The 55,771-nt window shown below is 57.9% G+C and carries 58 protein-coding genes and 2 tRNA genes (1 of these 60 only partly in view); 37 read left to right on the top strand and 23 right to left on the bottom strand.

Annotated features, from left to right (window positions below):
• Positions 1-36: 36 nt before the first annotated feature.
• The gene (locus tag ACWFTY_RS15290) at positions 37-531 is read right to left on the bottom strand and encodes a pyridoxamine 5'-phosphate oxidase family protein (RefSeq protein WP_447525036.1); all 495 of its coding nucleotides are present in this window, start codon (positions 529-531) and stop codon (positions 37-39) included.
• 271 nt (positions 532-802) lie between these two features.
• On the opposite strand from ACWFTY_RS15290, the gene ACWFTY_RS15285 reads away from it, so the two are divergent.
• The 5 genes from ACWFTY_RS15285 to msrA all read left to right on the top strand — a co-directional run bounded on the left by ACWFTY_RS15285 (position 803) and on the right by msrA (position 5,029).
• Positions 803-2,092 carry an O-acetylhomoserine aminocarboxypropyltransferase gene (locus ACWFTY_RS15285; RefSeq protein WP_447525035.1) on the top strand — a complete coding sequence of 430 codons (1,290 nt, stop codon included), beginning with the start codon at positions 803-805 and terminating at the stop codon, positions 2,090-2,092.
• Positions 2,092-2,394: an alkylphosphonate utilization protein gene (locus tag ACWFTY_RS15280; RefSeq protein WP_447525034.1), complete on the top strand. Its 303-nt coding sequence runs from the start codon at positions 2,092-2,094 to the stop codon at positions 2,392-2,394. The genes ACWFTY_RS15285 and ACWFTY_RS15280 overlap by 1 nt, the downstream gene beginning before the upstream one ends.
• An 89-nt stretch (positions 2,395-2,483) precedes the next feature.
• On the top strand, positions 2,484-3,686 hold the full coding sequence (locus ACWFTY_RS15275) for a pyridoxal phosphate-dependent aminotransferase (protein WP_447525033.1): 1,203 nt from the start codon (positions 2,484-2,486) through the stop codon (positions 3,684-3,686).
• Between the two features lie 440 nt (positions 3,687-4,126).
• Positions 4,127-4,285 (top strand): hypothetical protein, encoded by a 159-nt coding sequence (locus ACWFTY_RS15270; RefSeq protein ID WP_447525032.1) that lies wholly within the window; start codon positions 4,127-4,129, stop codon positions 4,283-4,285.
• The gene (gene msrA / locus ACWFTY_RS15265; protein ID WP_447525031.1) at positions 4,286-5,029 is read left to right on the top strand and encodes a peptide-methionine (S)-S-oxide reductase MsrA; all 744 of its coding nucleotides are present in this window, start codon (positions 4,286-4,288) and stop codon (positions 5,027-5,029) included. It begins immediately after the preceding gene.
• 225 nt (positions 5,030-5,254) lie between these two features.
• Here the strand turns inward: msrA and infC are convergent, their stop codons facing one another.
• Together infC and thrS are read right to left on the bottom strand one after the other, a co-directional pair.
• Complete coding sequence (infC, locus tag ACWFTY_RS15260; protein WP_082788356.1) at positions 5,255-5,794, bottom strand: translation initiation factor IF-3; 540 nt, start codon at positions 5,792-5,794, stop codon at positions 5,255-5,257.
• Positions 5,795-5,930: 136 nt separating this feature from the next.
• The gene (gene thrS / locus ACWFTY_RS15255; RefSeq protein WP_447525030.1) at positions 5,931-7,937 is read right to left on the bottom strand and encodes a threonine--tRNA ligase; all 2,007 of its coding nucleotides are present in this window, start codon (positions 7,935-7,937) and stop codon (positions 5,931-5,933) included.
• 339 nt (positions 7,938-8,276) lie between these two features.
• Here thrS and ACWFTY_RS15250 point away from each other — a divergent pair, with 339 nt between their 5' ends.
• The 5 genes from ACWFTY_RS15250 to ACWFTY_RS15230 all read left to right on the top strand — a co-directional run bounded on the left by ACWFTY_RS15250 (position 8,277) and on the right by ACWFTY_RS15230 (position 11,083).
• The gene (locus ACWFTY_RS15250; RefSeq protein WP_447525029.1) at positions 8,277-8,708 is read left to right on the top strand and encodes a hypothetical protein; all 432 of its coding nucleotides are present in this window, start codon (positions 8,277-8,279) and stop codon (positions 8,706-8,708) included.
• Positions 8,705-8,896 (top strand): helix-turn-helix transcriptional regulator, encoded by a 192-nt coding sequence (locus ACWFTY_RS15245; RefSeq protein ID WP_447525028.1) that lies wholly within the window; start codon positions 8,705-8,707, stop codon positions 8,894-8,896. Before ACWFTY_RS15250 ends, ACWFTY_RS15245 begins: the two co-directional genes overlap by 4 nt.
• Before the next feature lie 52 nt (positions 8,897-8,948).
• Positions 8,949-9,296, top strand: a complete 348-nt coding sequence (locus ACWFTY_RS15240) for a hypothetical protein (RefSeq protein ID WP_447525027.1) — start codon at positions 8,949-8,951, stop codon at positions 9,294-9,296.
• Between the two features lie 169 nt (positions 9,297-9,465).
• Entirely contained in the window at positions 9,466-10,212 is a 747-nt protein-coding gene (locus ACWFTY_RS15235; protein WP_447525026.1) for an alpha/beta hydrolase, read from the top strand.
• A 40-nt stretch (positions 10,213-10,252) separates the two neighbouring features.
• Complete coding sequence (locus tag ACWFTY_RS15230) at positions 10,253-11,083, top strand: tetratricopeptide repeat protein (protein WP_447525025.1); 831 nt, start codon at positions 10,253-10,255, stop codon at positions 11,081-11,083.
• 47 nt (positions 11,084-11,130) lie between these two features.
• Here ACWFTY_RS15230 and ACWFTY_RS15225 read toward each other — a convergent pair whose 3' ends face one another.
• Positions 11,131-11,850, bottom strand: a complete 720-nt coding sequence (locus ACWFTY_RS15225) for an SIMPL domain-containing protein (protein ID WP_447525024.1) — start codon at positions 11,848-11,850, stop codon at positions 11,131-11,133.
• A gap of 133 nt (positions 11,851-11,983) precedes the next feature.
• On the opposite strand from ACWFTY_RS15225, the gene ACWFTY_RS15220 reads away from it, so the two are divergent.
• Positions 11,984-12,403, top strand: a complete 420-nt coding sequence (locus ACWFTY_RS15220) for a VOC family protein (RefSeq protein ID WP_447526914.1) — start codon at positions 11,984-11,986, stop codon at positions 12,401-12,403.
• Positions 12,404-12,417: 14 nt separating this feature from the next.
• On the opposite strand, the gene ACWFTY_RS15215 is transcribed toward ACWFTY_RS15220, so the two are convergent.
• On the bottom strand, positions 12,418-14,142 hold the full coding sequence (locus ACWFTY_RS15215; RefSeq protein WP_447525023.1) for a sensor domain-containing diguanylate cyclase: 1,725 nt from the start codon (positions 14,140-14,142) through the stop codon (positions 12,418-12,420).
• A 110-nt stretch (positions 14,143-14,252) separates the two neighbouring features.
• Between ACWFTY_RS15215 and gloB the strand changes: the two genes are divergently transcribed.
• Positions 14,253-14,975, top strand: a complete 723-nt coding sequence (gloB, locus tag ACWFTY_RS15210; RefSeq protein ID WP_447525022.1) for a hydroxyacylglutathione hydrolase — start codon at positions 14,253-14,255, stop codon at positions 14,973-14,975.
• 78 nt (positions 14,976-15,053) lie between these two features.
• Positions 15,054-15,479, top strand: coding sequence for a hypothetical protein (locus ACWFTY_RS15205; RefSeq protein ID WP_447525021.1), 426 nt, complete (start codon positions 15,054-15,056; stop codon positions 15,477-15,479).
• 268 nt (positions 15,480-15,747) lie between these two features.
• Here the strand turns inward: ACWFTY_RS15205 and ACWFTY_RS15200 are convergent, their stop codons facing one another.
• From ACWFTY_RS15200 to ACWFTY_RS15175, 6 genes are all read right to left on the bottom strand, one after another.
• Positions 15,748-16,359, bottom strand: a complete 612-nt coding sequence (locus ACWFTY_RS15200) for a hypothetical protein (protein WP_447525020.1) — start codon at positions 16,357-16,359, stop codon at positions 15,748-15,750.
• Positions 16,360-16,691: 332 nt separating this feature from the next.
• The gene (locus ACWFTY_RS15195; RefSeq protein WP_447525019.1) at positions 16,692-16,949 is read right to left on the bottom strand and encodes a DUF2171 domain-containing protein; all 258 of its coding nucleotides are present in this window, start codon (positions 16,947-16,949) and stop codon (positions 16,692-16,694) included.
• Positions 16,950-17,103: 154 nt separating this feature from the next.
• A complete protein-coding gene (locus ACWFTY_RS15190) occupies positions 17,104-17,799 on the bottom strand; it encodes an extensin-like domain-containing protein (RefSeq protein ID WP_447525018.1) in 696 nt (231 codons plus the stop codon).
• A gap of 535 nt (positions 17,800-18,334) precedes the next feature.
• Positions 18,335-20,092 (bottom strand): AMP-dependent synthetase/ligase, encoded by a 1,758-nt coding sequence (locus tag ACWFTY_RS15185; RefSeq protein ID WP_447526913.1) that lies wholly within the window; start codon positions 20,090-20,092, stop codon positions 18,335-18,337.
• 156 nt (positions 20,093-20,248) lie between these two features.
• The gene (gene ggt, locus ACWFTY_RS15180) at positions 20,249-21,970 is read right to left on the bottom strand and encodes a gamma-glutamyltransferase (protein ID WP_447525017.1); all 1,722 of its coding nucleotides are present in this window, start codon (positions 21,968-21,970) and stop codon (positions 20,249-20,251) included.
• Between the two features lie 112 nt (positions 21,971-22,082).
• Positions 22,083-23,126, bottom strand: a complete 1,044-nt coding sequence (locus ACWFTY_RS15175; protein WP_447525016.1) for a quinone-dependent dihydroorotate dehydrogenase — start codon at positions 23,124-23,126, stop codon at positions 22,083-22,085.
• A 197-nt stretch (positions 23,127-23,323) separates the two neighbouring features.
• On the opposite strand from ACWFTY_RS15175, the gene ACWFTY_RS15170 reads away from it, so the two are divergent.
• A complete protein-coding gene (locus tag ACWFTY_RS15170; protein WP_447525015.1) occupies positions 23,324-24,487 on the top strand; it encodes an isovaleryl-CoA dehydrogenase in 1,164 nt (387 codons plus the stop codon).
• Here the strand turns inward: ACWFTY_RS15170 and ACWFTY_RS15165 are convergent.
• The gene (locus ACWFTY_RS15165; protein WP_447525014.1) at positions 24,484-25,893 is read right to left on the bottom strand and encodes an alkaline phosphatase PhoX; all 1,410 of its coding nucleotides are present in this window, start codon (positions 25,891-25,893) and stop codon (positions 24,484-24,486) included. The genes ACWFTY_RS15170 and ACWFTY_RS15165 overlap by 4 nt on opposite strands.
• 80 nt (positions 25,894-25,973) lie before the next feature.
• On the opposite strand from ACWFTY_RS15165, the gene ACWFTY_RS15160 reads away from it, so the two are divergent.
• The 4 genes from ACWFTY_RS15160 (at position 25,974) to ACWFTY_RS15145 (ending at position 30,290) form a co-directional block, all read left to right on the top strand.
• On the top strand, positions 25,974-26,657 hold the full coding sequence (locus tag ACWFTY_RS15160) for a glutathione S-transferase family protein (protein ID WP_447525013.1): 684 nt from the start codon (positions 25,974-25,976) through the stop codon (positions 26,655-26,657).
• A 280-nt stretch (positions 26,658-26,937) separates the two neighbouring features.
• Positions 26,938-28,425, top strand: coding sequence for a SulP family inorganic anion transporter (locus ACWFTY_RS15155; RefSeq protein ID WP_447525012.1), 1,488 nt, complete (start codon positions 26,938-26,940; stop codon positions 28,423-28,425).
• Positions 28,426-28,787: 362 nt separating this feature from the next.
• Positions 28,788-29,420, top strand: coding sequence for a glutathione S-transferase family protein (locus tag ACWFTY_RS15150; protein ID WP_447525011.1), 633 nt, complete (start codon positions 28,788-28,790; stop codon positions 29,418-29,420).
• 3 nt (positions 29,421-29,423) lie between these two features.
• A complete protein-coding gene (locus ACWFTY_RS15145) occupies positions 29,424-30,290 on the top strand; it encodes a DMT family transporter (protein ID WP_447525010.1) in 867 nt (288 codons plus the stop codon).
• Here ACWFTY_RS15145 and ACWFTY_RS15140 read toward each other — a convergent pair.
• On the bottom strand, positions 30,287-30,802 hold the full coding sequence (locus tag ACWFTY_RS15140; RefSeq protein WP_447525009.1) for a sterol desaturase family protein: 516 nt from the start codon (positions 30,800-30,802) through the stop codon (positions 30,287-30,289). The genes ACWFTY_RS15145 and ACWFTY_RS15140 overlap by 4 nt on opposite strands.
• A gap of 103 nt (positions 30,803-30,905) precedes the next feature.
• Between ACWFTY_RS15140 and leuC the strand changes: the two genes are divergently transcribed.
• The 16 genes from leuC (at position 30,906) to ACWFTY_RS15060 (ending at position 44,432) form a co-directional block, all read left to right on the top strand.
• A complete protein-coding gene (gene leuC, locus ACWFTY_RS15135) occupies positions 30,906-32,336 on the top strand; it encodes a 3-isopropylmalate dehydratase large subunit (RefSeq protein WP_447525008.1) in 1,431 nt (476 codons plus the stop codon).
• A gap of 9 nt (positions 32,337-32,345) precedes the next feature.
• Positions 32,346-32,636, top strand: a complete 291-nt coding sequence (locus ACWFTY_RS15130) for a hypothetical protein (protein WP_447525007.1) — start codon at positions 32,346-32,348, stop codon at positions 32,634-32,636.
• The gene (leuD, locus tag ACWFTY_RS15125) at positions 32,636-33,229 is read left to right on the top strand and encodes a 3-isopropylmalate dehydratase small subunit (RefSeq protein ID WP_447525006.1); all 594 of its coding nucleotides are present in this window, start codon (positions 32,636-32,638) and stop codon (positions 33,227-33,229) included. Before ACWFTY_RS15130 ends, leuD begins: the two co-directional genes overlap by 1 nt.
• Before the next feature lie 32 nt (positions 33,230-33,261).
• Positions 33,262-34,263: an NADPH:quinone oxidoreductase family protein gene (locus tag ACWFTY_RS15120; RefSeq protein ID WP_447525005.1), complete on the top strand. Its 1,002-nt coding sequence runs from the start codon at positions 33,262-33,264 to the stop codon at positions 34,261-34,263.
• A 70-nt stretch (positions 34,264-34,333) separates the two neighbouring features.
• Positions 34,334-34,660: a DUF1476 domain-containing protein gene (locus tag ACWFTY_RS15115; protein ID WP_447525004.1), complete on the top strand. Its 327-nt coding sequence runs from the start codon at positions 34,334-34,336 to the stop codon at positions 34,658-34,660.
• A 5-nt stretch (positions 34,661-34,665) separates the two neighbouring features.
• A complete protein-coding gene (locus tag ACWFTY_RS15110; RefSeq protein ID WP_447525003.1) occupies positions 34,666-34,899 on the top strand; it encodes a BolA/IbaG family iron-sulfur metabolism protein in 234 nt (77 codons plus the stop codon).
• A 10-nt stretch (positions 34,900-34,909) separates the two neighbouring features.
• Positions 34,910-35,242 (top strand): Grx4 family monothiol glutaredoxin, encoded by a 333-nt coding sequence (gene grxD, locus ACWFTY_RS15105; RefSeq protein ID WP_447525002.1) that lies wholly within the window; start codon positions 34,910-34,912, stop codon positions 35,240-35,242.
• Between the two features lie 452 nt (positions 35,243-35,694).
• A complete protein-coding gene (locus ACWFTY_RS15100; protein ID WP_447525001.1) occupies positions 35,695-36,063 on the top strand; it encodes a BlaI/MecI/CopY family transcriptional regulator in 369 nt (122 codons plus the stop codon).
• Complete coding sequence (locus ACWFTY_RS15095; RefSeq protein ID WP_447525000.1) at positions 36,060-37,907, top strand: M56 family metallopeptidase; 1,848 nt, start codon at positions 36,060-36,062, stop codon at positions 37,905-37,907. The genes ACWFTY_RS15100 and ACWFTY_RS15095 overlap by 4 nt, the downstream gene beginning before the upstream one ends.
• A gap of 99 nt (positions 37,908-38,006) precedes the next feature.
• Positions 38,007-38,879 carry an MBL fold metallo-hydrolase gene (locus ACWFTY_RS15090; RefSeq protein ID WP_447524999.1) on the top strand — a complete coding sequence of 291 codons (873 nt, stop codon included), beginning with the start codon at positions 38,007-38,009 and terminating at the stop codon, positions 38,877-38,879.
• Positions 38,876-39,592 (top strand): DUF4230 domain-containing protein, encoded by a 717-nt coding sequence (locus ACWFTY_RS15085; RefSeq protein WP_447524998.1) that lies wholly within the window; start codon positions 38,876-38,878, stop codon positions 39,590-39,592. Before ACWFTY_RS15090 ends, ACWFTY_RS15085 begins: the two co-directional genes overlap by 4 nt.
• A complete protein-coding gene (locus tag ACWFTY_RS15080) occupies positions 39,589-40,668 on the top strand; it encodes a Kelch repeat-containing protein (protein WP_447524997.1) in 1,080 nt (359 codons plus the stop codon). The genes ACWFTY_RS15085 and ACWFTY_RS15080 overlap by 4 nt, the downstream gene beginning before the upstream one ends.
• A 133-nt stretch (positions 40,669-40,801) precedes the next feature.
• Positions 40,802-41,815 (top strand): quinolinate synthase NadA, encoded by a 1,014-nt coding sequence (gene nadA / locus ACWFTY_RS15075; RefSeq protein WP_447524996.1) that lies wholly within the window; start codon positions 40,802-40,804, stop codon positions 41,813-41,815.
• Between the two features lie 5 nt (positions 41,816-41,820).
• Positions 41,821-42,681: a carboxylating nicotinate-nucleotide diphosphorylase gene (gene nadC / locus ACWFTY_RS15070; RefSeq protein ID WP_447524995.1), complete on the top strand. Its 861-nt coding sequence runs from the start codon at positions 41,821-41,823 to the stop codon at positions 42,679-42,681.
• 41 nt (positions 42,682-42,722) lie between these two features.
• Entirely contained in the window at positions 42,723-43,151 is a 429-nt protein-coding gene (locus tag ACWFTY_RS15065; RefSeq protein ID WP_447524994.1) for a hypothetical protein, read from the top strand.
• A 579-nt stretch (positions 43,152-43,730) separates the two neighbouring features.
• On the top strand, positions 43,731-44,432 hold the full coding sequence (locus ACWFTY_RS15060; protein ID WP_447524993.1) for a ribonuclease T2 family protein: 702 nt from the start codon (positions 43,731-43,733) through the stop codon (positions 44,430-44,432).
• A 151-nt stretch (positions 44,433-44,583) separates the two neighbouring features.
• On the opposite strand, the gene ACWFTY_RS15055 is transcribed toward ACWFTY_RS15060, so the two are convergent.
• From ACWFTY_RS15055 to ACWFTY_RS15045, 3 genes are read right to left on the bottom strand one after another with little or no spacing between them, the layout of a single operon-like run.
• A complete protein-coding gene (locus tag ACWFTY_RS15055) occupies positions 44,584-45,006 on the bottom strand; it encodes a DUF4112 domain-containing protein (protein ID WP_447524992.1) in 423 nt (140 codons plus the stop codon).
• Positions 45,007-45,037: 31 nt separating this feature from the next.
• Positions 45,038-46,525 carry an ABC transporter substrate-binding protein gene (locus tag ACWFTY_RS15050; RefSeq protein ID WP_447524991.1) on the bottom strand — a complete coding sequence of 496 codons (1,488 nt, stop codon included), beginning with the start codon at positions 46,523-46,525 and terminating at the stop codon, positions 45,038-45,040.
• Complete coding sequence (locus ACWFTY_RS15045) at positions 46,522-48,063, bottom strand: peptide ABC transporter substrate-binding protein (protein WP_447524990.1); 1,542 nt, start codon at positions 48,061-48,063, stop codon at positions 46,522-46,524. The genes ACWFTY_RS15050 and ACWFTY_RS15045 overlap by 4 nt, the downstream gene beginning before the upstream one ends.
• A 79-nt stretch (positions 48,064-48,142) precedes the next feature.
• Here ACWFTY_RS15045 and ACWFTY_RS15040 point away from each other — a divergent pair, with 79 nt between their 5' ends.
• The gene (locus ACWFTY_RS15040) at positions 48,143-49,324 is read left to right on the top strand and encodes an acyl-CoA dehydrogenase family protein (RefSeq protein WP_447524989.1); all 1,182 of its coding nucleotides are present in this window, start codon (positions 48,143-48,145) and stop codon (positions 49,322-49,324) included.
• A gap of 64 nt (positions 49,325-49,388) precedes the next feature.
• Here ACWFTY_RS15040 and ACWFTY_RS15035 read toward each other — a convergent pair.
• From ACWFTY_RS15035 to aroA, 6 genes are all read right to left on the bottom strand, one after another.
• Positions 49,389-49,475: transfer RNA gene (locus ACWFTY_RS15035), tRNA-Leu, on the bottom strand.
• A 96-nt stretch (positions 49,476-49,571) separates the two neighbouring features.
• Complete coding sequence (locus tag ACWFTY_RS15030) at positions 49,572-49,853, bottom strand: integration host factor subunit beta (protein WP_447524988.1); 282 nt, start codon at positions 49,851-49,853, stop codon at positions 49,572-49,574.
• Between the two features lie 230 nt (positions 49,854-50,083).
• On the bottom strand, positions 50,084-51,787 hold the full coding sequence (gene rpsA / locus ACWFTY_RS15025) for a 30S ribosomal protein S1 (RefSeq protein ID WP_447524987.1): 1,704 nt from the start codon (positions 51,785-51,787) through the stop codon (positions 50,084-50,086).
• Positions 51,788-51,995: 208 nt separating this feature from the next.
• Entirely contained in the window at positions 51,996-52,640 is a 645-nt protein-coding gene (locus ACWFTY_RS15020) for a (d)CMP kinase (RefSeq protein ID WP_447524986.1), read from the bottom strand.
• Positions 52,637-52,897, bottom strand: coding sequence for a CBU_0592 family membrane protein (locus ACWFTY_RS15015; RefSeq protein WP_447524985.1), 261 nt, complete (start codon positions 52,895-52,897; stop codon positions 52,637-52,639). The genes ACWFTY_RS15020 and ACWFTY_RS15015 overlap by 4 nt, the downstream gene beginning before the upstream one ends.
• A complete protein-coding gene (gene aroA, locus ACWFTY_RS15010) occupies positions 52,897-54,243 on the bottom strand; it encodes a 3-phosphoshikimate 1-carboxyvinyltransferase (RefSeq protein ID WP_447524984.1) in 1,347 nt (448 codons plus the stop codon). The genes ACWFTY_RS15015 and aroA overlap by 1 nt, the downstream gene beginning before the upstream one ends.
• Positions 54,244-54,426: 183 nt before the next feature.
• Between aroA and ACWFTY_RS15005 the strand changes: the two genes are divergently transcribed.
• Both ACWFTY_RS15005 and ACWFTY_RS15000 read left to right on the top strand, forming a co-directional pair.
• Positions 54,427-54,750 carry a TIGR02300 family protein gene (locus ACWFTY_RS15005; RefSeq protein ID WP_447524983.1) on the top strand — a complete coding sequence of 108 codons (324 nt, stop codon included), beginning with the start codon at positions 54,427-54,429 and terminating at the stop codon, positions 54,748-54,750.
• Between the two features lie 50 nt (positions 54,751-54,800).
• A tRNA-Ala gene (locus tag ACWFTY_RS15000) sits at positions 54,801-54,876 on the top strand.
• 100 nt (positions 54,877-54,976) lie between these two features.
• Here ACWFTY_RS15000 and ACWFTY_RS14995 read toward each other — a convergent pair.
• Positions 54,977-55,771: the 3' portion of an AI-2E family transporter gene (locus ACWFTY_RS14995; RefSeq protein ID WP_447524982.1), read on the bottom strand. 372 nt of this gene lie beyond the right edge of the window; 795 of the gene's 1,167 nt are visible here — the last part of the coding sequence; the start codon falls outside the window, past its right edge; its stop codon occupies positions 54,977-54,979.

Raw genomic sequence — 55,771 nt, 5'->3', positions numbered from 1 at the left:
CCCCTATGGGCTGCGTTCGGACGGCCGTGGTCGCGCCTAGAGTGGCACCTTGGCATGGTCGCCCATCTCGTCGCCGCTCATGGTCATGCCGGTCATCATCTTGAACATGCCGACGACGCCGGGATCGGCTTCCCAGATTTCCGCGTCGGCGAGGTCAAGCCGCAGCATCAGCAGGCTCGGGTCCTGACGACCCTGTTCGTACCAGGCTTCGACTGGCTTGCTCCAGTGCTTGTCGATGATCGCCGGGTCGGTTTCCTCGGTCAGATTGCCGGACACGCAGGCGAAGAGATCATGGCCCTTGGAGACAAACTGCATCATCGCCGGGCCGCCCGTGGCCAGCCGGTTGTCGCGCGAAGTGTAGAACCAGATCGCGCTGTTGGCATCCTTGTCGAGCTGCGCGCGCATCGGTATGCTATGCTCGCGGCTGCTGTCGAGCGCCATCATCACGAAAGGACTGTCGGCAATTGATTCCCAGAATTCCTCGCGGATCTCGTCGCGGTCGGTTGTATCATTCATATCTTTATTGCTCATGGTCTGTTTCCTTTATTCCGTTTCATCCAACCAACGCGCAGGACGGATAAAGTTTCAAAAAATTCGGGAATAATTCGGCAGGTTTTCTGGTGCGGCGGTTTGGATCCCGGCCTTCGCCGAGATGACGGATGGTTGGGGCGCGAGGGGACAATGGAAGCGCGGTCGCGGCAGAATCCTTCGGTCAGCCCGCGTCACCCCATCATAAGCCTAGTTGCGGTGAAGACGCATTGATATTACGCACGCTGCTTACTTCTTTGCACAAGGACGCATCATGACCGATCATCTGGAGCCCCCCCATCTGGAAACCATGGCTGTACACGCCGGTACCGAACCGGATCCGACAACCAATGCGCGGATTACGCCGATTTACCAGACGGCCTCTTATGTTTTCAATGATGTCGATCATGCCGCCGATCTGTTCAATCTCGATGCATTCGGCAATATCTACACCCGGATCATGAACCCGACCAACGGCGCGCTGGAAGGCAAGATTGCTGCGATGGAGGGCGGCGTCGGTGCGCTGGCAGTGGCTTCGGGCCATGCGGCGCAGATCATCGTCTTCCATGTGCTGATGGACCCAGGCGCGCATATCGTTGCAGCGAAGAAGCTTTACGGCGGCTCGCTCAACCAGCTCGCCCATTCGGTAAAGAAATTCGGCTGGAACGTCACCTTTGTCGACGCTGACAATATGGACGAGGTCAAGGGCGCGATCACCGATGACACGCGCTGCGTCTTCATCGAAAGCCTCGCCAACCCCGGTGGCGTGGTGCAGGATATCGAGGCGATTGCCGATATTGCCCATGAAGCCGGTATTCCGCTGGTGGTCGACAATACGATGGCTTCGCCGATGCTCTGCCGTCCGATCGAACATGGTGCGGATATTGTCGTGGAGAGCGGCACCAAATTCCTCGGTGGGCACGGCAATAGCGTCGCGGGCCTGATCATCGACAGCGGCAAGTTCGACTGGACCAAGAGCCCGAAATACGCGTTCCTGAACCAGCCCAACCCGTCCTATCATGGCAAGGTCTTTACCGATGCCTTTGGCCCGATGGCCTTCATCCTGGCGGCGCGCGCCCTGTCGCTGCGCGATCTCGGACCGGCGCTGGCCCCGCAGAACGCCTTTTACATATTGACCGGTATGGAAACGCTGGCGCTGCGTATGGAACGGCATTGCGAGAACGCGCTCAAAATGGCGCAGTGGCTGCAGGGTCGCGACGAGGTCAGCTGGGTCTCTTATGCCGGCTTGCCGGACAATGAATATCACGCGCTGGCGCAGAAATATCTCGGCGGCAAGGGCGGTGCGGTGTTCACCTTCGGCTTGAAGGGCGGTTATGACGCGGGGCGGAAACTGGTGGAAGCGGTCAAGCTGTTCAGCCATCTCGCCAATATCGGTGATACAAGATCGCTGATCATCCACCCTGCCTCGACGACGCATAGCCAATTGTCCGGAGACGAACTGGTTGCTGCGGGCGCCGGACCGGATGTCGTGCGTCTTTCGGTCGGGATCGAACATATCGACGATATTATCGCCGACATGCAACAAGCATTGGAGTCTTTGTAATGAGCGATGGTGCAGGCGATTATGTCTATGATGAAGAAAGCGGCGAATGGCTGAGCCCGGAAGATGCCGCGGCTCAGTCGACCGGTCCGGAAGTCGTTGATGCGGTGGGCAATGTCCTGGCCGATGGCGATGCCGTCACCCTGATCAAGGATCTCAAGGTCAAGGGCGCGGGACAGACGCTGAAACGCGGGACTTTGATCAAGTCTATTCGATTGACGGGCGACGATCAGGAAATTGATTGCCGGCACGAGGGGATAAAAGGTCTCGTACTGCGAGCAGAGTTTGTGAAAAAGCGCAGCTGACCCATTCTCCCTGTTGCAGTGCAGCAGCAATGATATTAGGCAATCACGTTCATTCCTAATCAGGCTCATTCCTTGCGACAGGACCTCCCATGACCAATATCTCCAAAGCTCTCGGACGTATCCAACCTTCTGCCACGCTGGCGATGACCGCAAAGGTCACCGAGCTGAAAGCACAGGGTATTGACGTGATCGGCCTGTCGGCCGGCGAGCCCGATTTCGACACGCCCGACTTCGTCAAGGACGCGGCGATCCAGGCGATCCGCGACGGCGATACCAATTATACGGTGGTCGACGGCACTGCTGCGCTGAAGCAGGCAATTGTGGACAAGTTCGCGCGCGACAATGGCCTGACCTATACGACGAAGCAGATCACCGCGAACAGCGGCGGCAAGCACACCCTGTTCAACGCGCTGGTGGCGACGCTGGACGTGGGCGACGAGGTGATCATCCCCGCGCCTTACTGGGTGAGCTATCCCGATATCGTCAATTTTGCCGGCGGCACACCGGTATTCATCGAAGCGGGAGCGGATCAGGGCTACAAGATCACGCCGGAACAGCTGGAAGCGGCGATCACGCCAAAGACCAAATGGGTATTGCTCAACTCTCCGTCCAACCCGAGTGGCGCGGCCTATAGCGCAGACGAACTGAAAGCGCTGGGCGCCGTGATATTGCCGCACGAGCAGGTGATGGTGATGACCGACGATATGTACGAGCATATCTGGTATGCCGATTTTCCCTTCGCCACCATCGCGCAGGTCTGTCCAGAGCTTTTTGACCGGACGCTGACGGTGAACGGCGTTTCCAAGGCCTATGCGATGACCGGCTGGCGGATCGGTTTTGCCGGTGGTCCGGAATGGCTGATCAAGGCGATGGCCAAATTGCAGTCGCAGTCGACGTCCAACCCCTGTTCGATCTCGCAGGCAGCCGCGGTTGCCGCACTCAACGGTCCGCAGGATTTTCTGGCCGACCGAAATGCCGCGTTCGAGAAACGCCGCGATCTCGTGGTGTCGATGATCAATGATACGCCGGGCCTGCAATGTCCGACTCCGGAAGGCGCATTCTATGTCTATCCCGATGCCAGCGAACTGATGGGCAAGACGACGCCCAAGGGCGCGGTCATCAAGACGGATGAAGATCTTATCGCCTATTTTCTGGAAGAAGCAGAGGTTGCCGCCGTGCACGGAGCGGCTTTCGGCCTTTCGCCTGCGTTCCGGATCAGCTATGCGACGTCGGAAGAGGTTTTGACCGAAGCCTGCACCCGGATTCAGCGGGCCTGCGCGGCGTTAATTTAAGACCTCAGGTGCCGGGCGGGCGCATCCGCGCCCTTGGCTTTCGCGCCAATAAGGCGCGGCGGCCGGTCGGCCTTGCCTCGGCTGCGCCTCGGTTAGAAACTTTCCAAGACTGAAAAACCGAACCGACGCGAAGCGGAGGCAAGCGCGACTGCGCGCCCGAGCGTATGCGAGGAAAGCCAAGGGCGCGGATGCGCCCGCCCGGCACCTGAGGTTTGTAAAAAACACCCCGTCGGAGGTGTTCGCGCAGCGAACTGCCGCGAGACACAATAGGATTTCCCGCCTGGCGTCCTCTACTCCCGTTCCGATAGAAAATCTTCCCGTTGGCAAACTGAATATGACCTTGTGATCAGGTTCACAGCGGCGACAGGAAAACTATATTAGAAACTGTAACCAACAGGCGGGACGACTCGAACCAGATGATGACCCCCAAGGAACCGACCATGATGAAATTATTCAAATCCGATTTGACCTACAGCCTCGGTGGCGGCTTTATCGCTGGCGCGTTGATGCTGTTCTTCATGCAGCCCGCCGACCAGCCTGCCGACCTTGGCGAAAATCTGTCGCCCACCGTCAGCGCGGCTTCCCAGCTTCTGAGCTAAATGCCGATCGGACCGTCCCTCTCCCGCACCATCATGTTCGGTGTGAGCATCGCCTGTTTCGGTGCGATGTGGGCCGGTGTGCAAACCGCTTTGCCGGTCGACCAGACTTCCTCCCCGAGACTTATCGGAGAGGCGCATGCCGCCGAAAAAGCCACGATCATCCCGGCGCCGCGCGTAGGGGCAGGGGAAACGGGCAAGCGCGCCGTCGCGATCTTTGCCGGCGGTTGCTTCTGGGGCGTCGAAGGGGTGTTCGAACATACCAACGGCGTGATCAGCGCCTCCTCCGGCTATCATGGCGGCAGCAAACGCAGCGCATCCTACAAGCTGGTGAGCGCCGGTCTGTCCGGTCATGCCGAAGCGGTGCGGGTGGTCTATGATCCCGGCAAAATCAGCTATGGCAAGTTGATGCAGATTTACTTTTCGGTCGTCGCCGATCCGACGATGCTCAACGCCCAGGGCCCCGATCGCGGCAAACATTATCGCAGCGCGCTGGTCCCGATGAATGCCGGCCAGGCGAAAGCTGCCCGCGCCTATATCGCGCAGCTTGAAAAGGGACGCTACTGGAAACGACCGCTCGTCACCAGGGTCGAAGCCTATAAGGCCTTCTACCCGGCCGAGACCTATCACCAGAATTTCATGCAGAAACACCCGCGCCAGGCCTATATTGTGCGTTGGGACAAGCCCAAGGTTGCCAATCTGAAACGGCATTTTCCGGCGCAATATCGGGCGAAGCCGGTAAGCTGACGCAGGACGTCACTTAACCGGCTGTTAGCTTCGCCCTGTTATAGGACAGGGCAGCCGCAGAGGGAAAAATGGTCAATCACGAATTTGAAATTATGCTCGCATTGGCCGCCCTAATGGTCGGTGTCGGCATGCTCTGGCTAGCCCGCAGCCAGCCGGACTGAGCGGGTCGACCGTTCGCCAGCGGAGCAGGTCAAAAAAAGGCCCCCGTTTCCGGAGGCCTGAATTCTATTTCGGGCTGAGTACCATCAGCATCTGTCGGCCTTCCAGTTTCGGATAGGCTTCGACCTTTGCAGTCTCTTTCATGTCGTTCTGCACCCGGACGAGCAATGCCATCCCGAGCTGCTGGTGCGACATTTCACGACCACGAAAGCGCAGGGTGACCTTCACCTTGTCGCCATTGTCGATGAACTTGTTCACGTTGCGCATCTTCACGTCATAATCATGATCGTCGATATTCGGACGCATCTTGATTTCCTTGACGTCCTGAACCTTCTGCGTCTTGCGCGCGGCATTGGCCTTTTTCTGGGCCTCATATTTGAATTTGCCGACGTCGAGATATTTCGCAACCGGTGGCTGCGCGTTCGGAGAGACTTCGACCAGGTCGAGTCCAACTTCTGCCGCACGCTCGATCGCTTCGCGCGTGTTCATCACGCCAAGGTTTTCGCCCTTGTCGTCAATAACCCTGACGGTGTCGGAATTGATCAGATCGTTAAAGCGCGGGCCGCCTTTGACGGGCGGCGTGGGGCGACGAGGGGGTGCAGCTATGTTAAATACTCCTGAGTGGTTGTCTATGGTGGCTCATTAGCCGCAAAGCTTATCGGAATAAAGCCTTCTTGATGGCGAAAGAGACATTAGCCATCAAAGCCGTTGTTTCAATGCAACAGCTTTGATGAATATATCGCTATTTGGTTGCCGATTTCAAGTCCGGTGCCATCGCCTCTTCCTTCAGCATCGCAACGACCTCGTCGAGCGTCAGGAATTCCTGCTCCTTCTGGCCAAGCCGGCGCAGGGCAACCTTGCCTTCTTCGGCTTCGCGCATGCCAACCACCAGAATATTGGGCACTTTTCCGACTGAATGCTCGCGGACCTTATAGTTGATCTTCTCGTTGCGGAGGTCGGCCTCGACCCGGATGCCGGCGGCTTTCAATTGTTCGACGACCTTTTCAGCATAAGGATTGGCGTCGGTCACGATCGTCGCAACCACGGCCTGCGTCGGCGCCAGCCAGAGCGGCAGCTTGCCGGCATAATGTTCGATGAGAATGCCGATAAACCGCTCGAACGATCCGAGAATCGCGCGGTGGAGCATGATCGGCTGATGGCGCTCGCCATCCTCGCCGACATAAGTCGCATCCAGCCGCTCGGGCAGGACGGTGTCGGTCTGGATGGTTCCGACTTGCCAGGTCCGCCCGATAGCGTCGGTCAGGTGGAATTCGAGCTTGGGCGCATAGAAAGCGCCTTCGCCGGGCAGTTCTTCCCAGCCATATTCTTCGGTATCGCGTCCGGTCGCTTTGACCGCATCGCGCAAGGACTGTTCCGACCAGTCCCACATTTCGTCGCTGCCGATCCGTTTGTCGGGCCGCAGCGCCAGCTTGATTGCATAATTTTCAAAGCCCAAGTCGCGATAGCAACGGTCCAGCATGTCGCAAAACAGGCCGACTTCCTCGATCAGCTGTTCCTTGGTGCAGAAGATATGCGCATCGTCCTGGGTGAACTGCCGTACCCGCATCAGTCCGTGCAGCGCACCATGCGGTTCGTTGCGGTGGCAGCAGCCGAATTCGGCCATGCGGATCGGCAGGTCGCGGTAGCTTTTGATACCCTGACGAAAGACCAGCACATGGGCCGGGCAGTTCATCGGCTTGATCGCCATCATGTCGGCGGTGCCGGTGATAACGGGGCCTTCTCCCTCGGCGTCGGGAACCTCGTCGGGAACGGCGAACATATTCTCGCTATATTTGCCCCAGTGGCCGGACTGTTCCCATTGGCGCACGTCCATCAATTGCGGCGTCTTGACCTCTTCATAGCCTGCCTCGATCTGGCGGCGGCGCATATATTGCTCGAGCGCCTGCCAGATCACATAGCCCTTGGGATGCCAGAAGATGCTGCCCTGCGCTTCGGACTGGATATGATAAAGATCCATTTCCTGGCCGAGTTTGCGATGGTCGCGCTTGGCTGCTTCTTCCAGCCGCATCAGATGGGCGTTCAGCTGCTTCTTGTTGAGCCAGCCGGTGCCGTAGATGCGCGATAGCTGTGGATTGCGCTGGTCGCCGCGCCAATAGGCGCCGGACACGCGCATCAGTTTGAACGCCTTGGGATCAAGCTTGCCGGTCGAGGCCAGATGCGGCCCGCGGCACATGTCCATCCAGTCGTCACCGGACCAGTAGACCGTGATCTCGTCGCCTTCGGGAAGCTCGGCGGCCCATTCGGCCTTGAACGTCTCGCCATCCTTCTGCCAGCGGGCGATCAGATCGTCGCGTTCCCACACCTCGCGTCGCAACGGTTTGTCGGCGGCGATGATCCGTTTCATCTCCTCCTCGATCTTTGGCAGGTCTTCGTCGGTGAACGGATCGCCGGCAGGGGCGAAATCATAATAGAAGCCGTCATCGGTCGACGGACCAAAGGTGATCTGGGTGCCGGGGAAGATGTTCTGCACCGCCTCTGCCAATATATGGGCATAGTCATGGCGCGCCAGTTCGAGCGCGTCTTCCTCGTCGCGCGAGGTGACCAGCGCCAGTTCGGTATCTTCCTCCAGCGGCCGCATGATGTCACGCAACTCGCCGTCGATCTTTGCCGCCAGCGCAGCTTTTGCAAGGCCCGGCCCGATGTCGGCGGCAATCTGTGCGGGGGTAGTGCCCGATGCCACTTCACGCGTGCTACCGTCGGGAAGGGTGATTTTGATCATCTCGGTCATGGGCTCAGGTCATCTCAAAGTTTGTCAAAGTTGCGGCCAAGATAGGCTGGAAAACCAGCCGTCACCGGGCTGGATTTGACTTAGTCTTTTGGGGTTTCAAGTCAACCAAATCAGATGACGGGTCGAATGAGAGAGGAAAGCGTCATATGCAAAATGTCACGTGTGCTTGACTTTTAATGCCGAATCGAGCAAATGGGTCAAGTAAACATGACATTATGTCTATGTAGCTTGATGGAGAACGATCATGAGACTGAAACGCTGTTCGGGTCGGGCGATGACCCCCAATGAAAATATCGCCATATGGGCGGCGCTGGTGGTTCTGTTTCTGGGGGCGATGTGATGACCTCTAGCCGCTCTCCTGGAATCTGGCAGCGATTCTGCCGCCTGCTGAAACCCGACTGGATGTTCGGTTTCATCCTGTTCGTCGGCATCGGCCTGCTCGCGGTTTCGATATTCGACCCGAACGAAGTGCGTCCGGGCAATGTCACGCCGTTCATCAAGATTATCGGCGCGGCGCTGCTCGTTCTGCTGATATCCTATATCGCGACTTATGCAGCCGCTTTGGACCGCCGCAAACTCGAGGATTATTTTTTCCAGATGATGGCCAACGGCGCCATTGTCGCCATCATCACCGCCATTTTTGCCAATATGGTCTGGCTGGTTTTCGAAAAGCAGTTCGGCACGATGAGCGCGGACAGTCTTGTAGCTATATTGATAACTGCGTGGGGCCTCGGTTATTTCTTCTATCGCTTTCGCGGGCTCAACACATGAAGAACCGGCTCAAGGTTCTCCGCGCTGAGCGTGACTGGTCACAAGCGGACCTGGCCGAACGGCTCAAGGTTTCCCGGCAAAGCGTCAACGCAATCGAAACCGGAAAATATGATCCGTCCCTGCCGCTGGCGTTCCGGATTGCCGACCTGTTCGCCATGCCGATCGAGGAGATATTCCTGCGCGATTGAGGGGGCGAAGAATTGTGATGCGCCGGACTGCATCTTGTCTTAAGCTCCCCCCATGTCTGATCCTCAACAAGTCTGGCTTATCGATAGCGACAGCGCGCTGAAGCGGCGGGTGCGGATCGAGGTGATTGGCAAGACTTTTGCGCTCTACGAACAACAATGGCGCAGCGACGCCTATTTTTTCGGTGACCTGGTCTATCGCGGCAAGGAAGGGGACTCCCATGTCTTCGGCCTCGAGGATGGTATCAAGGATCGCCCGAAATGGAAGCTCGGCTTCAAGGGCGGGATTCCTGCGGAACTAACGGCATTGCTGCCAAGGCCGAAGCAGCCATTGATATCCAGTATCGGTATGTTGATTATCGCGTTCCTGTGTCTGGGGATTGTCTATTTTGCGGCCAGTTGATTGCCGGTGCACCTGCGCAGGCAGGTGTCCCTCTCCTGAACAATTTTCCAGCGACAGAGGTGGTTGCGCCATTGGGCGCGCGTCGATGTGCCTTCTCATTCATCGTTTTTGAACTATAGGGCAGGAGATGGATCCCCGCCTTCGCGGGGACACACAGGCGGATGAATTTATGGAAGACGAAATAATGTACCTCGACCGTCCCGGCGGCGCTTCGCTCGCTTATTGCTACACGCCGCCCAAGCCGGGTGTGAAAGGCACGACCTTGGTGTTCCTGCCCGGCTATATGTCGGACATGGAAGGCGGCAAGGCGCTGGCCGTTGACGCGTGGGCGAAGCAACAGGGCAGGGCGATGCTGCGCCTCGATTACGCCGGATGCGGCGCGAGCGGCGGCGAGTTCGAGGAACAGAGCCTGATCGACTGGCGCGAGGATGTGCTGTTTCTGATCGACAAGGTGACATCGGGGTCTATCACCCTGATCGGTTCCTCGATGGGTGGCTGGCTGATGCTACTGGTCGCGTTGTCGCGGCCAATGCGAGTGAAAAATCTGGTCGGCATCGCGGCAGCACCGGACTTCACCGACTGGGGCTTCACCCAGGAACAGAAAATGACGATCCTCCGCGACGGCAAGCTAGAGGAAGACAGCGAATATTCTGACGAGCCTTATGTCACCACCCGCACCTTCTGGCAGTCCGGTGATACCAGCCGCCTGCTTCACAAGGAAATCGCTTTTGATGGTGCCGTGCGGCTGCTGCACGGCCAAAAAGATAGTGATGTGCCGTGGGAATATAGTCTCGAGACGGCCAGGAAAATCCGTTCAGATGATGTGCAGGTGCATCTGGTAAAGGACGGCGATCACCGGCTGTCGCGGGATCAGGATATTGCCTTGCTGATTGACGTGGTTTCGCGACTGGGGTGAATTTTTACGCTGGAACAATATTTTAACAGGCATGATATCCATGATTTCTTCGCTAATTCTGCCGTTATTGATGCAATCGGCGACGCCTTATGGTTCCCCTATCGATCCCGTGCTGCGGCCATCGGAGGCCAAGCCCGAGGCGCCCGTCAATCCGCCGACGGTCAAGCCGACGAGTCCGGTCGATATCCGCTTCAATCAATGTATCGACCAGGCGGCGGACGATCCGGACAATGGTTTGCTCGCTGCCAATAAATGGCAGATCGAGGGCGGCGGATATCTGGCGCGCAATTGCCTAGGCTTCGCTTATGCCGAACGGGAGGAATGGCCAAAGGCTATTCCGGCCTTTATGCTGGCGGCTGAAGGCGCGGAAGCTGCGGACGACGAGCGCGCGGCCATTTTTTGGTCGCAGGCTGGCAATGCGGCATTCGCTGGCGGTGATCATGCCGCAGCATTGAAATATTTCGGCTCTGCGCTGGCGCAAGATACGCTCGATGGTCTGTTAAAGGGTGAAGTGCACCTTGATATGGCCCGCGTATATGTTGCCATGGATCAATATGATCAGGCGAAAGCACAATTTGTTCTCGTTCACGAACTCGTCCCGGAGGATCCGCTCGGTTGGCTGCTGTCGGCGACATTGGCGCGGCGGATGGGTGACTTTGCCTTGGCAAAATCCGACATCGCAGTGGCCGCCAAGCTGGCGATCACCGATCCGGCGATTGCGCTCGAAGCGGGCAATATCGCTTATGAGGCCGGCGATGTTGCGAACGCGAAAATCAATTGGGAGCAGGCGGTCAAATTCGGACCGGACAGCCCGTCCGCCAAGGCCGCAACCCGCTATTTAGAGCAGCTCGCGGCCAGCGTCGAGGAATAGTCCTTTCTCAACACTGGCTCCCGGCTGGTGCGGTGCGCAACGCACGTTTAATCCAGATAGAAATTCACCGTCGTGACCACGCGGACTTTCTTGTACGGCGTGTCGGTGACGCCATAGCCGCCGGCATCGCCGTCGCGGCTGTCGATGCTGAAATAGCCCTGCGTGGCGGATTTGATGCCGCCGACATCGGTGCCGCTATCTTCGGCAAATTGTTCGGCTGACTTGCGGGCATCCTTGGTGGCTTCCGCGACCATTTCCGGTTTGATTTCGTCGAGCTTGGTGAAGGTGTAGCTCATCCCTGAACCATCTTCCAGCACAACGCCGCGACGGACCAGATCGAATTGCCGGGCGACGGCGGCCTGGGCCTTGTCGATATCGTCGGTGCGCAGGCTGAGCCGCTGACGGATGGTATATTGGGGGATGCCGTTGTTGCTATACTGGTTCACATTGGCGCCGGTCGGTTTGAGCGCGTCAGCCTTGAATCCCAGCTCCTTGAAAAAGCCGGTGATCGCAGTGGTGTCGCGGTCGATATCGGTCTGCGCGCTCTGCAGATCGGTGGATTGCGCGCTGTAGGCGATTGTCCAGGTGGCGAGGTCGGCTGTCACTTCGCGCTCTGCGAGACCGCGCACGGTGACGCTTCGATCGGCCATTTTGGCGCGCAGCAGGCCGTCGCCCAGTAAATAGCCGCCAATGATCAGGCCAACGGTCAACAGACCGGCACTCGCCAGCCAGACCTTGTTTTTGCTCTCGATAAATTTCTCGCTCATCGCTCTTTCCCTCAGTATAAAAGCCGCTTAGGCTATTTCCAGTGACCCGGTGCGGCTTTGCGATAGCTGCGATGAACCGTTTCTGAATAGCGATGAATGGAGATTATCTTTGACTATCAAATATCTGCACACCATGCTCAGGGTCAGCGATCCGGAGGCAACCGTCGCCTTTTTCGGGCATCTCGGTCTGGAGGAGGTTCGCCGTTATGACAGCGAGCAGGGGCGTTTCACGCTGATTTTCCTGGCCGCTCCGGGACAGAAGGATGTCGCGGAAGTCGAACTGACCTATAACTGGCCTGCGGAAGATGGCAGTCCGGCCGAACAATATGACGGCGGCCGCAATTTCGGCCATCTCGCTTATGCCGTCGATGATATTTATGCCTTGTGCCAGAGCCTGATGGATGCAGGGATTACGATCAACCGTCCGCCGCGTGACGGTCATATGGCTTTCGTCCGCTCGCCGGACAATATCTCTGTCGAACTGCTGCAAAAGGGAGAGAAGCTCCCGGTTCAGGAACCCTGGGCGAGCATGGAAAATATCGGCGAGTGGTAAGCGCCTGACCGCGATTACACGGAAGCGGTCCCGGCTGGCTTGGTCGCTTTGGTCGCCGAAATGTCGATCCAGACAATCTGGTTACGACCGTTGTTCTTGGCGTCATACAGGCGCCGGTCGGCCGTAGCCATCACGCTGCGCAGCGAAGCGCGTCTGGCGATCGGGGCACAGCCGACCGAAAAGGTCACGGGCTCCCGGATTTCCGGTACTTGATCGTGCACCGACTTGATCAGCGTTTCACATATTTCGGTCAGAGCATTTGCCGGACAGTTTTTACGACTTTCCCGGCTGTCGTTCTGCATTAGCAACGTGAATTCTTCACCGCCGATGCGGGCCGCAAAATGCTGCGTCGCTTCCAGCTCCCTGCCGACAACCCGCAATACTTCGTCGCCGATCTCGTGACCGTAGCGGTCATTGACCCGCTTGAAGAAATCAATATCGAAAATGGCAAGGTGACTGTAGCGATGCTCCTGCTGGTCGCGTCGAAACTCTCTCTCGAAGGAGCGGCGATTGTTGATTGCGGTCAAGCCGTCGGTATCGGCGAGCAGGGTAAGCTCCACCTGTTTGCGCAACGTATCTTCATGCTGTTGACGCAGGCGGAGAATGCGATTGGCCACGCCAAGCGCGAGAATGATGGTTTCCATCACCAGCGCGAAATAGAGCCCATAGTCAAGCGCCGGCCAGCCGATATACAGGTCCATGCCACGCGCTACCCGATCCAGTCCGAAAAAAACGATTGGCGTCCAACCGGCGATCTGAAACCAGATGGCCTTGCTGCCGCGGCGCAGCGCGTGCCCCATCGCGTATAGGACGACAAAAAATGCGGGCAGAAAGGACGCGTGGTAATAGTTCCGGGCGTCCATATTATAGCCATCGTCGACCCTCAGGACGAACGCGGTGACGAGGACTGGCAGAATCGATGTCAGAATTATGCCGGTTCGCAGCCAGGGTGCAATTTTTCCCTGTTCGACGAAGCGCACCAGAAAAAAGCCGCTGGCAGCAACCGCGATAGCGAGGGCCCAGTAATTGATCAGCATCTTGGTCAGCAAACTGGTCTCGGGAAAGGCCAGGAACATCAGGCCGGACGAGCTGAATGTATAGACGACCGTCGCCGCGATGATCACGCTGTGCCAGAGCATGAAACTGTAACGCAGGGCTCCATAGAAAAAGACATGGTAGAAGAGTGGCATTATGGCCATGCCGCAAAGAACGCCGAACATGATCGAGAGCGGCAGCTTCAAGCCGTCCCATCTTTCCTTCGAAGCAAGCTGGATCAACGACATGCTGCTAGCCACTTTCGGGTCGTCAATCGCGACATAGACATTCTTTATCCGGCTCCGCAATTCCGGGTTTTCCGTGCCCGGGACGGCAAGCCCATAATGACCTTTCGGCCGCCAGCTATCTATCACCTGTTGTTCGGAGAAGCTTGACGACAGGAGCGAGCCATCGTCGAGCACCGCATGCACCTGCATTGTGGTCAGGCCATTATTGTCGCCCTGGACCTCGACCGTGCCAGCGGGCAGGGCGTCCGCGAGGAAGGGGATTTTCACCCAGACTCGAGGACCTTTGACGGCATATTTATTGTCAGAGCAATCAAAGGCATTGCCTGACTTCAGCAATGCCGACGCTGTAACATCCGTCGCGCTGCTTTGCGTGCACAATTTGTCCGACATCGGAACTTCGGCAAGAGCCGGGGAGCAGAGGCACAAATAGGCCAGAAACGCGACAAACAAGCGCAAATGACGCCCCTTTCCAAAATCACTGCTGCAGTGCCATATCGAATAGCGAAAAACTCTTATTTTGCGGTTAAGCATCGACAGCTTTAAATTTGCGGAGTAATTTGCCGGCCATGTTAGAAATCATCCGAATTCCCGTATTGTCCGATAATTATGTCTGGCTGGTCCACGAACCCGAATCCGGCGAGACAATGGTCGTCGATCCCGCGGTCGCGGAGCCGGTATTGGCCGAGGCCGAAAAGCGCGGCTGGACCATTACCCAGATCTGGAACACCCACTGGCACCCCGATCATACCGGCGGCAATGCGGCGATCAAGCAGGCCACCGGCTGCCATATCACCGGCCCGGAAGCGGAGCGGGAACGCATCCCGACGCTCGACACATGCGTGAAGGAAGGCGACACCGTGAAGCTCGGCGACGTGGTTGCCGATGTTATCGACGTACCCGCCCATACCGCCGGCCATATCGCCTTTTACATCCCGTCCGAGAAAGTGGCTTTCGTCGGCGATACGCTGTTCGCCATGGGTTGCGGGCGGCTGTTCGAGGGCACGGCGGAGCAAATGTACGACAATATGCGCAAGCTCGAGGCGCTGCCGGATGACACGAAAATCTACTGCGCCCATGAATATACCCAGAGCAACGGCGAATATGCACTGGTCGCCGAACCGGACAATCTCGCCCTGAAAGAACGGATGGCCGAGGTGCTGACCCTGCGCTCTCGTGGCGAGGCCACCGTTCCGACGACGATCGGACAAGAGCGCGCCACCAACCCGTTCATGCGCGCGGCCTCGGCGGCGGAACTGGGCGAGCGGCGGACAGCCAAGGACAATTTCTGAACTCTCGTCTGTTTCATTCCCGGTTCAGCCCGAATCCTGTTATAAGGTTGTTCGATGGGGATCGACAACAGGAGACAGATGATGAGAAAACTGCTTTTAGCCATTCCTGCGGCGATGCTGCTCGCTGCACCCGCGATCGGCGGGGAGAAAATCGAACTCACCGAGAAACAGCAGGCGAAGCTCGACAAGCAGCTCGAAGGCCGGACCGCCGGCAAAGCCAAATCCTGCATCAACCACAACGATCAGCGCAATATGACGGTGATCAGCGACGACATATTGATATTCTCGTCGAGCCGTAATGCCAAGACCATCTACGTCAACAAGCCGCCCGGCGGATGTCCCCGTGCCGACCGCAATATATTGTCCTACCGGCGCACGAGCAGCTCGCTCTGCCAGGGTGAAATTATCCAGCTGATCGACAATGCCAGCGGCGCGACCATGGGCAGTTGTTCCTTTGGCGATTTTGTGGCCTATACCAAAGATCTCAAGTTGAGCTCCGACTAGTCGGTCGAAGCGTCCGGAGGGACTCGCACGAAGACACAAAGACACGAAGGGTTGGGTGCTTGCTCCGGTTTAGTGGTTTTAAACCTTCTCCCGTGAGGGAGAAGGATATGAAGTCTTATCCGAAGGATTAGACGAAGTTGGATGAGGGTGTTCCGCCGGTTGGCTGCTGCGCCACTGCCCTCCGGTACACCCTCACCCAGCTCCGACTAGGCAGCAAGCTGCCAGGTTTGCACAACCCTCTCCCTTGAGGGAGAGGGGGCAGCGCTTTTTAGTCGATGTCCCGTTTCACCGGTGTCTTGTCTGGCTTCAACGCATCGCGGTGTGTTTTCAGGCGTTGTTGATATTCCGCGCCATCGCCATATTCTTCAAACAGCCGCTGCCGGCTATGGGGGCCGCGGACTTTTAGCGCATGCTTGATCGGGCACCAATATTGCTCGGTGCGGGCGGAGACTTCCCGAACGTAGGCGATGACACCATTGGCGTAGCTGCAATAGGTGCAGTTGATTTTCTCGATCGCGTTCAGATAGGACAACCGCCCGCGATCATAGACAATATAATCGCGGCGCCGGACCCGGGCGATGCCATAGGCGCGAAAACACACCGATTGGTAGATGGAGACCGACACGTCGAGAAAGGCGAACGGAAGCAGCAGAGCATAGATGAATGGCGCCGTCAGAATCACGGATAGCTGCGCTTCCGATATATAGCGTAGCACCCCGATCCGCACAGACCGGTTCATTTTCTCCATTTCCCGATCAAGCTCCGCGCGGCCTTTGCCGAGCCGCTCGCGCATCAGCCTGCGTTCTTCGGCGATCTGGATTTCCAGTTCGCCCTCCAGCGCGCGGATGCGATCGACGATTGCATTTGCCTTGCTGTTCACTGGCCCGTTCCCCCTGTTGACTGGCTGACCGTCTTCAATCGCCAGTTTTTTCGGGAGAACCAATCCGTATAGCTACCTAGTGAATGCGGGCTGGGAGATGTGGAGGGGAGCTCGACTCAACCTTCGCCCGTGAGGGAGAAGGATACGAAGCCTTGTCCGCAGGATTAGGCGCAGTTGGATGAGGGTGTTCCGCTGGTGGGTTGCTGCGCTGTCGTCCCTCAGTCCGCCCTCACCCGGCTCCGACTAAGCAGCAAGCTGCCAAGTCTACGCAACCCTCTCCCGCACGGGAGAGGGGGCGCATTTAGCAAAACGACACCGAAACTTCGGTAAGCCTATTTATCTTCTTCAAACATATTGACCGCATTTTCGCCGGTTGCCGAGAGGCGGATCTTGTCGCCTTCGAACTCGGCAATTAGGCCGACAGGCAGATAGTGGTGCGAAGCACCTTTTCCGCTCTGGGTCTGCGGGCTGTCTTTCTTGGTGAGCTTGATCCGCTCGCCGCTGTCGTCAAGATGGTCCACAATGCCAACGTGCACGCCGTCCGCGCCGATGACTTCCAAATGTTCCTTGATCTGGCTCTTATCTACCATGTGATTTTCCTTATCTGTTTGCGTCATGTGAAACCAACGTGCGGGACGCGATCCTGTTCCAAGATAATCGGACGAGCGATCATCGATGAAGGACCACAGGGCCCGATCCCGATATCGCTCTAGCTTCTCGCTTGCGGGCGCGGGATACGTAATATTACCGGCAATAGCGCGATCCGCCACGCCGCGCCTGGTCGAAATGCAGATGGTCCTCATGCGCCTCGTTATAGTCCGGTGACAGGGTCGTCGCGAACAGCTCGCAGGCGCCGTCGCGCACTTCCTTGAGGAAGCGGGACCGCTCGTCATTCGCGTTCCAGTGTCCGGCGACCGAGACCGTGCGGCCGTCGGCGAGCCGGAAGGCGGCGATGTCGATCGCGTTGGCCGTGGCATGTTCGCTGTAATTGCCCGTCTGCCCGCCGCCGATCCGCCGGCAACTGTAGCTGCCATAGGTGATGATCTGCTCGACCGTGCTGCCAAGATGGCGGGTCGCCGCGGCTTTGACGATCTGATTTTCCCACAGCACCAGACTGACCGCCATCGGACAGCTGGTCCGGGCGGCGGGGCTATAGGCGATGGTCTGCGGCTGGCTCCGGGTGAGGGTGACGCCGTTGTCATAACCGCAATTCGCGCCGGCACTGACCGGGGGCAGGGGGGAATAGCCGATCAATGCGGCTTCGAGCAGCCCGAGGCACTGCGGCGTGTCGTCGGCGAGCGCGTCGATTTTACGGGTGGTGAACGGCCCGACCGGATCGGCCAGCGACAGCGGCGTCCATGGCATGCGGTGGTCGTGTGCGACCCATTCATAGCCGCGGAGAGCCAGCGCCAGAAACATGACAAAAAAGATTACGCGCAACGCGATCTTTACTGATCCCGTTGCGGTGGCGTGGATCGCCGGAGGCACCGGGGCCTGCGCAGAGCGAAAAAGCTGGCCGCGCTTGGCTTGCCCGACGGTGGTTGGGAAGCCTGTGGGGGGACGGGGGGTAAATTCACGTTATTTCTCGGTTCGGGCTGCATATCTGATCCAACTGCCGCCACCGGCAAAAGTTCCGTCGCTACTGGCGGGAGGAATTGCGGTGTCGGCGAGGGACTAGGTTCACGCGAAGCCGCAAAGGCGCGAAGCGATTTCTCACCTTCTCCCGTGAGGGAGAAGGATACGAAGCCTTATCCGCAGGATTAGGCGCAGTTGGATGAGGGTGTTCCGCTGGTCGGTTGCTGCGCCACTAGGATGCGGTAAACCCTCACCCAGCTCCGACTAGGCAGCAAGCTGCCAAGTCTGCTCAACCCTCTCCCTTGAGGGAGAGGGGATAGGTGCAACTGTCATCGAGTTTTAGTTGGCGGCCATAATGCTACAGTCTCAAAAACATCCTACCACTCTATCCGCAAACCCACTACTTCTTATATAACCCGTCCATCCGCTCCTGATAGCGCTCCTTAATCACATGCCGCCGGATCTTCATGCTCGGGGTCAGTTCTTCATTTTCGATCGCAAACGGCTCGTCGGCAAACTCAAAGCGGCGGACTTTTTCGACGACGGACAAGTCCTTGTTGACCCGGTCTACCGCTTCGCGCACCGCCGTCTTGAACGCCGGGTTGGCCTGCAGGGCGATGAAGTCATATTTCATGCCCTGTTCGCGCGACCATTCGAGCGCCCATTCGGGGTCGGGGACGATCAGGCCGACCATATAGGGTTTCTTGTCGCCGGTGATCATCGCCTGCAGGATTTCCGGCTGGATGGTGAGCATGCCCTCGACCTTTTGCGGGGCGATATTGTCGCCCTTGTCGTTGACGATCAGATCCTTCTTGCGGTCGGTGATCGCGACTCGGCCGGCTTCGTCGATATGGCCGATATCGCCGGTGTGGAGCCAGCCGTCCTTGAGCACCTTGTCGGTCTCTTCCTGATTGCGCCAGTAGCCGTGCATGACCAGTTCGCCGCGCACGAGTATCTCGCCGTCCTCGGCAATTCTGACCTCGGTGTCGACCATCGGCGGGCCGACCGTGTCCATCTTCAGGCCGGTGCGCGGGCGGTTGCAGGCGATGATCGGGCCGGATTCGGTCTGGCCATAGCCTTGCAGCAGAGTGAGGCCGAGCGACTGGAAGAAGGTGCCGATTTCCGGGTTGAGCGGGGCGCCGCCGGAGACCATCGCCTTGATCCGTCCGCCAAAGCGCTGCTGCACCTTGGGGCGCAGGGTCTTGTCGAGGAAAAGGTCCATCAGCTTGTCGCGCTTGCGGCCTTTGCCTTCGGCTTCGCGCGCGCCGATTGCGAGCGCCTTGCCGAGCAGATAATTGGGCATTTTGCCCTGTTTCTCGACTGTCTTGATCAACCGTGCGCGCAGCACTTCAAACAGGCGCGGGACGACGACCATGATTGTCGGGCGCACTTCCTCGATATTGGAGGCGAGCTTTTCCAGCCCTTCCGAATAGAAAATCTGGGCGCCGAGGCCGATCGGGAAAAACTGGCCGGCGCTATGTTCATAGGCGTGGCTGAGTGGCAGGAAGGACAGGAAGACCTCGTCATCCCAGCCAAAGTCGGTTTCGATGACCTCGGCGGGACCTTTCGTATTGTGCAGGATCGCGCCATGATGCTGCATCACGCCGCGCGGCTTGCCGCCGGTGCCGCTGGTGTAGATGATGCAGGCGGTCTCGTCGCGGGTGATGCTGGCGACCTGCTTGGTCACCTCGGCGACATCCTTGTCGCTGCCCTGGACAAGCTTGTCCCAGCTGTAGAGATCGAAATCGCCGGACTGGCCGATGCGCAAATCCGAGATGCCGATGATGATATTGGCGTCAGAAGAGTTGATCACCGAGGGCAGCAGATTCTTCGCCAGTTTGATGTCGGAGACGATCACCGCGTGGGCGCCGCTATTGTCCAGGATATGCTGGTGATCCGACGCGGTATTGGTGGTGTAGGTCGGCACGGTGATGCAGCCGGCTGCCATGATGCCGAGATCGGCGATGCACCATTCCGGCCGGTTTTCGGACACCAGCATGACGCGGTCGCCCTTTTTCAGGCCGATGCGTTTCAGCGATTTGGCAAAGGCGGCAACTTGCCGGGCCGCTTCGGTCCAGCTGGTCGCCTGCCAGGCACCGTCGATCTTGGCGCTCAGAAACGGTTTGTCGCCGCCCTGTTCGGCCCGATCGAAAAACATCGATACGAGATTGGGATATTGATCGATTTCAAGATAACGGTTTTCTGCCTTTTTCTGGCCCACGCAATTCTTCCTCTCTAATGTTCCGATATCGTACCGGACCTGGATCATTTGCTTATGAACTAGCGCGGTTGAAACCGCTCGGCAATATATTGCTTACGGAAGCTCGCTGACCGCCTGACCGGTGCTGCGCGGATCGACCGCTCCGACCCAGCCTTTTTCGCTCTTCTGTGCGCCCGCCAGTTTCGACGGCAGACCGGAGGTTACGACGATATGGCCGAAGCGCGACAGGTCGCTCTGCAGGGCTTCCAGATCGCTGCCGCCTTCGATCAGCACGCCGGATCCGCCATAATATATATTGGGCAGGGCCATCGCCTGTTCGAGCGTCAGGCCATAATCGAGCACCCCGATCAGGGTCTTGGTAACATGCATGATGATCCGTTTGCCGCCAGCGGAACCCAGCGCCAATATCGGCTTGCCATCGGCATCATAGACTATTGTGGGCGACATCGAGGAGAGCGGGCGTTTGCCGGGCTCGACCCGGTTGGCGACCGGCGCGCCGTCCTTTTCCGGAGCGAAGGTGAAATCGGTCAGCTGGTTGTTGAGCACCATGCCGCGGGCGATCAGCTGGCTGCCGAACGGGCCTTCGACGGTCGAGGTCATGTTGGCGATATTGCCATCCTTGTCGACCGCGGTGAAATGGGTGGTGCCGGCAACTTCGGAGGAAATGGCTTCGGTCCGGGCGACGCTACCCGGGGGATTGCCGGCGGGATAGGTTTCTTCACCCGGCATGTCGGGACGGGCGCGGTCCAGCGCGATCATCTGCGAGCGGCTGTCGAGATAATCCTTGTCGATCAGGCCGTCGACGGGGACGGCAACGAAATCACGGTCGGCGAGATATTTTTCGCGGTCGGCATAAGCCAGCCGCATCGCTTCGGCGATCAGGTGCCAGGCTTGTGCGGGTTGCTCTGCATGGATCTTGCCCATGTCAAAACGCTCTATCGCGCCCAATATGCCGAGCACCGTGGTCGCGCCGGAAGAGGGCGGTCCCATGCCGCAAATCTTGTACACGCGGTAGCTGGCACATACCGGCGCGCGCAAGATGGCGCTGTAATTGGCGAAATCTTCCGCGGTGATTTCCGCAGCATTGCGCGGGGCATTGGCTACGGCCTTGGCAATCGCAGCCACGGTTTCGCCGCTGTAAAAGGCATCGGCACCGCCTGCCTGCAATTCGCGCAGCAAGGCGCCCAGTGCGGGATTTGTGATGATCGTGCCAGCCTTGGCCGGTGCGCCGTCTTTCCAGTAGAGCGCTTGTGCGTCAGGGAAGTCGGCCCAGAGCGGAGCCAGGCGCTTGAGCCAGTCGGCTTGCGGCGCGCTGACCGCATAGCCGCCTTCTGCCAGCCGGATCGCCGGTTCGAAAATCTTCGCCCAGGGCAGCTTGCCCCATTTGCTGTGCGCCATTTCCATCAGCCGCATATTGCCGGGCACGCCGACCGATTCGCCGCCGGGCATCGCCTGCATGAAGGGCAGGGGCTTGCCGTCTTCGCCGAGAAAGCGGGTAGAATCTGCTGCCGCCGGCGCCATCTCGCGGCCGTCGATGGTCTGCATCCAGCCCTGTTTCGCATCATGGTGCAGGAAAAATCCGCCGCCGCCAATGCCGCTCGATTGCGGTTCGACCACGGTCAGGGCGAGCATCATCGCCATCGCCGCGTCGGTCGCGGAGCCACCGGCCTGCAGCATCTCGAATCCCGCCTTGGTCGCTTCCGGGTGCGCCGAGGCGGCGGTGCCGGCATTTCTGGTCTGGTGATGTTCGGCCTGGGCCGGAACAGCCGTGGCAAAGCACAGGAAAAGGGCGAAAAAGGCGAGGGGTTTTTGCATGGATGATTATAAATCCGTTAGTGGTGAACCGTCCGAACCGCGCGTCTCGATGATCGGCGCCGTTCGACAGGCTCAGGACTAACGAATTAAAAGGAGAAGGCCAAGGCGGTTCTTACCGGTCCGCTGAACCGACCGCCTCGATCACGGACGCAAAACCGTCCCGTTTGAGCAATTTTGCCAATTGGCAGTTCATCCCGGCGGCGATGGTCGGGCCTTCGTAGATCATAGCGGTATAAAGCTGGACGAGCGAGGCGCCGGCACGGATGCGTTCATAGGCATCTTCCGCGGTGGCAATGCCGCCCACCCCGATCAACGGGATCTGTCCGCCGCTGGCCTTGCGGAAATCCTTGAGCCGTTGCAGCGCGAGATCCTTCAGCGGCGCTCCGGAGAGGCCGCCGGTTTCAGACCGGTTGTTGGATTTCAGATCGGGCCGGGTGATGGTGGTGTTGGAAATGATCAGCGCCGCGATCCCCTGTTCCGCGGCAACTTCGACAACATCGTCGATATCCGCCGGTTCCAGATCGGGAGCGACTTTCAGGAAGACCGGGGTTTTCGATTTACCCATCGCATCCATCACGGCGGCGAGTAATTCTGCCAGCGCGCCTTTGTCCTGCAGTGCCCGCAGGCCGGGCGTGTTGGGCGAGCTGATATTGACCGTCAGATAATCCGCCAGCGGCGCCATATTCCTTGCGCCAATGACATAGTCGGCGATGCGGTCCGTGCTGTCCTTGTTGGCGCCGATGTTGATGCCGAGCACGCCCTTGCCCATCCGTCCGCGCATCCGCTTGAGACGGGGAATGGCCTCTTCCTGCCCGCGATTGTTGAAGCCGAGCCGGTTGATCACCGCCTTGTCCTCGACCAGCCGGAAGATACGCGGCTTCGGATTGCCCGCCTGAGGCAGCGGGGTCAGCGTGCCGACTTCGGCAAAGCCGAAGCCCATGCGGATCAGGGCATCGGGCACTTCGCCATTCTTGTCGAAGCCGGGGGCCATGCCGATCGGATTGACGAAGTCGAGACCGGCGACGGTGGTCGCCAGAACCGGATCGCACTTTGGGGCGGGGCCCATGGGAACGGTCTTCAGACCGGCGATGGTCACGCCATGGGCGCGTTCGGCTTCGAGCGCGAAGATGAAGGGCTTTGCGAGATTGTAGAGCATGGCCGCGCTATGGCATTGCTATCAACCGCACGCAACGATTCAGAAGCTGTTTTCCTGCGAAGGCAGGAATCCATCTCCCGACCTTCGGTCTAGACGCAATGGCACGAGATGGACCCCTGCCTACGCAGGGGCACACGAAGCTGGAAACCCGAATATTATCTGCTAAACGGCTCCCAGAAAAACATTGAGGACTCAACATGATCGCCACCCCGCAATTTGACTTCCAGCTTGGCGACATGGCGGACCAGATCCGCGACACCACAAGGCGTTTCGCGGAAGAGAAGATCATGCCGCTGGCCCGGAAAATGGATCGCGAAGACTGGTTCCCGCGCGAACTGTGGACGCAAATGGGTGATCTTGGTCTGCACGGCATCACGGTCGACGAAGCAGATGGCGGACTGGGTCTCGGCTATCTGGAACATGCGATCGCGGTCGAGGAAATCAGCCGCGGCAGCGCCGCGCTCGGCCTCAGCTATGGAGCGCACAGCAATCTGTGCGTCAACCAGATCCGCCGCTGGGCCAGTGCGGAACAGAAAGCGAAGTATCTGCCGAAGCTGATCTCGGGTGAACATGTCGGCGCGCTGGCGATGTCGGAAGCCGGAGCGGGCAGCGATGTGGTTTCGATGAAGCTCAAGGCCGAAGCGGTGCAGGGCGGCTATGTCCTTAACGGCACGAAATTCTGGATTACCAACAGCACCTGCGCTGATACGCTTGTCGTCTATGCCAAGACCCGGCCCGATTCAGGCTCGGGCGGAATTACCGCTTTCCTGATCGAAAAGGGTATGAAGGGTTTTTCCATCGGGCAGAAGATCGAGAAAGTCGGGATGAAGGGCAGCCCGACGGCAGAGCTGGTGTTCGATGATTGCGAAGTGCCCGAGGAAAATGTCATGGGGCCGCTCAACGGCGGCGTCGGCGTGCTGATGTCCGGTCTTGATTATGAGCGTGCGGTGCTGGCTGCGATCCCGCTCGGGCTGATGCAGGCCTGTCTCGACACGGTCATTCCCTATGTCCGCGAGCGCAAACAGTTCGGCAAGCCGATCGGCAGCTTCCAGCTGATGCAGGGCAAAATCGCCGACATGTATGTCCGGCTCAACAGTGCCCGCAGCTATGTCTATAATGTCAACAAATCATGCGATGCCGGGCAGACAACCCGCTTCGATGCGGCGGGCGCAGTGATGCTGGCCAGCGAGAATAGCGTCCGAGTGGCGGAAGAGTCGATCCAGGCGCTCGGCGGTGCCGGCTACACCACCGACTGGCCGGTCGAGCGCTACTGGCGAGATTCCAAATTGCTCGACATCGGCGCGGGGACGAATGAAATCCGCCGGATGCTGATTGGGCGGGAATTGATCGGGGCGGGCTAGACCCGCAACGTCTCCCAAGGCCCGGTGATTGCGTAGGTATATCCCGGCTCCTGCACATTGACGAACATGGTTGTGCCGTCGGGCGAGAAACAGGCGCCGCAGAATTCGCTCTTGTCCTTGTGGGCGTTGCGGGCGATGTCGTAGATGGTGCCGTCGGGTGTCAGACCGCGCAGATATTGGTCGGCGCGTCCATCTTCGCACAATATGATGTCGTTCCAGGGAGCGATCACCAGATTGTCGCACATGTCGAGAGAGTCGGCGCTGGTCGATTCGAAGAATAGCCGCAACGAGCCGCCGGCTTCTGGCCCGCTGTCCGGGCCCTGATCGGGTGTGTAGCGCCAAATCTGGCCGACTCGCTGGGCTCCGCCTTCGGTGCAGGTGAAGTAGAAATCACCGGTTGTTCCATCGGTTCGCACCGCATAGTCCAGACCTTCGCCGCGCATGAACTGGGCGGCTCCAGCGGCATGGCCGCGCTTGGCCAGATCGCCTTCCGGTGCTTCGACATCGTCGAGATCGATCCATTGGGCGACATGATCCTGACCTACGACAAATGAATCGGGTCCCGTGCCGCCCCAGTCTTCGGGCCAGTTGGATGTGATGGCGGCTTTTCTGTTGGTCAGAACAAGCGCCTGCAGGCGGCCGCCTTTTTGCAATTGCCCGGCCACGGTCGGAATGAAACGGTAGAATAGTCCGGTTCGGGAATCCTCGGTCATGTAGACAATGCCGGTTTTCGGATCGACGGAAGCCGCTTCGTGGGTGAAGCGACCCATGGCCTTCAGCGGAATGGCGTCGATCAGGCCGGTGGCGCTGGACGGGGTTTCGAACACGAACCCGTGATATTTGCCCGGACCTTCTGCGGGGGAGAGCATCTCTTCCTCGCAGCTGAGCCAGCTGCCCCATGGAGTCGGGCCGCCCGCGCAATTGGCTGCGGTGCCGGTCAGAACGAGGAGATCTCTTTCCATGCGTTTGTGTTTCAGATCGTAAACGACCTTGGTAACGCCGCCGAAAAAGGGCGAGCCGTCTTTCTTGCGATCATAGAGCTGGCTCTCGGACACCCGGTCGAGCAGTTCATTGCCCTTGCCGAACGGGCTGCCGAGAGGGACGCTGTTCCAGTTCTCGTGATTGCGCATCAATATGCATTTGTCGGCATTTTCGGGATCAGCGAAACAGGCCATGCCGTCGGGGCGTCCGGGGCGGAAAAAGCCGTCGGACATGATCCCGCCGGTCTCGCTGACCAATGTGTAGGAAAAACCCTCAGGCAGATCGAGGCGTTTGGCAGGGTCCGGGATCAGGGCAAAGGAGCGATTGGCGCTGTGCGCGCGGGCGCATCCGGCGATAGAGATGGAGGCATAGAATAAGCCAACGGCCTGAGCGGAGCGGATAAAATCTCTTCTGGATAATGTCATCGTTCAATCTTCCTGCTGTCGGTGCTACAATAGCCCAGTTCGAATGAAGCCGGCCCATACCGACAAAAGAAAACAGATTTATGACCTACACCCTGATCACCGCCAACCGCAACTATTCCAGTTGGTCGCTGCGCCCGTGGGTGCTGATGAAGGCGCTGGATATCCCGTTTGCCGACGAGATTATCTATTTCGAAGAGAATAATTTTGAGCGCTTCCGGGAATTTGCGCCCAATGCGCAGGTTCCCTGCTTGAAAGACGATGATCGAACCATCTGGGATTCGCTGGCGATCATGGAATATCTGGCGGAGCGGCATCCGGGCTGCTGGCCGGAAGACGAGCGCGCGCGGACCTGGGCGCGGTGCGCTACCGCCGAAATGCACGGCGGATTTGCGACGCTGCGCAATATCTGTCCGATGAATGTCGGCGTGCGCGCCAAATTGCGGGAGACCGAACCGGGCCTGCAACGCAATTTGGACCGGATCGGTGAGCTGTTCGCGCAGGGGCTGGATGATTTCGGCGGGCCCTGGCTAGCGGGAGAGCGTTTCACCATCGTCGACGCTTTTTATGCGCCGGTCGCCTTTCGGGTACGTAGTTTTAAACTCGATATTGGTGAAGCGGGCCGCGCCTGGGTGGATCATATCATCGCGCATCCGGCGATGCAGGACTGGGAGCGTCAGGCTCTGGCCGAGCCGCAGCGCGAAATTGCACACGAACAGGAGATCGCAGCCGTAGCAACCGTAACCGCGGATTTCCGGGCGGGCTAGTACCCCGGCGCAGGCCGGGGTCCATCTCTGCTATTGCGGCATGAGGGAAGGAAATGGTTTGGCGCCAAACTTGAGTTCGGCAACACACACGCTATTGTGCATCCGGCACCTTCTGGAGATGGGCCCCGGCCTGCGCCGGGGAACTGGAAGCGCCTGGGCGCAGAGCTCGGTATCGCGTGCGCGCCCAAGCCTCTAAACTTGACTGAATCCGGCGCTTCCGGCAAAGGCACGTCTTTCCAATGTTGCGGCGCAGCATATTTTCTAATGATGGAGGCTGCTCATGGCGATTCACAGTGATTTTCGGCGCGACTGGCTGTCGAATCCCAAGACAGAATTTCTCGCCGGACTGGTCGTTGCGCTGGCGCTGATTCCCGAAGCCATCGGTTTCTCGATCATTGCCGGTGTCGATCCGCGGGTCGGGCTCTATGCCAGCTTCTCGATTGCCGTGATCATTTCGATGGTCGGCGGGCGACCGGGTATGATCAGCGCGGCAACCGCTGCGGTAGCGGTGCTCGTGGTGCCGCTGGTTCGCGATCATGGCGTCGAATTTCTGTTCGCTGCGACCATATTGATGGGCATATTCCAGGCGATAGCGGCGCTGCTGCGGCTCGACCTGCTGATGCGTTTCGTCTCGCGTTCGGTGATTACCGGCTTTGTCAACGCGCTGGCGATCCTGATCTTCATGGCGCAGATTCCGCAGATGACCGGCGAGGCCTTTACCTGGCAGACCTATGCCATGATCGCGGGTGGTCTGTTGATCATCTATGGCCTGCCGCGCATCACCACGCTGGTGCCTTCGCCGCTGGCGGCGATCATCGTGCTCGCCGGCCTCAGCATGGCTTTCAAGGCGGATGTATTCACGGTCGGCGATATGGGCGAGCTGCCCGATAGCCTGCCATGGCTGCATATCCCGGAAATCCCGCTCACCTGGGAAACGTTCCGGATTATCGCGCCTTATTCGCTGGCGATGGCGGCGGTCGGGCTGCTTGAATCTCTGCTGACGGCATCGATTGTCGACGATCTGACCGAAACCCGCAGCGACAAGAAGCGCGAAACCTATGGCCAGGGCATTGCCAATTTTGTCACCGGCTGGATCGGCGGCATGGGCGGCTGTGCGATGATCGGTCAATCGGTGATCAATATCAAATCCGGCGGCCGGCGCCGGCTCTCGACCTTTGTCGCGGGCGTGATGTTGCTGGTTTTGATCGTCGGTCTTGGTCAGTGGGTTGCGCAAATTCCGATGCCGGCTCTGGTCGCGGTGATGATCTTTGTCTCTATCAGCACTTTCCGCTGGCAGAGCTTTACCGAAATCACCCATCATCCGTGGCCGTCCAATGTCGTGATGATCGCGACTGTCGTAATGGTCGTCGCAACGCATGATCTGTCGATCGGCGTGCTCACCGGCGTCCTGCTTTCGGGGATATTCTTCGCCTGGAAAGTGCGGCAACTGGTCACCATTCAGGATTTTGTCGAAGTCACCACGCATCGCTATGTCTTTGCCGGTGAAGTCTTCTTCGGCTCGGTGGATATGCTTTATGAAGCCATCGAGTTTAACGAAGAGGGCATCGATAGCGTGATCATCGACGTTCATGACGCCCATTTCTGGGACATCAGTGCGACGGGCATATTGGACAAGATTGTCGATCGTCTGAAAAACGAGGGCAAGAAGGTCGAGGTCATCGGCCTGAATCTGGCGAGCGCGACTCTGGTCGAGAAATATAGCGAGAATGACAAGCCGTTCGAGAGTCTGGGTGTGGTCGGGCACTAATTGCGGCCTGACGTGTTTCCCGGCGAAGGCCGGGGCCCATCTGGAGAAGTTGCGGCAAGTAGAATGGTTGGCTTTTGCCTGGACGCGAGTTTGCGCACAATCTTCTCCTGCCCTCGAGACAGAAATGCAGAGATGGACCCTTGCCTGCGCAGGGGCGCCTGGATCGCCGACCATTGAAGGTGCTCCGGCGCAGGCCGGAGTCCAGACGATTGCACCGGATCATTCTGGACCCTGCCCTTCGGCAGCGAACAGGGAAGGCCGGACATAAGGTCCGTGCCCCGCATCAAGGGCGCAGCGCAAAGTCCTGTTGACCGCTTGCCGCCTTTGCCGCACATCGGCTCCAAACATAAAGAGGAGCCCCTATGATCAAGCTACACCATCTCGGCTATTCCCGTTCGTCCCGCATCATCTGGCTTTGCGAGGAGGCCGGGATTGATTATGAAATGGAGACCTATCACCGCGATCCGGTGACCCGGCGGTCGCCGCCCGAACTGGCGGAAGCGCATCGTCTGGCCAAGGCGCCGACGGTGGATGTCGACGGCGTGACCATGGTCGAATCCGGTGCGATCATCGAATATCTGATCGAGCGGCACAGCGATGGCGCGCTTGGCGTGGCGGTTGATCATCCCGAACGGGCGAAATATCTCGAATGGCTGCATTTTGCCGAGGGCACGATGGGAATGAGCTTCATCATCACCGGTATTGCGCCGATGCTTGGCGGATTGCCGGACGTGCTGAACGGATTCCTGCAGGCGGAAGTCGACAAGCTGCTCGACCATCTGGAGCTAGAGCTGGAGGGCAAGGATTTCCTCGTCGCTGGCAAATTCACCGGCGCGGATATCAACCTGCACTATATGCTCGAAGGGCGCGCGGCGCTGGGACAGCTCGACAGCCGTCCGAATTGCAGCCGCTATTTCGAAGTGCTGGTCGCGCGGCCGGGCTATCACAAGACGGTGGAACTGGGCGGGCCGGTATTGTTGCCGCGTCCCAGCTGATCTGTGGTGAAATTTGAAGGCAAGCTGGCAACAGCCTGCCTGCTGGCCATTACCCTGTCCGCCTTTGCCGGCAATTCGCTATTGGCGCGGGCCGCTCTTGCCGACGGGCAAATTGACTGGGCCGGCTACACAATCGTCCGGCTGGCCGCGGGTGCCCTTGTCCTTTCGCTCTTGATCGGAATGCGGAAAGGCCGCTCAGTCCTGCCGCAGCGCAGCGATCTGGTCGGTGCCTTGTCCCTGTTCGTCTATGCCGGGGCTTTTTCCTGGGCCTATATCGGTCTGGACGCCGGGATCGGTGCGCTGATCCTGTTTCCCGCCGGGCAGATCACCATGCAGGTCATCGGCCTGACCCGGAAAATTGTGCCGTCAAAGGGGCAATTGGCCGGGGCAGCCATCGCCCTGATCGGTCTGATCTATCTTATGGCCCCGGGGACGACGGCGCCGCCGCTGCTGAGCACATTAGCGATGATCTGCGCCGGGATGGCCTGGGGTGTATCGAGCTGGGCCGGCAAGACGGTCGCCGACCCGTCGCTAACCACGGCCCGCTATTTTGTCGGCGCCAGCCTGCTGACATTGATGCTGCTTCCGTTTGTCGACTGGTCCATGTTCACCTGGCCGGGTGTCATCATGGCGGTAATTTCGGGCGGCGTGACGTCGGCTCTGGGTTATGTCCTGTGGTATAATATGCTGGCCCGGATATCGATCACCAGCGCTGCAGTGTCGCAATTGTCAGTTCCGGCAATTGCCGCGATCGGAGGGGTATTATTGCTGGGCGAAATATTGACGACGCGACTGCTGATCGGAGGGCTGATCATCTTTGCCGGTATCGGACTGACCAGCTGGGCGTCGATCAGAGCCAGCAGAAACTAGCCAACCGCATCGCGGACAACCGCAACGCCGGCTTCCCGCTGCTTCTTCAACTCTGCCTTCAGCTTCGCCGGATCGCGGGCGAAGACAAAGCCGAAACTGACCCCGCCTTCCTTGCCGATCGTGGCATGGTGCAGCTTGTGCGCCTGTACCAGTCTTTTGGCGTAACCGCCTCTGGGGACATATTTAAAATAGCGCTGATGGACCAAGCCGTCGTGGACCAGCGTGTAGATGATGCCATAGAACAGGACGCCGAGGCCGATCCATGTGCCCGGCTCCCACGCACTCGCCCCCATGATCAGCGGGCTGCCGATGGCGAACATCGAAATGCTCATCACCGCGCCGGCGATGCCGTAAATATCATTTTTTTCCAGTGCTTTGTCATGCGGCTCGTGATGGTCGCGGTGCCAGCCCCAGCCGAAGCCGTGCATGATATATTTATGGCTCGCCCAAGCGATACATTCCATCGCGATGACAGAAGCAATGATAGTGGCCAGGATCGCAAAAATGCTCATAGAGCGAAGATAGGCGCTATCGACGAGCTTTTGAAGCCAGTTCTGACTTGCGCGGACAATTGATCTGGTTAAACGAAACCCCATATCGGGAAAACAGGAACTTATGACCAAAGCAAGAACCCTCTACGAGAAAATCTGGGACGCCCATGTTGTGGACCAGCGTGACGACGGCACGGCGCTGATCTATATCGACCGGCATCTGGTGCACGAGGTGACCAGTCCGCAGGCCTTTGAAGGGCTGCGCAAGGCGGGACGCAAGGTCCGGCGGCCGGATCTGACGCTGGCGGTTCCCGATCACAATCTGCCGACCACGGCGCGGCTGGATCCGAAGGGCAACAAGATCCCTATTGCCGATCCGCAGAGCGCCGCGCAGCTGGAAGCGCTGGAAGCCAATGCACCGGCCTTCGGCATCAAATATATTGGCGCCAGCGACATCAATCAGGGTATTGTCCACGTTATCGGCCCGGAGCAGGGCTTTACTCTGCCAGGCACGACCATGGTGTGCGGTGACAGCCATACCGCGGCGCACGGCGCTTTGGGCGCACTCGCTTTCGGCATCGGTACCAGCGAAGTCGAACATGTGCTGGCGACGCAGACGCTGCAGCTGACCCGCTCGAAATCGATGGAAATTCGCGTCGACGGCCTGCTTGGCCCCGGCATCAGCCCGAAAGACCTGATCCTCCATATAATCGGCGTGATCGGCACGGCGGGCGGAACCGGCCATGTCATTGAATATCGCGGTGAAGTGTTCGAGAAAATGTCGATCGAGGGGCGCCTGACCGTTTCCAACATGTCAATCGAAGGCGGCGCGCGCGCTGGCCTGATTGCACCGGATGAAATGACATTCGCCTATCTGAAAGGCCGTCCGATGGCGCCGAAAGGCGCGGACTGGGATGCGGCCGTGGCCTATTGGAAGACGCTTCCGACCGACGAAGGCGCTACTTTTGACAAGAGCGTCACGATCAACGCCGCCGATGTATCGCCGACCGTGACCTGGGGGACCAGTCCAGAAGATGTTGTCCCTGTAAACGGTATCGTGCCGGCGCCGGAAAGCTTTTCCGATCCGTCCAAACAGGATGCCGCGCGCAAGTCGCTGGATTATATGGGGCTCGAAGCGGGGCAGGCGTTGCGCGATGTCTCGGTTGAAAATATCTTCATCGGCAGTTGCACCAACAGCCGGATCGAGGATTTGCGGGCTGCTGCTTCAATATTGGAAGGCCGCAAGAAAGCCGGCAATGTCAAATGGGCGATTGTGGTGCCGGGGTCCGGCTTGGTGAAAGCGCAAGCCGAAGCCGAGGGACTCGACCGGATATTCACCGATGCCGGTTTTGAATGGCGCGAGCCGGGCTGTTCGGCCTGTCTCGGCATGAATCCCGACAAGGTGCCAGCGGGCGAACGCTGTGCATCCACTTCCAATCGCAATTTTGTTGGACGGCAGGGGCCAGGTGCTAGAACGCATCTGATGTCCCCCGCAATGGCTGCGGCCGCGGCTGTCACCGGAAAGCTGACCGATGTGCGCGAACTGACGAGATGAGAGGTTGAAATGAGCGACGACAACAAGAATGATAAACCGTCTGAAGCAAAGCCGGTCAATAAAGAGGCTTCTGGGGATGGAGAATCCGGTAAATGGTCGACGGGTGCCAAAGTAGGTGCTGCCATCGGCTCTGCTGCGATAGCCGCGGCGCTGATGTATGCCGGACGGCACCAGATGAACAAACATGATGATTTCAAGCCGGCCAAGGGCAAGCCGTTGCCGAAATATGAAAATGAACCGGATTATGACGACGACGGCGACGACGATGATCTTATCAACAACAGCGATGAGGAAGAATAATGAAACCTGTCAATCGCGTTGAAGGTCGCGCTATTCCCTTTGGTCAGAAAAATGTCGATACCGATGTCATCATCTCGGCCAAATGGCTGAAAACGATCTCTCGGGAAGGGCTCGGCGAAGGCGCGTTTGAGTCGATCCGGGCGCAGGAAGGCAATATTTTCGACGATCCGGAATATGCCGGTGCCTCGATCCTTATCGCCGGTGACAATTTCGGTTGCGGATCGAGCCGTGAACATGCGGCATGGGCACTGGATGACATGGGGATCAAGGCCGTAATCGCACCGAGCTTTTCGGACATATTTGCCGGTAATGCGTTTAAAAATGGCCTGCTGGCCATTGCCTTGCCGCAGGAATCGATCAACCGGCTGATGGAGGTCGCCAAATCCGATCCGGTCACCATCGATATGGAAAGCATGAGCGTGACTACGCCTTTTCAGGATCGTTTTTCGTTCGAGATGGATCCCTTCCGGCACCAGTGCCTGGTCGAGGGGCTGGACGAAATAGACCTGACAATGGCCAAATCCGATGCCATACAGCGGCACGAAATAGAGAGTGATTCTGCGCAGCCCTGGCTCAAACCGGTCGCGGCATAGAATCCAAAAAAAATTCCAGGGAAGGGAATGATATGAAAGCTTTGATGTCAACCAAAGTGGGCGGACCGGATACACTGGAGATGCTCGATGTTGCTGATCCGGTTGCGGGCAAGGGACAGGTATTGATCGATGTCAAAGCCTGCTCGATCAACTATCCCGACGTCCTGATCATCCAGGACATGTACCAGTTCAAGCCGCCACGGCCATTCGCGCCGGGCGGAGAAGTCTCCGGTGTCATTGCCGCTGTCGGCGAAGGCGTTGAAGATCTGAAAGTAGGCGACCGCGTTGCTTCGACAACCGGCCATGGCGGTCTGGTCGAGAAGGTTGCGGTTGACCAGAATAGCGTATTCAAAATTCCAGATAGTGTCGGATTTGAAGACGCGTCGGCGCTTTTGCTGACCTATGGCACTTCGATCCATGCATTGGTTGATCGCGGCCATATCAAGGAGGGTGAAACCCTGCTGGTACTTGGTGCTTCCGGCGGTGTCGGTATCGCAGCCGTCGAATTGGGCAAGGCCTTCGGCGCGCGCGTTGTTGCGGCTGTATCTTCTGAAGAAAAAGCGGCCTTTGCGAAAGCTGCGGGTGCTGACGAAACCGTGATTTACGAACGGGCTCCGTTTGACAAGGATCAGTCCAAGGCATTGGCGGCGCAATTCAAGGCAGCCGTTGGTCCGGGCGGCGCGGATGTCATCTATGATGCTGTCGGCGGCGACTATAGCGAACCTGCGGTTCGTTCGATTGCCTGGGAAGGCCGCTTTCTGGTGGTCGGATTTCCGGCCGGCATTGCGAAATTGCCGCTCAATCTGACCCTGCTCAAGTCCTGTGATGTTTGCGGTGTTTTCTGGGGCGCCTATGCGGCGCGCGATCCGAAAGGCAATCGTGCCCATATCGACCGGCTGTTCAAGCTCTGGGATCAGGGCAAAATTCAGCCGCGTGTCTCGGAAGTATTCGCCTTTGAAGATGCCGGCAAGGCCATCCAGAAAATGGCGGATCGTGGCGCTATCGGCAAATTGGTGGTAAAAGTCGCCGACTGATTGCCCGTGGGCACTTGCGATAGCCTTTGATGATGCCTATTTTTGTAACAACACAGTTCGAGGGAAGCTCATGACAAATTTTAAGGATCGCGAACAAGCATTTGAAGCGAAATTTGCGCGCGATGAAGAGATGCTGTTCAGGGTTACCGCGCGGCGCAATCGTCTGCTCGGCCAATGGGCGGCTGAGAAAATGGGGCTCACTCCCGAGGAAACCGACGCGTATGCGAAAGAAGTTGTTGCGGCTGATTTTGAAGAAGCGGGTGACGAGGATGTCATTCGCAAGCTTCTCGGCGATCTGACCTCGGCTAATGTCGAAATGGATGATGCCGCTATCCGGACGGCTCTGGCCGACAAAATGGTAGAGGCCCGGCGTCAATTTATCGAAGAGGCCAGCTAAATCAGATGCCGATGGCGAGTACAGATATTGAGGCGATGATATTGGCTGCCTTTCCAGACGCATCGGTCGAGATTACCGATCTGGCTGGCGATGGCGATCATTATGCCGCGAAGGTCACATCCGCTGCGTTCGCGGATATGAACCGGGTGAAACAGCATCAGGCGGTCTACGCTGCGCTGAAGGGAAAAATGGGTGGTGAATTGCACGCGCTGCAGCTCACCACAGCGGTTCCCGACTAGGAGAATATTTATGACCGATGTAAACGCAAAAATCAAAACCGTGGTAAACAGCAATGACGTTGTGCTGTTCATGAAAGGCACGCCGCTTTTTCCGCAATGCGGATTTTCAAGCCGTGCGGTTGCCATTCTCGAGCATCTCGGGGTCGGTTTCGACTCTTTCGATGTGCTCCAGGACATGGAAGTCCGTCAGGCTATCAAGGATTATTCCGACTGGCCGACGATCCCGCAGCTATATGTCAAAGGCGAATTTGTAGGCGGCAGCGACATCATGATGGAAATGTATGAGGCGGGCGAGCTTGGCGAATTGATGGCCGAGAAAAAGGTCGCCCCAGCGGAGGCCTGAGGCTTTCCCTGATACGATATCAGGCCAAGAATCAAAAAACGGCTCGGTCTAGGAGGACCGGGCCGTTTTTATTTGGGGTAAGCTTGGGTAAGCTTTGTCGAATTTCCAATGAGTGGGGGACAACGAAGACCAGTAAGTTGACCCGTTCATTTGGACCTCCTGGAAGGAGGATTTGGGCGTGAAGTTTTAAAGACGCAATACACCTTGCATTGCTCGTGCCACTTTTACGAAAGTCATATATCTCAATAGCTTGTATGGTTTAGCTGTTGTTAACGGCTGCAAAATTGTAAGATATTTCGACAATGTGCCGCTTCTTGGCAATGACCCGCTTTTCGACAAACGACCACTGACCGTCCACCAACGACATCGACAGGCTGATTGATTGTTTACATCCGTAGTCGATGAAACTACAGATGTAGTCACTGACGATTCTTGAGGGAGGGACCAATATCGTGACCGAGCGCATTAGCGATGCCGAGCATGCCGTCATGGAAGTCCTCTGGAAACGCGCACCCATGACCGCGACGGAAGTGGCGGAACAGGTTGTCCGGGAGAAGGACTGGTCGCTTCAGACAGTCAAGACCCTGTTGTCCCGACTGGCTGCCAAAGCAGTGGTTGGCACCGAGCGCGACGGTCGTCGTTTTCTCTATTCTCCGCTGGTCGAACGGGATGATTATCTCACCGGCGTATCACGAAATTTTGTGGATCGGCTTTTCGGGGGGAAAGTCATGCCGTTGGTTGCGCATCTGGCCGAGGCCGATGAACTGAGCGCTGATGACATTCGCGAAATTGAAGAGCTTTTGAGGGAGTTGAAAAAATGAGCGGCGAATTGAACCAATGGATTTGGGACACCATGTTCTCGATGACCTTGCTGATGGTGCTGGTATTGATGGTCCGCAAACCAATCAGCCATTTTTTCGGCGCGCGCATCGCCTATCTGCTGTGGATATTGCCGCTGGCCCGACTGTTCATGCCGACGCTCACGCTCGAGGCACCCGCCGTCGCCGAACCTGTCGCTACTTTCGCTCCGATGGCGCTCGGTTCGGAGATGGTTGCTACAGTGCCCGTACAATCCACTGCGTTCAGCGCGCTGGCATCACTCGACTGGACAATGATCGCGGTCATCCTCTGGCTCGGCGGAGCGGGCCTGCTGTTCATCAGCAAGCTGGCCTCCTATCTGCAATTCCGGGAAGATATTGTTTCTGACGGCCGCTTGATCGGTCGCCACGAGAATATCAAGATTCTGGAAACAGCGGCCATTAGCGGTCCGCTTGCCTTCGGTCTGTTCGAAAAATATATCGCCGTTCCGACCAATTTTTTCCGCGACTATGCGCCGCGCGAACGGGAACTGGCGCTGGAACATGAAATTGCCCATCATGAATCGGGTGACCTGGCCGCAAATTTTGTCGGCCTCACGATTTTATCGCTGCACTGGTTCAACCCCGTTGCATGGTTCGCCTGGATCGCTTTCCGGCAGGATCAGGAAACCGCTTGCGATGCCCGCATATTGGCAAAGAGCGGTCGCGAAGTCCGCGCTGTCTATGGCCGGACCATTGCCAAATCAGCTTCCGGTCACCGTCTGGGTCTTGCCAGTCCGCTGAACCAGAAAGACAAGATCAAGGGGCGTCTCAAGATGCTAGGGCGTTCAGAAAAATCTTCGCTTCGCCGCCGTCTGGGCGCTGGTCTGGTTGCTGTCGGTACGGTTATCACCTTGCCGCTCACCGCGACAATCACTTATGCCGAGGCGGTTGATCCGCAGGACCTGTCGGCACCGCTCGCACCTGCTGCTCCCGCGGCACCACTTGCGCCGGAAGCGCCTGTTGCACCGATTGCTCCGGTGGCGCCAATGGCTTCGACCGCTCCAGCCGCAGATAGCGACGTAATCAACATCACGATGCTCAACGGCCGCAAAAATGCCGACCTGTCAAAAGACTATGTGCACAAGATCAAGCATAATGGCAGGACCATCATTTTACGCACGGACAAGAAATTGAGCGAAAAAGAAATTCGGAAAATGGTTGCTGAAGCCGAAAAATCACGTCTCGAGGCAGACGAGGCGCTGCGCAAAAGCGGACTGGGTCGTAAGGACAATCGTTCGACAATGCGCGAGGTCGAGCGGGAACTGGCCCAGGCCGAAAGAGAAATGAAACAAGCGCTGCGGGAAGCGGATCAAGAGGTTCGCGAGGCGATGCAGGAAGCGCGTGAAGCCAAGCGCGAGGCTATGACCGAGGCCAGAGAGGCGCAGCGGGAGGCATGGCAAGCGCAGCGTGAAGCAGCAGAGGAAGCCGAGCCGGCTGCACGGATCTCCTCCATATTTTATACGATCCGCAATGCCACAGCCGGTTCGACATCCAAATCCAGTCGCGACGGGTCCGGTTCTCGCAATAACAAGGTCACTGGTCCCGACTGTATCGCGATGAACAAGCAGATTGCCATCGGTGGCGAGAATGGCCTGGCCAGTCAGGCTTGGGCCGTCGTGGCCGGTTGCGGCGGGTTTGAAGTCAAGATCGACAAGACGGCGATACTTGATGCAGCGTTGAAAGGGCTAAAAAAAGAGCGGGCCGAGGCTATAGAATGCAAGGATGACACGTTCGATCGCGCCAGGAAGATCAAGGAAATCGATCACAGCATCGCCACAGTGAAGGCTCAACTTTCCATGACATAAGCCGGGGAAACCGTTTATAACGGGGCATAAGGGCGGTTCGTTTTGCGGATCGCCCTTTTTCGTGGTTGTTTTATGGGCGGGATATGCCACATCAGTGCCATGGACTTTGACCCCTCGAAATATCCCACCGGCTTGTGCGAGCAAATGGAACCGCTTGTCGCGCGGGTTCTTGCCGGCAATCCCAGCCCCTATACCTACACCGGGACGCAAACCTATATTGTCGGCAACAAGACCGATCGGGCGGTGATTGATCCCGGCCCGGCGATGGACGAGCATATCGACGCGATTATCGCGGCTGTTGGCGATGCCAAAATCACCGCAATCATGTGCACCCACACCCACCGCGACCATAGCCCTGCGGCTGCTCCGCTCTCAGCGCGCACCGGTGCGCCCATCATCGGCTGCGCGCCGCTTGTGCTCGCCGACGACGGACCACGCGCGGACGAGAGTTTTGACAAGGAATATAAGCCGGACCAAGTGCTCGGCGATGGCGAGACGGTTTCCGGTGATGGCTGGACCATCGAAGCGGTGGCGACACCTGGCCACACGTCCAACCACCTTTGTCTCTCGGTTCGGGAATCCGGCGCGATGTTTACCGGCGACCATGTAATGGCTTGGTCAACAAGTGTCATTGTCCCGCCCGACGGCGATATGGCGGATTATATGGCGAGCCTGCAGAAGCTTTATGAGCGCGAGGACAAGGTCTATTATCCCGCCCATGGCAAGAAAATTACCAATACCCGCCAGCTGGTCCGCGGTATGATGGGCCATAGAAAACAGCGCGAGCGGCAGATTTTGAAGCTGCTCGAGGAAGGTCCCGCCGCGATCGTCGATATGGTGCCGCGCATGTACAAAGGGTTGGATCCACGGCTGAAAGGCGCGGCAGGCCAGTCGGTGCGCGCGCATCTGATTGATCTGCAGCACAAGGGGCGTGTGGCGCAATCGGGTGAAGTCTGGGCGATGGCTGGATGAGCCGTCGGTTCTCTTGGCGCCTGTGGCTGCCGGTTGCCATCATCAGCGGGTTTATCATCCTGACCATTGCTCTTGCATGGATGCTTTTTGCCCGCGTCGAAAGCAGCATCAGCCCCGACCCGGTATCGATAGCCAATGCCAGTCTGACGAATATGCAGGAACAGAACCGGCTGACGGTCTTCTCTGCGAGTTATAATGCGACCGTCACCACCACGCTGACCAAGCTCGGCCTGTCGGCGCGCAAGACTTTGATCATGCCGGGCACGGTGCGCTACGAACTGGATCTGTCCAAGCTCAACGCGGATGATGTCCGCTGGGACGCGCGCGATGATACGCTCTATGTTGAAATTCCTGCGATCGAAATTGCCCGGCCAGAGGTGCATATCGAGCAGATCCAGACCTATGACGACGGCGGCATATTGATGGCCCTGACAGATGCGGAAAATGTGCTCGATCAGGCCAACCGCAAAAAGGGCGTCGCGGAACTGGCGAAGCAGGCGCAAAATCCGGTTCAGGTTCGCCTCGCCCGGGAAGCCGCGCGCCGGGCAGTGCGTCACAATTTCGCTGTGCCACTGCAGGCCGCCGGCGTGGAGGCGAAAATTGACGCCTTTTTCCCTTATGAACGCAGCCGCTACAAGGAACGGTGGGACTATTCGCGGCCGATCAGCGATGTGCTGGCTGAACAGCAGAAGAAGAGGGAAGAGGCGCAATGAAATTGCCGATCATGACTGCGGCCGCAATGCTGGTGGCCGGACTGACTTTGACAGCGTGCGAACGCAGCCCGCAGCCCGAACCCCTCTCTGAAACCGCTGGCTTTATCCTGCCAGAGCCGATCTCTAATAATGCGGTGGCGGTTGCCGATGGACCCGAAGGCCCGACAGTATACAGCTTCAACGGCCTGAAAGCGGGCAAGACGTGGAAAGACACCAGCAACGTTGCTTATGCCTGCGTGATTGCAACACAATCGTGCAAGGCGATTGCTCCCGTGCCGGTTCCGGAAGGGCGGCTGGCCAGCGCGGCGGTTACCGTGGCCGGTAAAATCTATATTTTCGGAGGCTATAGCGTAGCCGGGAATGGCGACGAGATTTCTACACCAGAGGTTTTTGCCTTTGATCCCGCAACCGGGCGCTATGAAGCACAGGCCGACATGCCGGCCCCGGTCGACGACGCACTGGCCGTGCCCTACCAAAACCGTTTCATCTATCTGATTTCCGGCTGGCATGATGAGGGAAATGTGAGCGTCGTGCAGATGTTCGATACGCAGACAGGTGCGTGGACCGAGGCTACGCCATTTCCCGGTACCCCTGTCTTCGGCCATAGCGGCGGGATCGCGGGCGACAGCATCATCGTCAGCGACGGGGTCGCCTCCGTATTTGCCGATGGCAAACGCAAATTTGTTCCGGCGAAACTGACCTGGCGTGGCGATATCGACCCGAGAAACCCGACGCAGATTATCTGGCGCGGGGTCGATGCGCATTCCGGTATCGCGAAATACCGGATGGCGGCGATTGGCGACGAAGCCGGACAGCGGATCATCTTTGCGGGCGGCGGTGACAATCCCTATAATTATGACGGCATCGGCTATGACGGCGTGCCGGCGAAACCTTCGGGCGGCTTTTTTGCCTACGATCTGAAAACTGACCAGTGGCAGGAACTGGGGCGGCTGGCCGAGCCGAGCATGGACCACCGTGGTCTCGCGAAGGCAGGCGGGGAATATTATATATTGGGCGGGATGGACGCGGAGCAGAAAGTGACCGACCGGATTGTCAAATTCCGTATCAGCAATTGATTTCCTTTGGAGGGTGACTTGCCCTAAACTAGTCGGGAATCAGAAACTCCGTTCGCCCTGAGCCTGTCGAAGGGCGGCAAGAGCATGTTTCGACAAGCTCGACAGGAACGGAACAGGAAATAGGAAGAGTATAATGGACGCACGTGGTGGAATTGGCGGCAGCTTGGCCGGGGTCGATATTGTCGAGGAAATCAACAAGCTGCGCAAGGAGCGCAACGCGATCATCCTCGCCCATTATTACCAGAAGCCGGAAATCCAGGATATTGCCGATTTTGTCGGTGACAGTCTCGAGCTTTCCAAAATGGCGGCGGAAACCGATGCCGACGTGATTGCGTTCTGCGGCGTGAAATTCATGGCCGAAACCGCGAAAATCCTGTCGCCGGACAAGATTGTCGTGCTGCCGGACATGGATGCCGGCTGCAGCCTCGAAGACAGCTGCCCGCCGGACAAGTTCAAGGCGTTCCGCGACGAACATCCCGACCATATCGCGCTGACCTATATCAACTGCTCGGCCGAGGTGAAGGCGCTCAGCGACATCATCGTCACCAGTTCATCGGCGGAACATATTCTCTCGCAGATCCCGCTCGACCAGAAGATCATCTTTGGCCCGGACAAGCATCTCGGCGGCTATATTGCCAAGAAAACCGGCCGCGACATGTTGCTCTGGCCCGGTGTCTGCATCGTCCACGAAGCTTTTAGTGAAACCGAGCTGCTCAAGCTGAAGACCCAGCATCCCGGCGCACCGGTTGCCGCGCATCCCGAATGCCCAGCCTATATTCTCGATCACGCGGACATGGTCGGCTCGACCAGCGCGATCCTGAAATATGCCAAGGAGTTCGAAGGCGACACGATCATCATCGCCACCGAACCGCATATCATCCACCAGATGGAAAAAGCGGTGCCGGAAAAGAATTTCATCGGCGCCCCCGGTGCGGACGGCAATTGCAACTGCAATATCTGCCCCTATATGGCGCTCAACACGATGGAGAAACTTTACGTCGCGTTGCGGGACCTGGAGCCGCGTATCGAGATGGACGAAGAACTCCGCTTGCAGGCGCGCAAGTCGATCGACCGGATGATGGAAATGGCTAGCGCGACGGTCGGGCAGGGCGATCTGGGGCCGACCGATCTGGCGCATGAGGGGTAAGGGGGGTGACCTTCACCCTTGACCGTTTCGATCTCGACGCTTTCGTCGCTGCCACCCTCACTGAAGACCTCGGCGCGCCTTATGGGGACGGGGGCCGCGATGTTACGTCGGAAGCCGTCATTCCCGCTGACGCGATATTCTCCGGCGTAATGGACAGCCGCCATGACGCGGTGATAGCCGGGCTGCCGATTGCCGAGGCTTTTTTTCGCTATCTCGATCCGGATGTGGAGATTGAAATCCTCGTCGCGGAAGGCCAGACGGTTGCAGCTGGCACCGATATCATGCGGCTGAAGGGCAAGGGACGCGCGATGCTGACCGCAGAGCGCAGCGCGCTCAATACGGTGCAGCATTTGACCGGCATTGCCAGCATGACCAACGAATATGTCCGGAAGATCGCAGGCACGGGCTGCACATTACTCGACACGCGCAAGACGATACCGGGGCTGCGGGTGCTGGAAAAATATGCGACGCGGATGGGAGGGGCGCAGAACCACCGCATGGGCCTGTGGGACGCGGCAATGATCAAGGATAATCATGTCGCGGTGGCGGGTTCCGTGGGCGAGGCCGTTCGCCGCGCGAAAGAAGCGGGCGTCGAAAATATCATCTGCGAAGTCGACCGGGTCGACCAGATCGAACCGGCCTTGGCGGCGGGGGCGACGCATCTTCTGCTCGACAATATGGAACCGGCGACCCTGCGCGGGGCGGTGACACTGATTGGCGGGCGCGTGGCGACCGAAGCAAGTGGCGGCGTAACGTTGGAGACGATCCGCGACAAGGCGGAAACCGGGGTGGACTATATTTCGGTCGGGCGTTTGACACAATCGGCTCCGGCTGCGGATATAGGTCTGGATTTTGAGCAGGTTTAGCGAAGAAGCTTTATACTCATTGCCAATATGGGGAAGCGAATATGGAAAAACCGAAATCAATTCTGAATTTTGAAAAGTTTTACATTGCCGGCTTTTTGATTGGCTTGGTGAGCCTCATTTTCAATTTTTCAACGAGCATGCGAATGATCCAGCAATCTGGCGGACCAATGGCAGCATCGGCGTTCGAGTTCCTGATCTTTGGAACTGCCGTAGGGGCGTTGATAGTCTTGCTATTCTGGTATTTTATAGCCGTTCGTGCAAGCAAGGCTGCCAAGTGGATATTGACGGTGTTCTTTGTTTTGGGGCTGATAAGCACTTTGTCTTCCGCTAGTTCGGTGTCAAATTCCATCCTGATTTTCACTTTATTGACCAACCTGGCGCAAGGAATCGCGATATCTTTCCTGTTTCGTCCTGATACGATTGCCTGGTTCAATGAAGATCCAACGGATGTCGGTGATGTGTTCGACTGAGATTGCGATTTATCATTTCATTACGGACTTGATTCGGGATCCAGAGCGTCAAGGTGAAACGCCTGTCTCAGACTATTCTGGATGCTGAAACAAGTTCAGCATGACGAAGAGGGTGGAAGCTGATCGAGTTGTGAAAAAAAACCGGCCGCAATCCATAATATTGTTCGAAATACTTTTTTGGGGTTCCCTTGCGGTTCCTCTCTTGGATATCGTTTATCATTGTGAACAGATTTACGGCGACATGGGAGGCCTCGTAAGTTGGGGAACGGAGATGACTCTCGTGCTGGCTGTGGTTGTGACTGTCAGCTTTGCTACACCGATATTGCTTTGGTATTTTATTGCTCGTCGAGCGAGTGGCATTGCTAAGTGGATATATACAGTATTTTTGGGGGTGGGTCTGGTTGCTATGGAAAGAACGTTGACGGAGCTCACGATCAGCGAGATTTTATTTTCGGTAATCACACAGGTAATGGCTCTCGGGTCAGTCATATTGCTGTTCCGGACAGATTCTCGAATATGGTTCGAAACGAAAGGCCGGATTGCCCACTCGGACGTCGACGATTTGAAGGATATATTCAGATGAAGATTGCCGGAACGGTCTTGCTTTTCATGCTTCCGGCCACAGCCAACGCCCAATCCTACCAATGCAGCCCACCATCTGGCCTCAGCGCCCCCGCCGAGCGCAAGCCGGCGTCCGAACCCCGCCGCATCAAACCCATTACCGCCTATACGCTGGCGCTCAGCTGGTCACCGGAATATTGCAACAAGCGCAAGGACAGCAGTCGCGACAAGACCCAGTGCAGCGGGAATGACGGCAGCTTCGGGTTCATTCTCCACGGTCTGTGGCCCGACACGCGCGGCCCCGCCTATCCGCAGTGGTGTACACCGACCAAGGCGCTGCCGCCAGCAGTGGTGAAGCGTAATTTTTGCATGATGCCGACTACCAGGATGATGGCGCATGAATGGGCGAAGCATGGAACCTGCATGACCAAGCGCCCCGAAACCTATTTCCGGGTGTCCCGGATCATGTTTGATGCCGTGCGTTTTCCGGACATGGACCGGCTGTCTCGCAAGCCTTTGACGGCGGGACAATTCCGCAATGCTTTCGCAGCGGCGAACGAGGGGCTTCAGCCCGATATGCTGCGGTTGAAGGTGAATGCGCGTGGCTGGCTGCAGGAGGTAAAGCTCTGTCTCGGCAAGAGTTTCCGGCCGCAGCGCTGTCCGTCATATATGCGGGCGGTGAAAGATGATCTGCCGGTAAAAATCTGGCGCGGGGGGTAGTGCCCCTGCGCAGGCAGGGGCCCATCTCCTGCTCTCGAATATCTGTGCAACGGGAGTAAGGATCGCTTGCCGTGAGGCCGCTTCCCATCTTTATCAAAGTGTATTTAATATAGTTCGGGAGATGGACTCCCGCCTGCGCGGGAGCACAATTCTAACCCTCCAGCGTCCGCGTCCCCGGGTGGTGCTTGTCGAGATGCTTGTGGATGATCTTCAAATTCTTGCTGTTCGAGCGCCAGAAAAAGTCGAAGACGTCGCCGAAGAGCGGGATCGCGCCAACCGCCGTATCGATGCCGACATTGGCCGCCATACGGGTAAGCTGCAGCTTCGACATGCCGAGATTGCGGGCTTCCCAGACGATATAGGCCGACATCAGCGCGGTGACGATATCGCCAACAACCGGAACCAGACCGACGATCCAATCGGCGCCTACCGGTCGATTGATACCGGGGATCACAAATGCCCGTTCCAGCATTTTTTCCATCGCTTCGACGCGGGTCCGCACCGCTTGCGGATCGCGGCTGGCATCGGGCAATTGTTCTGCCAGACGCTTTAACTTTTCTTCGAAAATGGCCATCAGATCTCCCTGTCATATACTGGCAACACGGTCAGGATATGGGTATGCCGACCAGCGGGTTCAATGGATGCCAGCCGCGCGGGTTTACCGCGAAGCCGCGCTGGCCCTGTCTGGCAATCGACCAGCGGATCGGAACGGCAATCGGAATGAAATTATAATGCTGGACCAGCATTTGCTCGACCTCGGCATAGAGGCGGGCCTTGATCTGCAAATTGGTTGCCGCATCCGCTTCGGCGATTTTTGAATCGGCATCATTCAGGCAGACCGTGGTTTTGACGCAGGTGAACTGCTTCAAGAACCATTGGGCGCTGTCATAGGGTGCGATCTCGTCCATGAGCTGGACATCCGCTTTCTGGTTCAGTGCGACCTTTCGCGCGTCCAGACCCACTCTTCTGAGGTCAGACTGGATACGCTTGAACAATATGGTGGCGCCCGCTGCGTCAGGCAGGGCGATGGCCAGCGGCACGACCGGCCCTTCGGAGGCTTTCCAGCGGCTGACATGGTTTCTGGCAAAGACTATCCGGGCCGGCATGGCCATGCCGACCCAGTCGGGATAGGCGTTGATCCCCTCGACATCGAGCGCTTCGGGGATGATCTTGAGCCGGCTCTGCCAGGCGCTGACACCGGGAAAAGAGGTCAGTAAAGCCGGGCGGTTGATCGCCATCGCCAATATTTCCCGGTTGCCGGGAACCGCCCAGAAACCATTGGCGCGGATGAAACGCAGTCCGAACAGGCCGGCGACCGGGTCGAGCCGCAAGTCGCCGCTGCCGATATCTGCTGCATCGAAAAGCGGAAGGTGATGATATTTGCCGTTCAGCACGATTTGAGCGCTCCCGGCCCGATAGCGGGCTATTGCGGTTGCGGCCGCTTCGCTGCGCAGGGATACCCAACGCTCGTCTTCATCCTCCGCGTCCTTTTCTTCCTGTGACGGTTCGTCAAATTGCGTCAGTTTGATGCCATTGTCCTCGCTCAGCAAGCGCATCGGCCCGGCGCCATGTCCGGCGCGGAACAGGCCCATTTCCGGCTGGGCGAGCAACTGCAGGAAGTTGGGGTGCGGCGAATCCAGTTTGATCTCGATAACCCGGCCGGTCATCGATACCACTTCGTCGACCACCGAGACGTCATATTGCAGGCGGCTATTGCGTAATTCGGCAAAACGCTCGCGCAGCAGGCGGGCGACCCGTTCGGCGGTAATCTGCCTGCCGTCATCCCATTTTGCATCGTACAGGCGGAAAATATAGCTCAGTCCATCGTCGGAAACGATCCAGCGGGCGGCCAGTGCCGGCACGACCCGGCCCTCTTCATCCAGCCCGACGAGCCCCTTGGCCATCGCCGCGCGCATGGTCGCGGAAGCGAAATTCAGCCGCGTCCCGACCGGATTGATCTGGGTGGAGTCATCTTCGACCACGGTAACTCTGACCTGATCCTCATCCTCGGCAAAGCCGCAGGCGCCCAACATTGCAACGGCAAGAGCCGCAAAAATATTGTTTCGCCAGAATGTCGAACGGGAATGCATCATGGTCTTATACGCAGAGTGCGGCTGGGATGCACATTGGAAATATTATCTTTCCATCCCGCGATCCGCTCAGCCACCAGACTGCGGGTCACATAGAAATAGAGCGGCAGGATTGGTGTATCGGAGATCAGAATTGCTTCGGCCTGCCGCATCAAGAGCTGGCGTTTGGCCGGGTCCGGTTCGGCGATAGCCAGCGCCAAGATCCGGTCATAATCCGGATTGTCATAGCCTGAATAATTGCCGCCACCATTAGCCTGCTGATGAACCAGCAGGAAATTTTCCGGCGTCGGCAAATCGGCGATCCATCCGGAGCGGGCCAGTGCGAACTCATGTCGGCGCAGCGCGGCAAAATGCAGCGCTGCCTCACTGTTGAACAGGCTGGCTTCCACGCCAAGCGGTTTCCACATGGCTGCCATAGCTACCGATACGCGACGATGTTCGGCGGAACTGTTGAAGCGGATCTCGAAACGCAGCGGATTGTCCGCGCCAAAGCCGGCAGCGTCGAGCAATGCGCGCGCGGCCTGCAGCCGCTTTTCCCGCGGCCAGTCAGCCCATTCGGGCTTTGCCGCTTGCGCGCCGACCAGTCCCGGCGGCAGCAAACCCCAGGCCGGGATATTGCCGATGCCAATGACCTTGTCGGCGATCCACTCGCGTTCGACCGCCATCGACAGGGCGGTCCGCACCCTGCGGTCATCAAAGGGCTGTGCGCGGGTGTTGAAGGCAAAATAATAGCTGCCGAGATAGGGCACGCTATGGGCTAGGTCGGGGTGGTTCTCTTTCAGCCATTGATGGCGGCTTGCGGGATAGTCAGCGGCAATATCCGCGCCACCGGAGAGGAACAGGCGCATTGCCGAAAGGCTGTCGTCCATCGGTTTCCATATGATGGTCGTAGTGGGTGCCGCTTCATCATGCCACTCGGGATTGCGCTCAAGCCGGGCGTGATCATTCAATTTCCATCCGGACAACCGATAGGGTCCGCTGGCAATCATCGGCCGGTCAGAGGTCCACTTGTCTCCGGCGTCACTAATCCGGTGGAGGGGGAGGGCGGCCATGGCCGGATGGGCGAGCAAAGCGGGCAGGGATGGGTCGGGGGAGGCGAGAGTGATAGTCACGCTATTGCCGCTGAGGGCCTCCACAGCCACGATATTGCCGAACAGAGCCTTCGCCGCCGCAGCCGTTTCCGGAGCGCGCAGACGGCGCAGCAAGGCGGGGAAAAGGGACGCATCAAAACCGGTGCCGTCGGAGAAACGCAAATTTTCCCGCAAGGCAAAAGTCCAGATCAACCCATCCGCCGAGATTCTCCAATCATGGGCCAGTCCCGGCTCGGCATTTCCGCTGGCATCGAGACGAGTCAGACCCTCGAACTGGTCAGCTGCGATCCGCAGCGAGGACAGGTCGGAGATTTTTTGCGGGTCGAGGCCCTTGATCTCCGAATCAGACAAGCGGACGATTTGCGCCGGGCCAGGCGCGGTGTCAGCCGCTGGACCGCTATCGCAGGATATCAGCAACAGGCAGGTACAGAGAAGGGCGATATAGCGCATCTCTCCCGTCTAGATGGTTTTGCCGGCTCGACAAAGCGGAACTCTTGTGCTTGTTCATTGTGCTTAGGAGAATTGCCGCATGACCGGTTTACAATATGATATTTCCTCGATCGGCGAGGTCGGCCCCAAGGTTCTGGCGCTGCTGCCCGAGATTGCGGTACGCGCGGAGGAAACCGAAAAGGCGCGGCGTTTGCCAGCAGACCTTGCAGCAAAGCTGGCTGACGCCGGTGCATTCAATCTGTCCAAACCGGCAGCTCTAGGCGGACTGGAACTGGAACCGCTCGACTTTATGAAAATTGTTGCCACGGTTGCCGAAGCGGATGCCAGCGCCGGCTGGTGCGTGATGATCGCGGTCACCTCGACGCTGGGCGCGGCCTATATGCCGGAACCGGTTGCGCAGGAAATCTTTGGTGCGGATGATGTCATCACCGGCGGGGTTTTCGCGCCGATGGGCAAGGCCGAAGACCAGGGCGATCATTATCTGCTCAGCGGCCAGTGGCAATGGGGCTCGGGCTCGGCCAATTGTTCCTGGCTCGGCGGTGGCGCGATGATCTTCAAGGACGGCGATCTGCAGAAATTCGAGAGTGGCGCGCCCTATCACCGGATGCTGTTCTTTCCGGCACAAGATGTCTCGTTCATCGACAGCTGGCATGTCGCGGGATTGAAAGGCACGGGGTCCGGAGATTTCTCGGTAGAAAATTTGAAAGTGCCAAAGGACCGCAGCGTGTCCTTCGTCGGCGACCAGCCGCGCGACCCAGGCGCATTGTATAAATTTCCGCTCTTCGGCCTGCTGGCGCTGGGCGTATCTTCGGTGGCGCTCGGCAATGCCCGCGCTGCGCTGGAAGAAATCAGCAATATCGCGGTAAACAAGAAGACGCCCGGAGGTGGTCGGTCGATGGCGCAGCGGGCAACCGTGCAAGCCGATCTGGCGCGGGCATCAGCTCAACTGGGTGGCGCCTTCGCTTATCTGGAAGCTGCCATCAGCGAATGCTGGGCAGAAGCAAAGGGGGCCGGGGCAATCTCCGCCAAAGGCCGGGCCAATCTGCGCCTCGCCTGCGCCCATGCCACCGAAATCTCCGCTGAAGTCTGCAAAACCGCTTATACATTGGGCGGCGGCGGTGCGGTCTATTCCACCAGCAGCCTGCAGCGCCGCTTCCGCGACGCCCATGTCGCCACCCAGCATATCGCTACCGCACCGGCGGTGTTCGAACTGGCCGGGCGGGTATTGCTGGAACAACCGGTGGATATGGCGATGTTGTAACGATTAGCGCAAATCCTGACATTTAACGCCGGCCGGGCGAGAAGATCATATGATCGATTAAAACTGGTGCGGACGGCGGGACTCGAACCCGCACACCCATTTCGGATAGCAGATTTTAAGTCTGCTGCGTCTACCATTTCGCCACGTCCGCACCGGTAGGTCCAACTTTCGCCGGAGCCTAGCGACAAGCATTATTGCGGGGCTGTGGTCAAGTGGGTAGGTAAATAAAAACGCGCAATCGGGGCGATTAGTCCTTGTTCAGACGCTCGCGGATTTCCTTGCCGGGCTTGAAATAGGGCACTCTTTTCGCCGGAACTTCTACCGATTCACCCGTGCGCGGGTTGCGACCGGTGCGCGGTTTGCGCTGGCGCGTCGAGAATGCGCCAAATCCGCGCAGTTCCACACGACCACCTTCAGCCAGTTTCTGGCTGATCTGGTTGAAAAAGAGATCGACGATTTTTTCAATCTCATCCGGCTTCAATTCCGGATTCTCTTCAGCCAGTTTTTCTAATAGTTCAGAACGTATCATCGGTGCGCCTTTCCGATTCCCGGTCGATCCAGTGGGTTTCTTTGCAGGAAACTTTCGGAATCTGGCGGTCTGTCATTTTCTAGATTCCGATAGATGCCAGAAATTATGTCTATTTTCAATGGTCTTGGCAACCTTGTCAAAAAATGATGTGTAATGGGACATGGCAAAGAAAAAGCCCGCCCCGTTGAAGGGGCGGGCTTTTCCGCAATAGGTTGCCTGTGATTGAAGAACTATTCTTCTTTCTTCTTCAGAGCGGCACCGAGGATGTCGCCAAGGCTCGCTCCGGAATCGGTTGAACCGAATTGTTCCACAGCCTGCTTCTCTTCTGCCAGCTGATGCGCCTTGATCGAGAAGTTCGGTTTCTTCGAACGGTCGAAGCCGGTGATCATTGCGTCGAGCTTCTGGCCGACCTGGAAGCGGTCAGGACGTTGCTCGTCGCGATCGCGGCCCAAATCGTTGCGCTTGATGAAGCCGGTTGCGCCATCGTCGCCCATCTGGACTTCGAGGCCGCCGTCGCGGACTTCCAATACGGTGACGGTTGCCACAGCGCCTTTTTTGAGACCGCCGGTATCCGCGCCGCCCATGGCAGGTGCGCCTTTTTCAAGCTGCTTCATGCCAAGCGAAATACGTTCCTTGTCAACATCGATGTCGAGAACGATCGCTTTAACCTGTTCACCCTTGTGGTGCAGGTTGAGCGCGTCTTCGCCGGAGATGCCCCAAGCGATGTCGGACATGTGAACCATGCCGTCAACGTCGCCTTCAAGGCCGATGAACAGACCGAATTCGGTAGCGTTCTTGACTTCGCCTTCGACGGTGGCGCCGACGGGATGCGTATCAGCAAAATCGGTCCATGGGTTGGACTGAGCCTGTTTCAGACCCAGCGAGATGCGACGCTTCTCGGTGTCGACTTCGAGAACGATAACTTCGACTTCTTGCGAGGTAGAAACGATCTTGCCCGGATGGACGTTCTTCTTGGTCCAGCTCATTTCGGAAACATGGACAAGGCCTTCGATGCCTGGTTCCAGTTCAACAAATGCACCATATTCGGTGATGTTGGTAACCGAGCCATTGAGCTTCGTGCCAACCGCATATTTTTCGGTAGCGCTATCCCAAGGATCGCTTTCGAGCTGTTTCATGCCAAGCGAGATACGCTGGGTGTCTTTGTTGATCTTGATGATCTGGACTTTCAGCGTGTCGCCGATGTTGATCATCTCGTTCGGGTGATTGACCCGCTTGTAGCTGAGATCGGTAACATGGAGCAGGCCATCGATGCCGCCGAGGTCAACGAACGCACCATAATCGGTGATATTCTTGACCACGCCTTCGGTAACCTGACCTTCAGCCAGCGACTCAATGAGACCGCTGCGCTGTTCGGCGCGGGTTTCTTCGAGAATGGCGCGACGCGAGACAACGATATTGCCGCGCTTGCGATCCATCTTGAGGATCTGGAAGGGCTGGGTGATGTCCATCAAAGGAGTCACGTCGCGTACCGGACGGACGTCGACCTGGCTGCCGGGCAGGAAGGCCACGGCGCCATCGAGGTCAACCGTAAAGCCGCCTTTGACGCGGCCGAAGATAATGCCTTCGACGCGATTGCCTTCGTCATATTCTTTTTCAAGCTTGTCCCAGCTTGCTTCGCGACGGGCGCGATCGCGGGACAGCATGGCTTCGCCGTTTACATTTTCGATGCGGTCGACATAGACTTCGACTTCGTCACCAATGGAAATGTCGGCTTTTTGACCGGGAGCGGCGAATTCGCGCAGCGCTACACGGCCCTCTGATTTCAATCCCACATCGATGACAGCCATGTCGTTTTCGATGCCGGTTACGGTGCCTTTGACGACGCGGCCTTCAAAGCCCTGGTCTTCGCCACCGAGTGATTCGTTTAACATTGCCGCGAAATCATCGCGGGTTGGAAATGCCGTTGAGGCCATATGGTATAATCCTTGGTATTCGTTTTTTCGGGCCAAGCGGTTGGTTCCGCTGGTCTTGGACCAAAATTGCCACGACCACCCCATGTGATCGCCGCATCCGTTAGAAAACTGCCAATATTGATGTATGCGAGGCTAAGTGCAAATGCCAAAAACTGCGCTAAAAGTCAGGCCGGTTATTTCCTAGCCCGTTTTGCACATCATTTGTCTGCTATGCCGGATCTTTATCGTGCCGGCCGCTTGTCTTCGCATTCACCATGGCAATTGCCTGTTGAACGGCGGCGTCTATAGTCAAATTGGTGGTATCTAGCAAGTCTGCATCTTCCGCGGGCTTGAGCGGTGCCGTGCTGCGATTCTTGTCGCGTTCGTCCCGTTTCAATATGTCGGCCAATATATCATCAAAATTGGCCGGCTCGCCGCGCCGCTTCATTTCCTCGAATCGCCGGACTGCACGTGCTTCGGAAGAGGCTGTCACGAACAGTTTTACATCGGCGTCCGGCGCGATGACCGTACCGATATCGCGGCCGTCCAGAACGGCACCGGCGGGTTGATAGGCAAAGTCCTTCTGGCGTTTGTCCAGCGCGCGCCTGACTTCCGGATGGACCGAAACCCGGCTCGCCAGCCCCCCGACTGTTTCGCTGCGCAGTCCCGGATTGTCGAGCAGAGTGCCTTCAAAGACGCAGGCGGCCAGCGCATCGGCAGCATCATCGGCATTGCCGCCCTGTTCCCTGAGTGTCCAGCCGACCGCGCGATAAAGCAAGCCGGTATCCAGAAAGGGCAGGGCGAAATGTTTCGCCAGTTGCTTGGAGATCGTGCCTTTTCCAGAGGCGGTCGGGCCGTCGACGGCGATGATCATGAGCCTGAACTCGCACGGTTCCGATAGGCCTTCCAGAGACCGCCTACAGCAATGGAAATCCAGACCATTTCCAGCAGAAATGATGCCAGATTGAAATATACCATGAGAGAGACGGTGAGCAAAAGGGCGCCCAGCAGGTTGGTGCCGTTATAGATAAACGGGTTCACCGAGTCCGCATAGACATTATAACCATAGGCAAATACGACAAGAATACTGCCCGTTATGCCGATTACATTGGCGGTAAATCCGTCGAGCATCAGGATGCTAGCGTCGTCATGAGTTCCTGGAACCCGGGAAAGCTGGTTTGCACTGGCGTGACATCGTCAATCGCCAGTCCGGATTTCGTCACCATACCCGCGACGGCGAAGCTCATGGCGATACGGTGATCCAGTGCGGTTTCGATTTCCGGCTTGGCTTTTCCGCCGGTTAGCGGTTTGCCGCCGCTACCTTCGATCACCAGGCCATCGTCCCTTTCGGTGAGCTTAACGCCGAGGAGTTCAAGCCCCTTCGCCATTTGTGAAAGCCGGTCGGATTCCTTGACCCGCAATTCGTGCAGGCCGCGAGTGGAGGTTTCGCCGCTCGCGATGGCAGCGGCAATGAACAAGATAGGGAATTCGTCGATCATGCTCGGCGCAATATTGGCGGGCACGTCGATGCCGGTGAGCGCGCTATATTTGACGTGGATGTCGGCGACCGGTTCGCCGCCGACTGTCCGCTGTTTCTTGAAGCTGATGTCGCCGCCCATATTCTGCAGCACTTCAAACAGGCCGGCGCGGGTCGGATTGATCCCGACATTCTCGATGATGATATCCGATCCGGGGACGATCAGGGCTGCAACCACCATGAAGGCAGCGGAGGAAGGATCGCCCGGAACCTTGATCTTTTGCGGCTGCAGTTCCGCTTCGCCGGTCAGCGAAATGACGCGACATCCTTCGGCGTCTGTTTCTACCGTGATATCCGCGCCAAAGCCCTTGAGCATCGTCTCGCTATGATCGCGGGTGAGCACGGGTTCAATGATCCGTGTAATGCCGGGCGTGTTGAGGCCGGCGAGCAGGATCGCCGATTTGACCTGCGCAGAAGCGACCGGCAGGCGATATTCAATAGGGATTGCAGGACACAGGCCTCTTACCGTCAGCGGCAGGCAGGATTTGTGGTCGGAAGTTTCGCGCGCCTGGATGTCCGCGCCCATTTCCGAGAGCGGGTCAATGACCCGGCCCATCGGACGTTTCGACAGGCTCGCATCGCCGATGAAGGTTGCGCTGATCCCATGCGAGGCGATCAAACCCATCAGCAATCGGGTCGAGGTACCGCTATTGCCCATTTCAAGCGCGTTGCCGGGCTGCATCAGGCCGCCGACGCCCACGCCGTGAACAGTCCACACGTCATCCTTTTTTTCGATTCTGGCGCCCATGGCACGCAAGGCCGCGGCGGTGGCAAGCACATCTTCGCCTTCGAGCAGGCCGGTGATCCGGCTTTTGCCAACCGCGAGCGCCGATAATATCAGCGCGCGATGCGAAATGGATTTGTCTCCGGGAACCGAAATTTTACCGGAAAGCGGGCCAGACGGTTTGAACGTTACTGGCTGTGGGGTGTTGCTGTTCATGTCAGAGCTTTGTTAGCGGAGCGCACCAATGATTCGTGCAGGAATATCAAACGGCTTTTGACAGCGCAGCAAAGCTATGGCAAGGCGCGCCGGATTTCACGGCTGATTTAGATAAAACTTGAATCGCCGTCGAGCAGACTTACCTATCAACGAATTGATTTAGACAGGATTTGGACACCAGCCATGGTTAAACCGGAATGGGGCACAAAACGCACATGCCCGAAATGTGGAACGCGCTTTTACGATCTGGGCAAAGAAGACCCGGCAACCTGCGTTGAATGCGGGGAAAGCTTCGTGCCGGAAGCAGTGCTGAAATCCAAACAGCCTATGCCTTTTGAAGCGCCCAAGAAGGCCGTCAAGAAGGAAGAAGATGCGGTTGACGATGATGATTTGGACATCAACATCGACGATGATGAACCATCCCCGGACAATGAAGTTGACCTTGGTGGCGACGACGATTTGGGCGTCAGCAAAGGCAAAGGTGACGACGAACCCGACGACACCTAATTTTTGATTTGCTTTCTGAAGGGCGTCTGGATTAAAGGCGCTCTTCAAATGGGGCCTTAGCTCAGCTGGGAGAGCGCTTCGCTGGCAGCGAAGAGGTCAGCGGTTCGATCCCGCTAGGCTCCACCATTTTCCTAAATCTCCCAATAATTGATCCGTTATGTCGATCATCACACAGCGGATATCCACAGCAATCGAGCGAGACCGCCAGGCTGTTGTTTGGTTAGCCTCAGTGCCCGCGTGATTCGCCCTGCTTATTTTCCGGAGAATCGAACAACGGCTCTCCCAGGATAAAGCCAATGATATTCGGGCTCCCCGTTTGGGTGAGCAGCGCTTTGCCGACAATCAGCAAGGGGACCGCTATCAAGGCTCCACCCAATCCCCATATCCATGTAAAATAGCTGATCGATAGCAGGATAATGACCGGGTTCATGGAAAAGCGCCGGCCAAGAATCGACGGCGTTATCAGATTGGCTTCGATCGCCTGCAGGCCGATATAGGCTGCCGCGGGGACCAGTCCGCCTCCCAGATCGCCGGTCGAGGCTGCACCGAAGCCGAATAGAAGCACCGCCATCAGCATGGGTCCGAGATAGGGGATGAAGTTCAATATCGCCGCCAGGCCGCCCCACATCAGAGGCGATTCTATATCCAGTAACCATGCGCCGAAGGCGACGATCACCCCCACTGCGATGTTGATGGTGGTTACAGCGCCGATATAGTGGGACAGATCTCCCGTGATGCTCCGGCCAGCCCGGGCGGCTTTCAGGCTTGTGGCCAGGGTCGACCGTTTCGATAATATGATCCGCTTCAGCCGCAGGCGGGATCCCAGCATGAAATAAACCAGCAGGATCACCAGCAGAAGTTCGAGGAGGACAGCAGGCGTGGCATAGGCGGCCTCTTCCATGACCGTAGGGCTGGCAAGCACCACTTCGCGTGCTCCGGTTTCGCCCATTGTCGAAGAGAATTCCGTGCCCATTTGCGACACCGAAGCCGTGAACTGACGAATGTCGACTAGCCGTTCCTG

This window comes from Parasphingorhabdus sp. NYA22 (assembly GCF_976973735.1).
This window is presented reverse-complemented; position numbering and strand designations above follow the sequence as displayed.

Bases quoted from the DNA above. Each gene is read 5' to 3' on its own strand.
- ACWFTY_RS15290 (WP_447525036.1), bottom strand. From the start codon at position 531: ATGAGCAATAAAGATATGAATGATACAACCGACCGCGACGAGATCCGC.
- ACWFTY_RS15285 (WP_447525035.1), top strand. From the start codon at position 803: ATGACCGATCATCTGGAGCCCCCCCATCTGGAAACCATGGCTGTACAC.
- ACWFTY_RS15280 (WP_447525034.1), top strand. From the start codon at position 2,092: ATGAGCGATGGTGCAGGCGATTATGTCTATGATGAAGAAAGCGGCGAA.
- ACWFTY_RS15275 (WP_447525033.1), top strand. From the start codon at position 2,484: ATGACCAATATCTCCAAAGCTCTCGGACGTATCCAACCTTCTGCCACG.
- ACWFTY_RS15270 (WP_447525032.1), top strand. From the start codon at position 4,127: ATGATGAAATTATTCAAATCCGATTTGACCTACAGCCTCGGTGGCGGC.
- msrA (WP_447525031.1), top strand. From the start codon at position 4,286: ATGCCGATCGGACCGTCCCTCTCCCGCACCATCATGTTCGGTGTGAGC.
- thrS (WP_447525030.1), bottom strand. From the start codon at position 7,937: ATGACCGAGATGATCAAAATCACCCTTCCCGACGGTAGCACGCGTGAA.
- ACWFTY_RS15250 (WP_447525029.1), top strand. From the start codon at position 8,277: ATGACCTCTAGCCGCTCTCCTGGAATCTGGCAGCGATTCTGCCGCCTG.
- ACWFTY_RS15245 (WP_447525028.1), top strand. From the start codon at position 8,705: ATGAAGAACCGGCTCAAGGTTCTCCGCGCTGAGCGTGACTGGTCACAA.
- ACWFTY_RS15240 (WP_447525027.1), top strand. From the start codon at position 8,949: ATGTCTGATCCTCAACAAGTCTGGCTTATCGATAGCGACAGCGCGCTG.
- ACWFTY_RS15235 (WP_447525026.1), top strand. From the start codon at position 9,466: ATGGAAGACGAAATAATGTACCTCGACCGTCCCGGCGGCGCTTCGCTC.
- ACWFTY_RS15230 (WP_447525025.1), top strand. From the start codon at position 10,253: ATGATTTCTTCGCTAATTCTGCCGTTATTGATGCAATCGGCGACGCCT.
- ACWFTY_RS15225 (WP_447525024.1), bottom strand. From the start codon at position 11,850: ATGAGCGAGAAATTTATCGAGAGCAAAAACAAGGTCTGGCTGGCGAGT.
- ACWFTY_RS15220 (WP_447526914.1), top strand. From the start codon at position 11,984: ATGCTCAGGGTCAGCGATCCGGAGGCAACCGTCGCCTTTTTCGGGCAT.
- gloB (WP_447525022.1), top strand. From the start codon at position 14,253: ATGTTAGAAATCATCCGAATTCCCGTATTGTCCGATAATTATGTCTGG.
- ACWFTY_RS15205 (WP_447525021.1), top strand. From the start codon at position 15,054: ATGATGAGAAAACTGCTTTTAGCCATTCCTGCGGCGATGCTGCTCGCT.
- ACWFTY_RS15195 (WP_447525019.1), bottom strand. From the start codon at position 16,949: ATGGTAGATAAGAGCCAGATCAAGGAACATTTGGAAGTCATCGGCGCG.
- ACWFTY_RS15185 (WP_447526913.1), bottom strand. From the start codon at position 20,092: ATGTTTTTCGATCGGGCCGAACAGGGCGGCGACAAACCGTTTCTGAGC.
- ggt (WP_447525017.1), bottom strand. From the start codon at position 21,970: ATGCAAAAACCCCTCGCCTTTTTCGCCCTTTTCCTGTGCTTTGCCACG.
- ACWFTY_RS15175 (WP_447525016.1), bottom strand. From the start codon at position 23,126: ATGCTCTACAATCTCGCAAAGCCCTTCATCTTCGCGCTCGAAGCCGAA.
- ACWFTY_RS15170 (WP_447525015.1), top strand. From the start codon at position 23,324: ATGATCGCCACCCCGCAATTTGACTTCCAGCTTGGCGACATGGCGGAC.
- ACWFTY_RS15165 (WP_447525014.1), bottom strand. From the start codon at position 25,893: ATGACATTATCCAGAAGAGATTTTATCCGCTCCGCTCAGGCCGTTGGC.
- ACWFTY_RS15160 (WP_447525013.1), top strand. From the start codon at position 25,974: ATGACCTACACCCTGATCACCGCCAACCGCAACTATTCCAGTTGGTCG.
- ACWFTY_RS15155 (WP_447525012.1), top strand. From the start codon at position 26,938: ATGGCGATTCACAGTGATTTTCGGCGCGACTGGCTGTCGAATCCCAAG.
- ACWFTY_RS15150 (WP_447525011.1), top strand. From the start codon at position 28,788: ATGATCAAGCTACACCATCTCGGCTATTCCCGTTCGTCCCGCATCATC.
- ACWFTY_RS15140 (WP_447525009.1), bottom strand. From the start codon at position 30,802: ATGAGCATTTTTGCGATCCTGGCCACTATCATTGCTTCTGTCATCGCG.
- leuC (WP_447525008.1), top strand. From the start codon at position 30,906: ATGACCAAAGCAAGAACCCTCTACGAGAAAATCTGGGACGCCCATGTT.
- ACWFTY_RS15130 (WP_447525007.1), top strand. From the start codon at position 32,346: ATGAGCGACGACAACAAGAATGATAAACCGTCTGAAGCAAAGCCGGTC.
- leuD (WP_447525006.1), top strand. From the start codon at position 32,636: ATGAAACCTGTCAATCGCGTTGAAGGTCGCGCTATTCCCTTTGGTCAG.
- ACWFTY_RS15120 (WP_447525005.1), top strand. From the start codon at position 33,262: ATGAAAGCTTTGATGTCAACCAAAGTGGGCGGACCGGATACACTGGAG.
- ACWFTY_RS15115 (WP_447525004.1), top strand. From the start codon at position 34,334: ATGACAAATTTTAAGGATCGCGAACAAGCATTTGAAGCGAAATTTGCG.
- ACWFTY_RS15110 (WP_447525003.1), top strand. From the start codon at position 34,666: ATGCCGATGGCGAGTACAGATATTGAGGCGATGATATTGGCTGCCTTT.
- grxD (WP_447525002.1), top strand. From the start codon at position 34,910: ATGACCGATGTAAACGCAAAAATCAAAACCGTGGTAAACAGCAATGAC.
- ACWFTY_RS15095 (WP_447525000.1), top strand. From the start codon at position 36,060: ATGAGCGGCGAATTGAACCAATGGATTTGGGACACCATGTTCTCGATG.
- ACWFTY_RS15090 (WP_447524999.1), top strand. From the start codon at position 38,007: ATGGACTTTGACCCCTCGAAATATCCCACCGGCTTGTGCGAGCAAATG.
- ACWFTY_RS15085 (WP_447524998.1), top strand. From the start codon at position 38,876: ATGAGCCGTCGGTTCTCTTGGCGCCTGTGGCTGCCGGTTGCCATCATC.
- ACWFTY_RS15080 (WP_447524997.1), top strand. From the start codon at position 39,589: ATGAAATTGCCGATCATGACTGCGGCCGCAATGCTGGTGGCCGGACTG.
- nadA (WP_447524996.1), top strand. From the start codon at position 40,802: ATGGACGCACGTGGTGGAATTGGCGGCAGCTTGGCCGGGGTCGATATT.
- ACWFTY_RS15065 (WP_447524994.1), top strand. From the start codon at position 42,723: ATGGAAAAACCGAAATCAATTCTGAATTTTGAAAAGTTTTACATTGCC.
- ACWFTY_RS15060 (WP_447524993.1), top strand. From the start codon at position 43,731: ATGAAGATTGCCGGAACGGTCTTGCTTTTCATGCTTCCGGCCACAGCC.
- ACWFTY_RS15055 (WP_447524992.1), bottom strand. From the start codon at position 45,006: ATGGCCATTTTCGAAGAAAAGTTAAAGCGTCTGGCAGAACAATTGCCC.
- ACWFTY_RS15050 (WP_447524991.1), bottom strand. From the start codon at position 46,525: ATGATGCATTCCCGTTCGACATTCTGGCGAAACAATATTTTTGCGGCT.
- ACWFTY_RS15045 (WP_447524990.1), bottom strand. From the start codon at position 48,063: ATGCGCTATATCGCCCTTCTCTGTACCTGCCTGTTGCTGATATCCTGC.
- ACWFTY_RS15040 (WP_447524989.1), top strand. From the start codon at position 48,143: ATGACCGGTTTACAATATGATATTTCCTCGATCGGCGAGGTCGGCCCC.
- ACWFTY_RS15030 (WP_447524988.1), bottom strand. From the start codon at position 49,853: ATGATACGTTCTGAACTATTAGAAAAACTGGCTGAAGAGAATCCGGAA.
- rpsA (WP_447524987.1), bottom strand. From the start codon at position 51,787: ATGGCCTCAACGGCATTTCCAACCCGCGATGATTTCGCGGCAATGTTA.
- ACWFTY_RS15020 (WP_447524986.1), bottom strand. From the start codon at position 52,640: ATGATCATCGCCGTCGACGGCCCGACCGCCTCTGGAAAAGGCACGATC.
- ACWFTY_RS15015 (WP_447524985.1), bottom strand. From the start codon at position 52,897: ATGCTCGACGGATTTACCGCCAATGTAATCGGCATAACGGGCAGTATT.
- aroA (WP_447524984.1), bottom strand. From the start codon at position 54,243: ATGAACAGCAACACCCCACAGCCAGTAACGTTCAAACCGTCTGGCCCG.
- ACWFTY_RS15005 (WP_447524983.1), top strand. From the start codon at position 54,427: ATGGTTAAACCGGAATGGGGCACAAAACGCACATGCCCGAAATGTGGA.